The organism is Streptomyces buecherae (genome assembly GCF_014295035.1).
In the GTDB taxonomy this organism is placed as follows: Bacteria; Actinomycetota; Actinomycetes; order Streptomycetales; family Streptomycetaceae; genus Streptomyces; species Streptomyces youssoufiensis.
Genome location: NZ_CP060404.1, coordinates 830,274 through 887,944 on the forward strand (window position 1 = coordinate 830,274; position 57,671 = coordinate 887,944).

Annotated in this window: 46 protein-coding genes (1 of these 46 only partly in view); 31 read left to right on the forward strand and 15 right to left on the reverse strand. The window is 70.6% G+C overall.

Going from position 1 to position 57,671, the window contains the following annotated elements:
* Window positions 1–539 precede the first annotated feature (539 nt).
* Window positions 540–2,180, forward strand: coding sequence for a hypothetical protein (locus H7H31_RS02855; RefSeq protein WP_232109653.1), 1,641 nt, complete (start codon window positions 540–542; stop codon window positions 2,178–2,180).
* Between the two features lie 50 nt (window positions 2,181–2,230).
* On the opposite strand, the gene H7H31_RS02860 is transcribed toward H7H31_RS02855, so the two are convergent.
* From H7H31_RS02860 to H7H31_RS02870, 3 genes are all read right to left on the reverse strand, one after another.
* Window positions 2,231–3,319, reverse strand: a complete 1,089-nt coding sequence (locus tag H7H31_RS02860) for a tyrosine-type recombinase/integrase (protein WP_187064669.1) — start codon at window positions 3,317–3,319, stop codon at window positions 2,231–2,233.
* Between the two features lie 54 nt (window positions 3,320–3,373).
* On the reverse strand, window positions 3,374–3,580 hold the full coding sequence (locus tag H7H31_RS02865; RefSeq protein ID WP_187064670.1) for a helix-turn-helix domain-containing protein: 207 nt from the start codon (window positions 3,578–3,580) through the stop codon (window positions 3,374–3,376).
* A 232-nt stretch (window positions 3,581–3,812) separates the two neighbouring features.
* On the reverse strand, window positions 3,813–4,442 hold the full coding sequence (locus H7H31_RS02870; RefSeq protein WP_187064671.1) for a tyrosine-type recombinase/integrase: 630 nt from the start codon (window positions 4,440–4,442) through the stop codon (window positions 3,813–3,815).
* A 656-nt stretch (window positions 4,443–5,098) separates the two neighbouring features.
* Between H7H31_RS02870 and H7H31_RS02875 the strand changes: the two genes are divergently transcribed.
* The 3 genes from H7H31_RS02875 to H7H31_RS02885 are packed head-to-tail and all read left to right on the forward strand — an operon-like array spanning window position 5,099 to window position 8,671.
* Window positions 5,099–6,187, forward strand: a complete 1,089-nt coding sequence (locus H7H31_RS02875) for a dsDNA nuclease domain-containing protein (protein ID WP_187064672.1) — start codon at window positions 5,099–5,101, stop codon at window positions 6,185–6,187.
* On the forward strand, window positions 6,177–6,755 hold the full coding sequence (locus tag H7H31_RS02880; protein WP_187064673.1) for a hypothetical protein: 579 nt from the start codon (window positions 6,177–6,179) through the stop codon (window positions 6,753–6,755). The genes H7H31_RS02875 and H7H31_RS02880 overlap by 11 nt, the downstream gene beginning before the upstream one ends.
* Window positions 6,752–8,671, forward strand: coding sequence for a hypothetical protein (locus H7H31_RS02885; protein WP_187064674.1), 1,920 nt, complete (start codon window positions 6,752–6,754; stop codon window positions 8,669–8,671). Before H7H31_RS02880 ends, H7H31_RS02885 begins: the two co-directional genes overlap by 4 nt.
* Before the next feature lie 312 nt (window positions 8,672–8,983).
* Here H7H31_RS02885 and H7H31_RS02890 read toward each other — a convergent pair whose 3' ends face one another.
* On the reverse strand, window positions 8,984–12,085 hold the full coding sequence (locus H7H31_RS02890) for a Tn3 family transposase (protein WP_187064675.1): 3,102 nt from the start codon (window positions 12,083–12,085) through the stop codon (window positions 8,984–8,986).
* A gap of 197 nt (window positions 12,086–12,282) precedes the next feature.
* Here H7H31_RS02890 and H7H31_RS02895 point away from each other — a divergent pair, with 197 nt between their 5' ends.
* The 4 genes from H7H31_RS02895 (at window position 12,283) to H7H31_RS02910 (ending at window position 14,698) form a co-directional block, all read left to right on the forward strand.
* A complete protein-coding gene (locus tag H7H31_RS02895; protein ID WP_187064676.1) occupies window positions 12,283–13,188 on the forward strand; it encodes a hypothetical protein in 906 nt (301 codons plus the stop codon).
* 6 nt (window positions 13,189–13,194) lie between these two features.
* A complete protein-coding gene (locus tag H7H31_RS02900) occupies window positions 13,195–13,917 on the forward strand; it encodes a hypothetical protein (RefSeq protein ID WP_187064677.1) in 723 nt (240 codons plus the stop codon).
* A gap of 38 nt (window positions 13,918–13,955) precedes the next feature.
* Window positions 13,956–14,387 carry a hypothetical protein gene (locus H7H31_RS02905; protein ID WP_187064678.1) on the forward strand — a complete coding sequence of 144 codons (432 nt, stop codon included), beginning with the start codon at window positions 13,956–13,958 and terminating at the stop codon, window positions 14,385–14,387.
* Window positions 14,388–14,548: 161 nt separating this feature from the next.
* Entirely contained in the window at window positions 14,549–14,698 is a 150-nt protein-coding gene (locus H7H31_RS02910) for a hypothetical protein (protein WP_187064679.1), read from the forward strand.
* Window positions 14,699–15,421: 723 nt separating this feature from the next.
* Here H7H31_RS02910 and H7H31_RS02915 read toward each other — a convergent pair.
* Window positions 15,422–16,624, reverse strand: coding sequence for an IS110 family RNA-guided transposase (locus H7H31_RS02915; RefSeq protein WP_187064680.1), 1,203 nt, complete (start codon window positions 16,622–16,624; stop codon window positions 15,422–15,424).
* 604 nt (window positions 16,625–17,228) lie between these two features.
* The gene (locus H7H31_RS02920) at window positions 17,229–17,639 is read right to left on the reverse strand and encodes a helix-turn-helix domain-containing protein (RefSeq protein ID WP_187064681.1); all 411 of its coding nucleotides are present in this window, start codon (window positions 17,637–17,639) and stop codon (window positions 17,229–17,231) included.
* A gap of 363 nt (window positions 17,640–18,002) precedes the next feature.
* Here H7H31_RS02920 and H7H31_RS02925 point away from each other — a divergent pair, with 363 nt between their 5' ends.
* From H7H31_RS02925 to H7H31_RS02965, 9 genes are all read left to right on the forward strand, one after another.
* The gene (locus H7H31_RS02925; RefSeq protein WP_187064682.1) at window positions 18,003–18,743 is read left to right on the forward strand and encodes a hypothetical protein; all 741 of its coding nucleotides are present in this window, start codon (window positions 18,003–18,005) and stop codon (window positions 18,741–18,743) included.
* A gap of 53 nt (window positions 18,744–18,796) precedes the next feature.
* Window positions 18,797–22,006 (forward strand): amino acid adenylation domain-containing protein, encoded by a 3,210-nt coding sequence (locus tag H7H31_RS02930; protein WP_187064683.1) that lies wholly within the window; start codon window positions 18,797–18,799, stop codon window positions 22,004–22,006.
* A gap of 44 nt (window positions 22,007–22,050) precedes the next feature.
* Window positions 22,051–23,382 (forward strand): FAD-dependent oxidoreductase, encoded by a 1,332-nt coding sequence (locus H7H31_RS02935; protein ID WP_187064684.1) that lies wholly within the window; start codon window positions 22,051–22,053, stop codon window positions 23,380–23,382.
* Window positions 23,379–24,671 (forward strand): aminotransferase class I/II-fold pyridoxal phosphate-dependent enzyme, encoded by a 1,293-nt coding sequence (locus H7H31_RS02940; RefSeq protein WP_187064685.1) that lies wholly within the window; start codon window positions 23,379–23,381, stop codon window positions 24,669–24,671. The genes H7H31_RS02935 and H7H31_RS02940 overlap by 4 nt, the downstream gene beginning before the upstream one ends.
* 817 nt (window positions 24,672–25,488) lie before the next feature.
* A complete protein-coding gene (locus H7H31_RS02945) occupies window positions 25,489–26,349 on the forward strand; it encodes a phosphotransferase (RefSeq protein ID WP_187064698.1) in 861 nt (286 codons plus the stop codon).
* Window positions 26,350–26,597: 248 nt separating this feature from the next.
* On the forward strand, window positions 26,598–26,780 hold the full coding sequence (locus H7H31_RS33630) for a DUF2199 domain-containing protein (protein WP_232109654.1): 183 nt from the start codon (window positions 26,598–26,600) through the stop codon (window positions 26,778–26,780).
* A gap of 201 nt (window positions 26,781–26,981) precedes the next feature.
* A complete protein-coding gene (locus H7H31_RS02955; protein WP_187064686.1) occupies window positions 26,982–29,708 on the forward strand; it encodes an ATP-binding protein in 2,727 nt (908 codons plus the stop codon).
* 128 nt (window positions 29,709–29,836) lie between these two features.
* Window positions 29,837–30,205, forward strand: coding sequence for a YciI family protein (locus tag H7H31_RS02960; RefSeq protein ID WP_187064687.1), 369 nt, complete (start codon window positions 29,837–29,839; stop codon window positions 30,203–30,205).
* 361 nt (window positions 30,206–30,566) lie between these two features.
* Window positions 30,567–30,926, forward strand: a complete 360-nt coding sequence (locus H7H31_RS02965) for a hypothetical protein (protein WP_187064688.1) — start codon at window positions 30,567–30,569, stop codon at window positions 30,924–30,926.
* A gap of 108 nt (window positions 30,927–31,034) precedes the next feature.
* Here H7H31_RS02965 and H7H31_RS02970 read toward each other — a convergent pair whose 3' ends face one another.
* The 6 genes from H7H31_RS02970 to H7H31_RS02995 form a co-directional block, all read right to left on the reverse strand.
* Window positions 31,035–31,346 (reverse strand): SCO5918 family protein, encoded by a 312-nt coding sequence (locus H7H31_RS02970; RefSeq protein ID WP_187064689.1) that lies wholly within the window; start codon window positions 31,344–31,346, stop codon window positions 31,035–31,037.
* Window positions 31,347–31,395: 49 nt separating this feature from the next.
* Window positions 31,396–31,806 carry a CBS domain-containing protein gene (locus tag H7H31_RS02975; protein WP_187064690.1) on the reverse strand — a complete coding sequence of 137 codons (411 nt, stop codon included), beginning with the start codon at window positions 31,804–31,806 and terminating at the stop codon, window positions 31,396–31,398.
* A 46-nt stretch (window positions 31,807–31,852) separates the two neighbouring features.
* Window positions 31,853–33,367, reverse strand: coding sequence for a DEAD/DEAH box helicase (locus tag H7H31_RS02980; RefSeq protein ID WP_187064691.1), 1,515 nt, complete (start codon window positions 33,365–33,367; stop codon window positions 31,853–31,855).
* A gap of 333 nt (window positions 33,368–33,700) precedes the next feature.
* Window positions 33,701–33,904: a cold-shock protein gene (locus H7H31_RS02985; protein WP_187064692.1), complete on the reverse strand. Its 204-nt coding sequence runs from the start codon at window positions 33,902–33,904 to the stop codon at window positions 33,701–33,703.
* A 331-nt stretch (window positions 33,905–34,235) separates the two neighbouring features.
* Window positions 34,236–35,018, reverse strand: coding sequence for a PAQR family membrane homeostasis protein TrhA (gene trhA / locus H7H31_RS02990; protein WP_187064693.1), 783 nt, complete (start codon window positions 35,016–35,018; stop codon window positions 34,236–34,238).
* A 54-nt stretch (window positions 35,019–35,072) separates the two neighbouring features.
* Window positions 35,073–35,405: a helix-turn-helix domain-containing protein gene (locus H7H31_RS02995; protein ID WP_187064694.1), complete on the reverse strand. Its 333-nt coding sequence runs from the start codon at window positions 35,403–35,405 to the stop codon at window positions 35,073–35,075.
* Window positions 35,406–36,710: 1,305 nt separating this feature from the next.
* Here H7H31_RS02995 and H7H31_RS03000 point away from each other — a divergent pair.
* Window positions 36,711–37,430, forward strand: a complete 720-nt coding sequence (locus H7H31_RS03000; RefSeq protein ID WP_187064695.1) for a GAF and ANTAR domain-containing protein — start codon at window positions 36,711–36,713, stop codon at window positions 37,428–37,430.
* Window positions 37,431–37,836: 406 nt separating this feature from the next.
* On the opposite strand, the gene H7H31_RS03005 is transcribed toward H7H31_RS03000, so the two are convergent.
* Together H7H31_RS03005 and H7H31_RS03010 are read right to left on the reverse strand one after the other, a co-directional pair.
* Window positions 37,837–38,397, reverse strand: a complete 561-nt coding sequence (locus H7H31_RS03005; protein ID WP_187060435.1) for a hemerythrin domain-containing protein — start codon at window positions 38,395–38,397, stop codon at window positions 37,837–37,839.
* A 458-nt stretch (window positions 38,398–38,855) separates the two neighbouring features.
* Window positions 38,856–39,368: a hypothetical protein gene (locus H7H31_RS03010; RefSeq protein ID WP_187060436.1), complete on the reverse strand. Its 513-nt coding sequence runs from the start codon at window positions 39,366–39,368 to the stop codon at window positions 38,856–38,858.
* A gap of 341 nt (window positions 39,369–39,709) precedes the next feature.
* On the opposite strand from H7H31_RS03010, the gene H7H31_RS03015 reads away from it, so the two are divergent.
* Entirely contained in the window at window positions 39,710–40,699 is a 990-nt protein-coding gene (locus H7H31_RS03015) for a hypothetical protein (RefSeq protein ID WP_187060437.1), read from the forward strand.
* 385 nt (window positions 40,700–41,084) lie between these two features.
* On the opposite strand, the gene H7H31_RS03020 is transcribed toward H7H31_RS03015, so the two are convergent.
* On the reverse strand, window positions 41,085–42,413 hold the full coding sequence (locus H7H31_RS03020) for a COG1470 family protein (protein WP_187060438.1): 1,329 nt from the start codon (window positions 42,411–42,413) through the stop codon (window positions 41,085–41,087).
* 284 nt (window positions 42,414–42,697) lie between these two features.
* On the opposite strand from H7H31_RS03020, the gene H7H31_RS03025 reads away from it, so the two are divergent.
* The 12 genes from H7H31_RS03025 to H7H31_RS03080 all read left to right on the forward strand — a co-directional run.
* The gene (locus H7H31_RS03025) at window positions 42,698–43,432 is read left to right on the forward strand and encodes a helix-turn-helix transcriptional regulator (RefSeq protein WP_232109655.1); all 735 of its coding nucleotides are present in this window, start codon (window positions 42,698–42,700) and stop codon (window positions 43,430–43,432) included.
* A gap of 165 nt (window positions 43,433–43,597) precedes the next feature.
* Window positions 43,598–46,894 (forward strand): hypothetical protein, encoded by a 3,297-nt coding sequence (locus H7H31_RS03030; protein WP_332112617.1) that lies wholly within the window; start codon window positions 43,598–43,600, stop codon window positions 46,892–46,894.
* Window positions 46,891–47,598, forward strand: a complete 708-nt coding sequence (locus H7H31_RS03035) for a DUF4255 domain-containing protein (protein ID WP_187061122.1) — start codon at window positions 46,891–46,893, stop codon at window positions 47,596–47,598. Before H7H31_RS03030 ends, H7H31_RS03035 begins: the two co-directional genes overlap by 4 nt.
* Window positions 47,595–49,679, forward strand: coding sequence for an ATP-binding protein (locus H7H31_RS03040; RefSeq protein WP_232109656.1), 2,085 nt, complete (start codon window positions 47,595–47,597; stop codon window positions 49,677–49,679). The genes H7H31_RS03035 and H7H31_RS03040 overlap by 4 nt, the downstream gene beginning before the upstream one ends.
* 229 nt (window positions 49,680–49,908) lie before the next feature.
* Entirely contained in the window at window positions 49,909–51,462 is a 1,554-nt protein-coding gene (locus H7H31_RS03045; RefSeq protein ID WP_187061123.1) for a phage tail sheath family protein, read from the forward strand.
* 31 nt (window positions 51,463–51,493) lie between these two features.
* Entirely contained in the window at window positions 51,494–51,934 is a 441-nt protein-coding gene (locus tag H7H31_RS03050) for a phage tail protein (protein WP_176165175.1), read from the forward strand.
* Window positions 51,931–52,428, forward strand: a complete 498-nt coding sequence (locus H7H31_RS03055) for a zinc-ribbon domain-containing protein (RefSeq protein ID WP_187061124.1) — start codon at window positions 51,931–51,933, stop codon at window positions 52,426–52,428. Before H7H31_RS03050 ends, H7H31_RS03055 begins: the two co-directional genes overlap by 4 nt.
* The gene (locus H7H31_RS03060; RefSeq protein WP_176165173.1) at window positions 52,425–52,583 is read left to right on the forward strand and encodes a DUF6760 family protein; all 159 of its coding nucleotides are present in this window, start codon (window positions 52,425–52,427) and stop codon (window positions 52,581–52,583) included. Before H7H31_RS03055 ends, H7H31_RS03060 begins: the two co-directional genes overlap by 4 nt.
* Window positions 52,584–54,209: 1,626 nt before the next feature.
* A complete protein-coding gene (locus tag H7H31_RS03065; protein ID WP_187117726.1) occupies window positions 54,210–56,132 on the forward strand; it encodes a hypothetical protein in 1,923 nt (640 codons plus the stop codon).
* A gap of 88 nt (window positions 56,133–56,220) precedes the next feature.
* Window positions 56,221–56,646 (forward strand): phage tail protein, encoded by a 426-nt coding sequence (locus tag H7H31_RS03070; RefSeq protein ID WP_187060230.1) that lies wholly within the window; start codon window positions 56,221–56,223, stop codon window positions 56,644–56,646.
* A 96-nt stretch (window positions 56,647–56,742) separates the two neighbouring features.
* A complete protein-coding gene (locus tag H7H31_RS03075; protein WP_187060231.1) occupies window positions 56,743–57,465 on the forward strand; it encodes a CIS tube protein in 723 nt (240 codons plus the stop codon).
* Window positions 57,462–57,671 carry the 5' end (the start) of a VgrG-related protein gene (locus tag H7H31_RS03080; protein WP_187060232.1) on the forward strand. The gene runs 1,617 nt beyond the window's last position, so the window shows 210 of its 1,827 coding nt (coding positions 1–210); its start codon is at window positions 57,462–57,464; its stop codon lies off the right edge, out of view. Before H7H31_RS03075 ends, H7H31_RS03080 begins: the two co-directional genes overlap by 4 nt.

The window sequence follows — 57,671 nt, forward strand, 5'->3', positions numbered from 1 at the left end:
GGTGCTCCGCGGAGCTGGGGACACGTTGCCGCAGCGGTCGTCCGGCGTCCGTCGGCCAGGGCCCGCACCGCTGCCTCGGGGACGGGCCGCCGCGGGTCTCCCCGGGAGCGACGCCTCACCGTCGGGCGCGGCGACGCCCGGCGGTGAGGCGTCGCCGCGCCCGGGGGGCCGGTCGGCCGGTTCAAAGAAGGCGACGCACTCGACGCGGTGGGTCATCGGAAAGATGTCGGTCTGAATGGATCAGGCAAAAGCCCAGGTCAGAGTGAGGTTCTCAGCTTATCCACCTTCGCGCAGGCGCCCAGAGCGTCAAACGAGCGTCAAGGCCGAGAGTCCGCCCCACTCAGGACGCAGCAAACTGCGGCAACCAGCTCACCCTGCAGGCTCCGCCCCCGCTCACTCTGGACGCTGGGACACACATCGTGACCCGCGCCACGTCTCGGGCCTCCGGACTTCCCTAGCTCGCCTCCCACCGAGTCCGCAGCGCCGGCACGAGGTCACGATCAATGAGGGCGGTACTGGCCGCTGCCCCGCGTCGTAATGTGGAGAACACACCTGGCCTCGCCATGCAGATTACTGCCGCCGCCCCTGCAATCGCCTACACCTCTGGATGGCCTCATCGCGCCCAGGTTCGGTTGGGAGAACCCGAATGGGCGAGGGGAAGCGCTCCGACGCTGCTCATCGGCTCTACCTTGGTGGTCTGCCCGCAGCTCGTCGAGGTGGAGCCGAAGCTCGTGAAGTACACGCTGACCGAACAGCAGGCTGACATGCTCCGCCAGATTGCTGCAGCGTCCGGTGCCGTGCCCATCGCTCCCAAGAGTTCGAGCACGGCTTGGGCGCTTGAGCAGCGTGGGCTGATCAAGCGGAGCTGGCGCGGTAGCGGGCACGTCGCAGTGGTGACTTCGGACGGCCGCTACTTCCTCAAGCACGGCAAGCATCCCAAGGAGGTCCAAGCCGAGAAGGAGCGCCTGGCCGGTGATGCCGAACAGGCCGAGCACGCTCCTGCCGACGGATCCGAGCTGATCGCTCGCCTCCAATCCGCCACCACCGGGAAGCTCACCGTTCCTGATCCAGGACCGCGGACCCGAGGACGGTGGCGTGCGGCCTACTACGACGCGCTCCATCACGGTCACGTACCGGGAGAGCACAAGCTGCGCTGGACCGGACGGCAGCGTGGTGACTGCGTCTTCACGTTGGTCGACGAGGAAGCCGAGAAGGCTGCGCAACCGCCGCCAGTGCCCACCATCGACGTCCCCGACGTACTGCACCGTCCTCATCAGCTCGTCCGGGCCACACGCAAGGCCCTCGGGAGGTCCAAGACCGTAGTCGACACCCGCGGGACGCCCGAGGCTATCCCTCTGCATGTGTCACGGGAGCAGGCCGACCGTGCCCTGCGGATCATGCACGCCCTCCTGACCGAGGCGGAAAGCCGCGGCTACCAGGTGGAGACCCGGACCGAGCACCATCGCGGCCAAGCCGAACACCAGATGGTCATCGTCATCCGCGGACACGCGCTCCCGCTCGCGATCACAGAGCAGACGACCAAGGTGCCACACGAGCCGACCGCTCAGCAGATCCGCCAACAACAGCGCAATCCCTGGACTCGTATCCCCAAGTTCGACCACAAATTCAACGGACGCCTCGAACTCGGTGCGCCTGCCAAAAGCTGGTACCAGCATTCGTACACCCACAGGGACAGCGCACGGTGGACACTGGAATCCCGCCTGGGACACCTTCTGCACGATCTCGAACAGCGTGCCGCGGCGGCCGAACGCCAGCAGCGGGAAGAGGAACTCCGCAAGGCCGAGCAGCGACGCCGCTGGTACGCGGCTGTTGCGCACGCGCGGGAGCGGCAACTCGAGCGGCATCGAGCGGGTGTTCTGGTCGAGCAGGTGAGGGCACGGCTTCGGGCCGATGAGATCCGCGCCTTCTGCCGCGCCGCCCGCACGAGGGCCGACGGCGCGTCCGCTGCGGCGGAAGAACTGGAGTGGCTGCAGTGGGCTGAGGCATACGCAGACCGGATTGATCCACTGTGCGCGCCGCTGGTGGCTCCGCCCGATCCGCCGGCCAGCCGCGAGGCTCTGCGCGAACTCCTGCAGGGCGATCTCTACACCCATCCCTGGCCGTTCGACGGCAAAGGGCGCTGGATGCCGCCCGAAGAGGAGGTCACACAGTACCCCTGATCAGGCAAACGCCTCCGCCCTGTCCGTGAAGGGACAGGGCGGAGGGTCATTCATGCGGCGATGGTGAGCGGAGCGTCGAGGCGCTCCCAGGCACCGAGTACGGCCTTGTGCGCATCCGGTTGAAGGTGCGCGTAGCGCTGGGTCGTTTGGAAGCTCTCGTGCCCGAGGAGGTGCTGGACCTCGTAGAGCGAGACTCCCTTCTGGACCAGCCACGAGGCGCAGGTGTGGCGCATGGAGTGTGGCGGGAAGTGCGGGACGAGCTGCTGCTCGCCGTCGCTGTCGAAGTAGTAGGCGCCTTCGACGGTGGGCCACCAGGTCTGCCGGCGCCAGTTTCCGTCGTCGAGGCGTCGGCCGGACCGACCCTTGGTGATGGTGGTGAAGACGAGCGCGTCACGGTCGAGCCGGTGGATGTGGCGTTCGAGTGCCTCCAGGACGTGGGGCGGGAGCGGGACCTCTCTACGGCTCTTGGAGCTCTTGGGATACTCCTTGATGCCGCTCTTGGTGTTGACCTCCACCACGAACAGGCGCGAGCGGCGCTGGTCGATGCGGTGGCTGTGCAGGCCAGAGAGTTCTCCCCAGCGCAGTCCGGTGTAGAAGCCGAGCAGGCACATCGTCCGCCATGCGGCGGGGAGTTCGTCCAGGATGCTCTGCGCCTGGTCAAGCGTGAACCACTGCGGCGGCTTGACCGCGATCTGAGGCAGGTCGATGCTGCGGCATGGGGTTACCGCCAGGACGTCGTCGTCGACGGCCGCGCGCATGATGGAGGACGTCAGGTTGTAGGCCCGCTTGATCGCGGAGGCTCCCGTGCCCTTCTCGACCAGGGTCCGGATCCAGCTCTGGACGTCCATACGGGTGACGGCCCGCATCTCCCAGTCCGCCCAGTAGGGCATGACGTGATTCTTAATGCTGGAGGCGTCACCGCGCAGCGTGTGGGGCTCAACGATGCGTGCGTTCCACCACCGGTCGTGCCACTCGCGGAACGACATTTCACCGGCCCGCGGGTCGCGCATCCCCCCGCGGGCGAACTGGGTCTCCAGCTCGATGCCCCAGGCGCGGGCCTGCGCCTTGAGGGGAAACGACTCGCTGAACCGGTCTCCTGCCCGGTTGCGTACGGTCGCCTGCCACTTGCCGGACTTCAACTTGCGGAGGTACGAGGCTCTGCTCCTTGTTCAACGGGGCCGGGATGGCATGGGTCAGCGGCGGGCTGTCGGCGGTACGACGGCGCGGCGGCTGATGAACTCGTCGAGGCCGGCCACTGGTACCCGTACTCGGGACCGGCCTGATCCGGTACGGAGGTCGACGACAGGCAGGTCGCCGGCAGCGATGAAGCGGTAGACGGTGCGACGGTCGACGTCCAGGGCGGCGGCGACAGCAGGGATGGACAACAAGCGTGCAGGCATGGAGGTGACCTCGAGGTGAGAGTGGGCTGGGCGCCCGCGAAGTCGGCAGGGGCGTCGGGGCTCCAAAGCGGTCAACCAGCCCTGCCAGGGCAGTGGGATCGCGTCACGAAGGGCCTCCGACGAAAGGGAGGATGATCACGTGACGGCTTCGTGGGAGCGAGGACGACCGATGTAGGAGAGATGAGCTGGTGGCGCACGGGCTCGGGCTGTCAGCCAGAGCGCGGGGCGAGAATTACGACTTGAGCGCGTCCGAAAGAGCCATGGCTTCGGCCAAGTGACCCCAGTCGATTTCGACCTTCTCCGTGCGGAAGCAGTGGGGGTAACGCAGCGCCAGCCAACTCGGGGTCACGCCGGCCCACTCAGCAACCGTGACGGCAGAGGTGCCCATCCTCAGCCACTTCACCAGGCAGGAATCACGGAGGATGGAGATGGGCTCACCCAGGCGCCACGAGTACAGCGCGTCCCTTGGCAGGACGACCTCCTGGGCCTGTCGCCACATCTGCTGACATACGGAAGCCGAGACCGGCCCACCTCGCATACCGGGGAACAGCAGATCGGCGTCATGCAGGCCAGACTCACTGATCCACTCACGCAGGAACACGGAGACCTGCGGCTGGAGGGGAATCTCCCTCGCCATCCCGTTGTTACGGGCCGCCAACTTACCCAAGTCACGCTCCAGGAACATCACGTCACTCACTCGCAGGGCGCGAGCCTCGCTCGGACGCAGAGCCTGCTCGGCCACCATGCGCATGAAGGGGTACACCGAGCGATGAGCACCCGCCTGCCCACGCACCCAACCGAGCAGTGCTCGAACCTGCTCCTCAGAGAGCAACCATTCTTCGTCCATGACCTCGACAGACACGGCTCTGACTCCTCAGGGGAAATGACTGAATGCGTCACGCGTGGGATCAGCGCGACAGGTTCAATGGTCGGAGGAATCGCCGGTTTGGCTAACCGGCGATCGTCGGCTATGTTGCGCCCGATACGGCGCTCACTGCATCCAGGCGTATGCAGGAATGGCTGGTCGTAGCCGCGCTTCTCCAGACCGTTCTAGGTTTGCCTGCTTCGCCGCGTCATTCCAGTCCGTTGCGCCCTAAACGTGTCTGCCGTCGGCGAATCAGCACGCCCCAGCATCATTTGGACCGCCACCATCAACACGCTCGGCTGGCTGTCCACGGCGAGGAACAGAGCAGGCGCCTTCTAAGCGCCTGCTCTATCACCCTGAGCGGGACTACGCCTTCGCCCTGCCTCAACAGTCAAACGCCTCGCCGTCGAGGGAATCGGCATGCCAGGCTCATGGCCCACGATTGAGCCAGCCACCTTCACTTCTCCGGCCGAGCTGCGTCTGTAGCGGCACGGACGCGGAGCGAGGCTGATGTTCTGCACGACCGTTGCTGTTCTGGGTGACGCGGTGATCTACTGCATGCTCCGAAGTGGCTTTTGGGGGAACTGTGCGTGCAGGCCATTTTGCCGTGAATCGAAGGTCCAGTGCCGTGCGTCAGTGCACACGAGGCGGCCGTGACCCTCGCGCCTGCTGACGGCGGCCGCCGGAGCAGGCGGGGGTTCGCATATCAGGATGCCGTCACGTTGCTGGACTGCCTGGACATGCTTGAAGGGCAGTGGACGGCGGTCTCGTGGGAGGACCTAGAGGACATCCTGTGTCATCGAGACGGTGCACCTGTATACCGGCAGGTCAAGACGGTCGAGGAAGCCGGGACGCGCCACAGTATCGCCAACGTTTGCCGACCGGAGGAGAAGAAGGCCGCAGACAGCAGCTACCTGGGCAAGCTGTTTCTGGGCAAGCCGCTGCCGGACGGCACTCGGTTCACCTTTATCGTCAACGAGACGCCTCAACGGGACCTTTATGAGTTCGTCGCGGAACGTGATCGTCCTCGCGGCCCTGTGAGCGCGGACGCCCGCGCGGACATCGTCAGGAGACTCGGAGGCGTACAACTGCCGGACAGCAGGGACATCGGATGGTGTGTCGACCGTCTGGATGTTCTGGTAGAGGCGCGCACCATCGACCAGGTCGAGGCCGAGGCCATGACGAGACTGGCGCCACTGGTGGAAGCATGCCTGGGCGAGAAACCGCTGTACGAGGAAGTCGAGGAGGTCATGATCTGGCTGATCTCCCGGTACATAGCCCGCAGCGCACTTGAGCTGCGCCCGAGAACCTTCACTGCGGACGACTTCGGCCGCGCACTGGACGACAGCGTGCGCAGAGCAACTGGGCGACGGCGAGACGGTTCCACCGAACTGTTGATGAAACTCAAGTTCAAGTTGCGGGCTGCCGAAATACCGGAGCCCGAGGCGGAAGCCCAGCACGATGCCATGCTCGCCTACCGCCGGACCTACCGCGCCAGTGTCGGTACCCGGCGCCGCGCGTACGACGATTTAGCCGATCAGATCAACGCCATCTGCACGCTCACGATGGCGAAACGACGCGCCGGACGTCTCGACGCCGGCTCGGCGGCGTACTTTGAGACGCTTGTGGCGGTGAGCGAGCTGCCCGAGGTGACCAGCCGGCAGTTCACCCTCGCTGAGGCCCACGCGGTGCTTTCCGACATCACGGCACGCTGCCAGAGCAGGTACGCCGATGCCTCATAAGATCGGCAGCAGCGTGGTGCCCCCGCTGTATCGCGCCTGGGACCCGGACGACTCCCCTGACTTTCACGCAACACGGCTCCTGCTGCTCATCTACCTCTGTGGTGAGGAGCCCGGTCCCTACATCGAGGGACGGACGAAGTTCGCCAAGCTTGATTTCTTCGTGCGCTACCCAGGATTCCTGGAGCGGGCCCACACCGCGATGCCGGAAGCCGTCGATACCGAAACCGTGTTTCTCGCCCCCGACTCGTCCGAGGTCGAGGCACCGATGATCCGCTACCGCTACGGGCCCTGGGACCAGCGCTACCGGCAGTTCCTCGCCTTCCTCGTTGCCAGGGACCTCGTGACCATCACAAGCCACCGGGTTGAACGAGTGAAACTCAAAGCCGCCGGCAAGAGGACCGCACAACGCCTCACCGAGGCCGCCCAGTTCCAGCCGCTGGTGCGGCGCTGTCAGGCCATGCGAGGAAATCTGGCTGCGATGTCGGGTACTGACCTGAAAAACCTGATCTACGACCTGTTCCCAGACGAGGTCGGCAACGCGCCCTTCCGCCAGGAGATCCGGCCATGACAAAGCCCGTGACCGCCCACCCCGACCGCGGGATCAGGATCGGCTCCGTCAAGCTCGTCCACAACACCGCAGAGATCGACGAGTACGCCTTCGGAACCGGCGTGCTGAACATCCTCAGCGGGCCACGCAACAGCTCCAAGACCACCACGCTGAAGGTCATCGACTACTGCTTCGGCGACCGTGGCGGGATGATCGATGCTCTCGGTGCCGCCGTATCCGACGAGTACATCGAGGTCTCCACCGCGATACGGCTCAACGGCCACCCTCGCGTCCTGACTCGTCTCCTCCAGCACGGGCGCATGAACAAGGTGTACGTCGACGGAGACGAGCTGACCGACGCCGACTTCTCCGACTGGATCCTGCGCGACCTGGGCTGGCCCAACCTGCGCATACCCAAGGGCCTTCACCCGGCTACAGCCAGTGAACTGACGCCCCTATCCTTCCGGAATCTGCTGCGCCACTTCTACCGCAACGAGGAATCCTGGACGACCTTCGCCAACAAGGAACAGGAATTCATCCGGCGCGGCGCCGTCAGCATGCTCCTCGGCTTCGCCCGCTCCCGGTACGACACCAAGGACTTCGCCGTCGCCCAGGCCAAGCGGCGCCTTGCCGTAGCCCAGGCAGTGGAGCGCGACGTGCAGGACAGCACCTTGCAGGCCGTCACCGCCATCTCTGAACGGCTCGGCATCCCCGTCGCCCGCACCCTCGACCAAGTAGCGGCCGCCCGGGACGAGGTCACTTCCCAACTCGACGGGGTTCGCCAACGACGTCACGAACTAACGCAGGAGATCCACAGCCTCTTGCAGGGAACGTCTACTACCGAGACGGCAGCTGGATACGACTCGTCCCTGACGAGCTTGTATGAAGACATATCCAGGCGGCTGCAACTCGCGGTGGACGAAGTCGTCGCGCTCGAACAACTCGGCAGCGAACACGCCTACTCCGCCCAAACGGTCACCTCTGAGGTAGCCCGCATGGAACGCCTCATGGCCTCCATGGAGATCTTCGACGCCCTCCCCGTACGGCTCTGCCCGGCGTGCGAGCAACGGGTCGACCCACACCGAGAACACGACGAGAGCGCCTGCTACCTGTGCTTCCAACCGGTCAACGACGACCAGCGTCGCCGTCGGGCACAAGTGGAGATCCGGTCGCTCAAGTCGGAACTCGCCGACCTCGAAGACATCATCGCCCGCACCGCCGTCGATCTGCACACAGCCCGCACCCGCCGAGCGGAGCTTCAAGAGGAACAGATACGGCTCGCGCACCGCATCAATGAACAACGCGCCGCGCAGCTGGCTCCTTTCATGGCCACTCTCGAGAACCTGGCCGGCCAGATCGCCCAGCTCGAACAGAAGATGACAGCCTTTCCCGCTATCGAAGAAATCCTCCAACGCCGCTTGGTAGCCAGTCAGGCCGTCACCGCTGCACAACAAGCCGTCGACGCGCTCGACCAAGAGCCAGCCGCCGTTGCCACGGCTTCGCTCACCTCTGTCGAACGATGCGCCGTGTTCGCCGAGCGCATGAACGAATTTCTTCACCGCTACCGTGAACGTGGCTGGGTCAAGGGCGCCATCACCATCAATGACAGTGACCTCACCTTTTACGTCGGCACCCGCCCCTGGGATCAAGCCCTTGGGGCAGAGACAAAGGTGCTCTTCTTCTTGGCCTACAGCTACGCCACTCTCTTCCTGGCATCTGACCTCGACGAAGAAGCCGCCTTCCCCGGCCTGCTGCTCCTGGACAACCCATACCAGCAGGGCATCGGCAACACCGTGGTCGACGACGTCCTGCGAGATCTGGCAAACGCAGCTCAGGCCACGGGCACCCAGGTCATCAGCACCCAGGCCGTTCCGGTACCGCGGGACCCGGCGACCATTCAGGTAATCCGCATGCCCACGGAGTATGAGGCGCCGTAGGCAGACTTGCAGCAGTGTTGATGTCTTCGCGGTCGACCTGCCGGATACTCCCGGGTCCTGCGACGCCTCCGGCTGCGTTGACCGCGAGTTCCGGGCAGGATGCTCTGGCACAGCCCTGCGACGCCGAAGATTGCTGAACCGTGTGATAGCTCCCATCGGTGCAGATCAGAGGGGGTCCCTGGTTGCCGTGACCGAACGCGCAAAGAAGGAGATAGTGCGGAGCGGACGAAAGGTGACGCATTCGCCGCTCCTCCGCCGTGTCGTTCGTGGAGGTGACACCGTGTTGCGGGAGACATGCGGACCCGCCGCAGGTCAGTTGGCGACAAGGTTGTCGTCCGTCACGTCGTAAGGGCCTTCGTCCAAGTCTTCGACGGCCCGCATGGAAATGTCGGAGAGTTCGGGCATCTCGAAGGCGTATCGGCCCTTCATGTGGATGTGCCGATAGAGGAAGGGGGACAGGCTCCGGACGACTTCGTCGGGAACGGGCCGCAGGTGGCTGGCCTTCTTCTGGAGGAACAGGTCGATGTAGGCGGTATTGAACAGCACCACCATGTTGACGATCAGCCCGAGTGCACCAAGCTGTTCCTCCATCCCGGTCTGGTAGCGGTGGATGCGGTCTTCGGTGCCGTGATAGATCTTCGCGGCCAGTTCGTGGCGTTGGCCGTGGCGGCTGCTCTGTGTTTCGATCTGACGGCGGTAATCGGGATTGTCGATGAGATCCAGGATGTGTGCGGTCTTGAAGATCTTCCCGTAGTGGGCGAGTGCCTTGCCCAAGGGGGTGGGGCTGCCGTTTCGGATCACCATGCGGATCGCGTCTGCGGACCGCACGCGGCCGAGGTGAACCGCTCCGACGAGACGCAGCATGTCGTCCCAGTGTCGTTCGATGAGAGCGGAGTCGATCTTGTTGCGGGTGACGTGCTGCAGGGGGCCGTAGTCCTCGTCAGCCGCCGTGTCCATACGAGCGAGGCTCATGTCGGTGACGTCGGCGGCTGTAGGGGTGTAGGTGTAGCCGGAGAGTGCGAGCAGGCCGAAGATGATCTCTTGGTGTGGGCTGGCCTCTGCGACGATCTTCTGGTGCTCCTGCTGACGGTTCTGACTCCGAGTACTGGTGGCCTTGAGGGCGCTGGTACGGCGGTCGTTGAGGACGTCGAGTACGTGCAAGCAGGTGTGGACGGATCCGGCGACGACCTTGTTCGTGAGTCCCATGGCCTGATCCGACAGGAGGGTGAGGTGAGTGACGTGGGCGGTGCCGTGTGGCGACAAGCGGGCCTGGATGGCGCTCGGAGGTGCAACCATGCGCTGGCCGTCCACGGATGCCATGTGGCCGCCGTTCCACGATGCGGCGACCGCGAGCTGTGATTGCCGAGCCAGCAGGCGGTTGTTCAATGCTTCGAGATAATCCGGTCGCAGGAAGTTGTCGATGACGTAGGTGATGTGCCTTCTGTCGAGTGCGGGGAAGTTGCCGGCGACCGCCTCGACGCCAACGTTGCAGCCAAGAGCGACCAGTGCGGCGGACAGGGTGATATCGAAGTCGCATTGCCGTGGGGGCTCGCCGCTTGGTGTCGTGAAGACCTCGGTGCCCTTGGTCCAGGTGAGAACTTCCAGGATGAGTTGCGGAAGGTCCCCCTTGGGCAACCAGCCCGCGAGTTCCGCGGTCACCTTGCGCAGCCTAGGATCTTGGGGAAGAGGCGCCGTGGACAGGACAAGCCGGCCACCGTCACTAAGTTGGAACTGTCGGTCTTTCGGCAGGCGCTCCGCGATCGCGCGGGTCTTGGTGTGGAGCTCTTGGCCCAGTCGCTTCAGGTGGGCGACCGCGTCCAATGGAAGCCCCAGGCTCTTCGAAACAGAGGCCCGCAACGCCGCCCACTCCGTCGGCGACGGCAAGTCCGCTTCCGGGTTACCCCACTTCGATGCACCCTCGACGAAGATCTCGCGCCGCTGGAGGCGGGAGTAGAACCGCTCCACCACGCAGAAGGCGTAGGCGGCGGTGTCAACCATATCGGGCGATAGGTGCGGCGCACGGAGGGCCAACTCTTTCCACGACCCGGTCAACAGGCGCTCGTCGGCCTCGGCCCGGCTGATGGCGGGGCGGTCGATCAGGTCGGTCAGCGACCACAGAGCGTCCAGCACATGTCTGGCTTCCGGCGTGCCATGCCGATACGCCAGCCCTCCGACGATGTGCGGCAGGTACGTCTTCAGGAGATCGATCCGCTTGATCATTTTGGTGCGGCGAGCCTCCTCCGAATCCGATCCCATCGCAGGAGCCAGTTCGCCCGCCACAGTGACGGCTGCCTCGAACGCGGGCAGGTCCTCAAGTTGGTCGAGGAATTCGCGCACCGTCATGGTGTCTGCCACAGGAGGGATGATCTCTCCCGTCTCGGTGTCAACCTTTTCGTGTCTCGCGTCAAGCAGGTCTTTCCCTACCTCCCTCATGACGGCGGCAGAATGGGCCAGGTCAGGAAAGATCGCGGATCGCTCCTTCTCGGTCTTGCGTCGCGCTCTTCCGATCAGGTCATTGGCGATCAGGTGCACCAGCATGTCGACCGCGTCGTCCGCAGTGGTCTCGGTCAAGCGGGCAACTGTTGCCACCGTCGCGGCACGCCGCTTCGTCCTCTGCACCTCATGTTCTGTGGCAAACCGGGCGAGATACGACAGGCGTCGGGGAGAGAAGACGCGGGTGTCCGCGGGCGGCAGCCCCAGCGATTGGACCTCGTTGTTCCGGGCGAAGGCGCGCGCGAGGTTCGTCCAGGCGGGCTTGCCCGGCCCTCGCTGCAGTTCAGCCAGCGGCGACTTTCGCTCGTTGTCCGGGACTGCGGTCAGTCGATCGAGCTCGGACAGCCGGTCCACGTACGGGGCCAAGAGTGCCTGCCACATCTCTTGGTCGGTCGCCCCTCGTACTGATCGGACCAGATCGGTGAGGGTTCTCTCGCCGGGCAGTTCGATGCGCTGTTCCCGCAGCCAGGCGACCGCGCGCCGCAGGAGGGCCTTGACTCCTTCCTCCGTGTACGTGGCGCGCGACACCAGCATGCTTTTCAGCGCTGCCTCGCCCTTGCTGTATGGCTTCCAGCCGCAGGCCGACCGGATCTCCTTTGCATGGCGCCGCGTCAGCCCGTCGTGCGAACCGTACGTGCTCAGGACGGCCACGCCGTCGCTGATGTCGAGCTGGGCCGCCACGTGTTCCACGACCGGCCGTGGCAGGGAAGCGATCTCCTGCGGTTTGGGGAGTCGGCCCAGGGACCGCAGGCAGGTGAGCTGGATGGCGAAGCCCAAGCGGTTCTGCGGCCCGCGTTTGGTCAGGATCAGTTCGACCTCGGACTCGGTGAGGTCGAAGAAGGCCAGCAGGCCCGCTGGCAAGCCTCCTTCGGGGATCGACGGGTAATCCCGGCCCAGGGGATAGCTCGGGCTGGTGCTCATCTTGTACGCCTCGCTGCAAATCCGACTACGACGACGAGCAGATTCAAGGCATGCGGCGCGGTCAGTCAAACGGCTGCGCCACCGGTTCAGCGCCTAGCACACGGTTCTGCAATATTCGTCGTCGAAGAAATTTCGGCTGGTCCGATCCGGGGATACGTGGCGCCCACGGCAGCTGGGGCCGCTTACGGTCCTCGGCCATGGAGAACGTATGGATCCAGCCGGGCGGGACCACCGGTCCCGGCTACACCGAGGATCAGCTCAGACGCGCGAGAACCTTCGCCGAGACGGACATCCGGGCATCACGGGCACAGTTGGCGGCCCGCTTTGGCCTCGGTGACGTCTGTGCCGAGATCGCCGACGGGACAGCACCCGGCGCAAGCATCGCCTTGGAACAGCTGGCCCACCAGCTCGGGTACGCGACGGAGACACTGGAGAAATACCTTCGGGTTACGCGCCTCGCAGGAACCGCACTTCGCGAACGCCTGCTCGCCTCCGCCGTCCACGTCCCGTGGAGGTGCGTGACCACCGCCTGCGTCACCGATCCCCAAGAGCGGGCCCGACGCATCACGTTGCTGCTCGAACTACTCGACACTGCAGAGCGGGCGGGATGGCCCGTTTCACTGGATGCGGCACAGTACCGCCTGACATTGGGCCTGGCGAGCGGAGCCGAGCCTCCCGCAGAGATCGTTGCGCAGCTCGACCGAGAAGAAGTTCGCGAGGCCGTCCTGGCCGAGCTGACCAAGAGTCCGGCGGCAGTGCTGGCCGTGCTGCGGGAGCCCGCAGTGCGGGAAGTGCTGAAGGACCAGGACGTCGCGCGTTACGTCCGCGCACAGATGCGACCGGCTCCCAGCGCGGACGAAGCCCTACTCGATGAGCTCGTCGGCAGTGAGGAACGCGACCCGCACGCCGACTGGACCATCCGCTACTTCGGACTGGTCCACAAGGCCAGAGAAATCTTGCTGCTCGGTCCTGAGGACTTCGTGGACGTCAACGACCCCGAGGTCTGGGAGTCCGTCGAGTCCATCCGCGACTCGGTCGCTTCCTGGGCCGACCGGGTCTTGCAGCAGCGTCCCCGCACCATCCGACTCCTGGCAGGAAAGTAGAAACAGATGCCCAGCGCCGCAGGCCGCTACTCCAACAACGTACGTGACGTCCTCGACCGTGAAGCCCTCCGCTGCATTCTCGCCGGCGGGAGCGAGGGTGAGCAGTTCTCCCGGCTACAGGGGATCGTCCGATCGAAGATCAAAGTGCTGTCGGCCGAGTACCACGCGGTGTTCGACCGCGCGGTGAAGTCGATGTGCACCACCTCCTTCAACAAGGTCACCAAAGAGATCCGACTCGCTGCCCTGGCCGGACCGCCCGGCCCTTCGCGCACCGAACCCACCCTCCAGGGCCCCGGCTGCGGCACCACCCCCACCGCCCCGGACGACGCCAGCGTTCCCGGTCCACGCGCCGGCGCCACCGACGACCAGGTCGTCGCGAAAGTTGTACTCGGCGAGGGGGGCGAACTGACGGAGAAGACCGCTCGGCAACTCGTACTGCAAGACCTCGACCGCATCATCGACGTCTTGCCCTCTCTTGCCGAACGCGACTTCAGGGAGGCCGACCGACTCGACCAGCAGGCCAAAGAGTCCACCCAAGGTGCAAAAAGGCACCGGGCGCGTGGAAACCGCATCCTCGCCCTAGTCAAACGCTACGACCGTCTAGTCGCCGGCATCGACAGCCTTCCTGGCATCTTCACAGTCGCCGACTTGCTCACCGAAGTCGGGCCGCAGGCCCTCGGCCTGGACGAGGACGACGCCGAACTCCTCCTCTATGCAGGCGCCCTATGACCGAGTCTGCGTGGCACAAGGAGATCAAAGGATGGGGCGTGGCCACCGAGATCTCCCTCGGCAACCGCCGCGCCGACTGCCAACTGCACTGCGGGAAGCGGGCTGAGGTCCAGGCCCGCCCGCTTCCACCCGCCGAAGTCGCCGGCCGGGAAGCACACGCCGACTTGTGGATCCTGGACTGCCGTGACGCTCACCGCTCGCAACGCCTGATGGTCTGGAACGACTCGCGGTTCGGCACCCTGTTGCGCTGGGAACGTCCGTGGCAGGGCTTCGGCGTCGCCAAGCGTCCGGTTTTCCTCAACCTTGAGCTCGATCTCCGCACAGGCCACGGCACCTTCGTGCAGGTGAACCGCTGGGTCTTCGATAGCCGCCAGGCCACGGGTACTGGTCAGATCCACACCGCCTGCACCCTCAGGTTCTGGATGCGCTACGGCCTACCGCCGCAGGAACACGTGGCGGTGGCACTATGAGCCTGCTCCACTCCCACGGCCTGCGCCACCGCACGGTCACGATCGAACTGGATGGTGTCCTAGAACAGCTGCCAGTCGAGTACCACCCAACTGGTCCGCTCGTAGGGCGCATGGTGACCGCCCCCGCCTTCCACGCCCGGTCCCGGTTCGACGAATGCCCCGTGCCGGTCTCAATGCCGCTGCACCGCCCAACAGCCCTCACCGACCGGCGGCTGATCGTCGTAGACAACCTGTCCGAGCAGTGGGTCATGGGTTTCAGCGTCCACCATCACGGACAGCTCTACCGCATCACCGGCTTCTACCCCAAGTAGCGGCCCCATCAGCCTTTGCAGTCATCGGACGCAGGAACTGCACTCACCCTGAAGCACTCGCCGGGTGCCAGACGCGCCCCTAGGGTCGATTTACAGTCCAAATCAAGCGCCCCACAGCAAGGGCCGCCTCGTGCAGTGCTCCCGTCAGCGCCTGCCGACGGGAGCACGCCGACGACCAAGGGGCTTCGCCACCGCAATACTGAGTCATCTACACCGGCGCTCGGCACAGACCTTCTCGCTTTACGAGAGTCTCTCCGCAGCCCGGCAGGTGGTCTGAACAGCAGCGGAAGTCACCTGACATGCCATCAGAACGAGCGTCAAATGAGCGTCACGAGCGTCATTTCAGCGTCAAGATATCGCCCGTAACGCCCACACCGCACATAATGCGCACGCACAAAACCGCAGGTCAGGAGCCCTTCGAGGCCGGTTCGAGGATGGCCACACACTCCACATGCTGCGTCATCGAGAACAGGTCGACTGTCACGGTACCTTTCCTCGTCGAACAGGCACTGAGACCCAGCAGCTCTCCACGGGCGGCCGCGCTTCATCGCATTGCCTCCTCCAGCGGCGGAGCCCCTGGGGGACCGGCCGCACAAGACCGTGCGGCCGCGAAGAGCCGGGAAGACGCGTTAGCGCAGGGCAAGGCACTGTTCTGGTGGTAACCCCTGGTGAGCAGGTGCGGTAGGCGCTTCGCTTTCGGGGGGGGTGCCTCTATGTCTTTCGTCAAGCGGTGCGGGGGGTTTTGGGTTGGTAGAAGGTGCCGTCGCGGAGCATCGCGAACAGCACGTTGATCCGTTGGCGGGCTAGGCGGAGCAGTGCTTGTGTGTGGGTCTTGCCCCGTGCCCGGCATCGGTCGTAGTAGGTGCGGGATACGGGATCGTGCAGCGCAGCGAAAGCCGACAGGAACATTGCGCGTTTGAATTGACGGTTGCCGCCTTTGGGTGCGTGTTCGGCGTGGATCGAGGTCCCCGACGACTTGGTCGTCGGGGCAAGGCCGGCATAGGAGGCCAGGTGGGCAGCGGTGGGGAAGCTGGTGCCGTCGCCGACGGTGACGAGCAAGGTGGCGGCGGTCCTGACCGCGACTCCCGGAATCGAGGTCAGGACCGCGGAAAGAGGGTGGGCCTCCAGCAGTTGGCCGATTTGGGTTTCCAGGGCTCGTCGCTGTTCGTGGACGGCCGCGAGGGAACGGGCCAGGGACGGGATCACGAGGTCGAGGGTGCCGGTGCCCGGGACCACGACGGTCTGCTCGTCGAGCGCCTCGAACACCTCGTCGATCAGCCGTTGGGCCATGCGTGGAGCCTTGGGTCGGATCACCTCAACCAGCTTGCGGCGTCCGGCTTTGCGCAGGGCGAGGGGGGAGCCGTAGCGTTCCAGGAGCCAGGTCACCGCAGGGTGGTCCAGGCGCGGGCCCAGAACACGTTCCAGGCTGGGATGGAACTGGGTGAGCAGGCCGCGTATCCGGTTCGAGGTGCGGGTGGCCTCGGCTGCGAGATCTTGGTCGAAGCCCACCAGCACGGTCAGCTCGGCGGTGATCTCGTCGGTCAGTTCCAGCGAGCGCAGGGTGTGCGGCATGGTGCGGGCGGCGTCCGCGATCACCGCGGCGTCTTTGGCGTCGGTCTTCGCCTCGCCCGGGTAGAGGTCGGCGATCCGCCGCATGGATAGGCCGGGCAGGTAGGCGACCTTGCAGCCGGCGTCCCGGGCGACTGTGAGGGGGAGGGCTCCGATCGAGGCGGGCTGGTCCACGATCACCAGCACGGTGCCGAACTTGGCGGTCAGTTTGTCGAAGACGGCCCGCAGCTTGGGCTCGCTGTTGGGCAGTTGCCTGTCGAAGACCTTCTTCCCGGCCGGGGTCAGCCCGTGCCCGTGATGGGCGCTCTTGCCGACGTCTAGGCCGAGGAAGACGCCCGCATCGTCGGTGTAGTCCAACCCATCCTCCCGAAGGGGTTCATGCGGTGCTGGCCAGGGCGTTGGCGTCGTATGCGCGCATCCACGTTATGCAGACCTGCCGCCTGCAAGCAGCCTGGCATTGCGCCAGGCCAGGCGGTAGTCGGACCTCTCATCAGCGTCTCCAACGGCGCCTCCCAGACCCGGTGACACCACCCCCCAGGTCATCCGTTCGACAGGGGGGAACAGTCATGCCGGGCCCGGAGGCCAGCAGCCCTCTTGCAGGACCGCAGAAAACATAACGGGGGTGAGGGCACCGCATCGCAGGTCGCGAGGAGTGTTCCGTGTGCGGGACGCCGGCTCTCGCCGGTCAGCAAGAGGCGGAGTCGAGCCGCAGCCTGCGCTCGCACCTCGGCACCATGGCGGGTCGAGCGCGCAGAACCGCCCACCAAAACGGCCGCACCGACACCCCGTCGGTGTTACTGCCCGTCGTGGACGCCAACGCCCTCTTGAACACTCACACCGCACCTCACACGCATGGACAAAAGCGCCGGTCGAGATCTCTTTGTGGCCGGTTCAAGAATGGCGGCACACTCCGCGCGATGCGTCATCGACAATGTGTGCCGGCGTGTCCCCCTTTCCGTCGCTATCGGCGGTGTCGGGGAGCGGAGCCGTGGCTGTTGAGTACCCAGGCGATCGCCTCGGCGCGCCCGCTGACGCCGAGCTTTCGGTAGACCATGTACAGGTTGTTCTTGACGGTACGTTCAGCGATGCCCAAGCGGCGCGAGATCGCTCTGTTTGAGGCGCCGGTGATCAATATGTCCAGGACCTGGCGTTCCCGGCGGGTCAATTGCGGATTGTTTCTCCGGGGCCGCTGTCTCGCTGATGTTGTGTCGTCATACGGGTCCGCAGCAGAGCCCGATCCCTGGGGCGACGTGGGACGGCATGGGCCGTGCTCGGCGATGCCGCGAAGCAGGTCGGCTATCTCCTCGAGCGTGGTGATGATCTTTTCGTCGCGGGCATGCCGCGGCATGCCCGGTTCGGGGGGCGTGGCCATGGCGACGGATTCTCCTTCAAGGATGCCCTCTTGAGTGATTCGGAAGCGGTTGCACTCAGCGCCCCGGAGGGACGAGCCGAGCTGGGAGCGGTGCCGGTGGTATACCCCACCCTCGTGTACCAAACCGGTAGGCCATCGATCGGGAGATCACCTCTTCCATCGCGTCTCTCCGTTCAGAGATTCAGGTGCATTCCGGTACCGCCGTTTCGGGGGCAGCCAGCAGCGACGGAGGCCGTGCGTTGCGTCCCGAAGTCACCGGTACCAGCCCGAAGGGACTATGTTCTCGGCCGTTTCGCATGAGGTCGAGCCGTCAACTCGGGATGCGCACAGCGTTTTCCACAACGAGCGCGACGAAGAGGAATCATGGAATTACCGGCGCCACAGCAAGAAATCGGGAGCACAGCAGAAGAACTGATCCGGGAGCTCCGCAATCGGCACACGCGAAACACGCGTCAAACAGCCGAAGCACACCCCGGGCAGGACACCCAGGACTCGTCGTACGTCCGGGACAACGCCCTGCTGGACCTCGCCCGTCGCGGCGAGTTGACGAGGGAACACCTGCGCCGGCTGGTCACCGTGGATGCCCAGTGCCAGCGCACAGAACTCGCCGCGTACGCGCTGATGGCCACGCGTTTCCCACACCACCCGGCCTCCGATCTCTACGCCGGGTTGATCGGTCTGGTGGGCGCCGCCCAACCGTCCCTGGCCGACTGCGCGAGGTCCCTGGGCATGTCCGAGGACGACTTCCGGCGCGCCCCCAGGTCGTACCGCACCTACGCCTTCGACGCCATGCTGTCGTGGATCGCGCTCCAGGCCAGCCAGGCCGGCACCGGCCTCGCCCTGCACTCGGATCTCACCGTCTACCTGGGTGGTTGCGCGGAACTGGTACGGGCGGTCCGCATGTCGGGGATTCCCGCGCCGGACGAGTTCCTGGCGCGTTACGGAACCGCTTCCGCGCCCGACCTCCTCGCGCTGGCCACGGAAACCACGGACGACGGTCTGGGTCGCGGTGACGATCCCAGGACGGCCCTGCACACGGCATGGCTGTTGGAGAAGAGCATCGAGGACTTCTGGCGCGCCGCCGCCGAGCCCGCCACCGGCTGATCCGCCCATCGCCCTCGCACCGCCCGACAACCGTTCACGGATGAGAGGAACTCATGTCCAGCATCGGCCACGACCAGCCCTTCCCCCGCCTGCCCCACCACGTCCTCGCCTGCAACGACGTCGGCTGGGAATATCCCCAGGACGCCACGTTGAACGGGCGGTTCGCCGAACAGGCGGCCCGGACCCCGCAGGCGCCGGCCGTCGCGTGGGACGACGGCCAGTGGACGTACGAGGAGCTGTGGCAGCGCGTACGGCGGACCGCCGCGCTGCTGCGCGAGCGCGGCGTCGAGGACGGCGACCCCGTGGGCGTTCTGTTGCCGCGCTCGGCGGAATGGGTCGTCGCGGCCCTGGGCGTGCTGACCGCCGGAGCGGTCTACCTTCCCCTGGACCCCACGCACCCGGAGAGCCGGCTGCGCGGCATCCTCGACGCGGCCGACGTCCAGCATCTCGTGACGGGCCCTGACGGCCCGTCGCAGGCTACCGAGGGCCGGACCTGCCTCACCGTCGACGACCTCGCCGCTCCCGCTCCCACCGACCGCCCCGAAAAGGAACCGCACGCCCCGGACGAGGGTTCCGCCGAGGACCTCACCGCCTCCGTTGACAAGCCGCGACAGGGCGTCGACGACCCTGCCTACATCATCTTCACCTCCGGCTCCAGTGGCGCCCCCAAGGGTGTGGTGTGTGCTCACCGCGGTCCTCTGCGGCTCACGCTGGGCACCGGAGATCTGCGGCTGAAGCCAGATGACCGGCTGCTGGCCACCACCAACCCCACGTTCGACGTCTCCTGCTACGAGTTGTTCGCGCCGCTGCTGAACGGTGCCTGTCTGGTGCTGCCCGACCCGCGGACTCTGCTGAGCACCGACGCCCTGGCGGCGTTGCTACGCCGCGAGCGGATCACCGTGCTGTGGCTGAGCGCCGGGCTGTTCCACCAGCACGCCCAGGCCCAGCCGGACATGTTCGCCCGCCTGCGATGCCTGATCGCGGGCGGTGACGTCCTCAACCCGGCCGCCGTACAGGCCGTTCTGTCCCACGACGGGCCAGAGATCTTCCTCAACGGCTACGGCCCCACCGAGAACTCGGTACTCTCCACCGTCCACCGGGTCGAGAGCCTGCCGCCACAGGCCGACTCCGTGCCGATCGGCCGCCCGGTCACCGCCTCGACGGCGTACGTGGTACGCCCGGACCGCAGCCTCGCCGAGATCGGCGAGCAAGGCGAACTGTGGGTCGGCGGCGACGGCGTGGCGATAGGTTACTTGAACGACGAAGACAAGACCGCCGAGCAGTTCGTTTCCGACTCCTTCGGCACCGAACGCGAAGCCCGAGCCGGAGCCGGGCGGCTGTACCGCACCGGTGATCTCGCCAGTTGGCGCGAGGACGGGGTGCTGGAGTTCCACGGACGCCAGGACCGCCAGGTCAAGATCCGCGGCTACCGCGTCGAACTCGACGAGATCGAGTCGGCGATGAAGGCGCACCCGGATGTCACCGACGTCGCCGTGGACGTCGTGGGCGAGGGCGCCGGGCAGCGACTGGGCGCCGCGGTGATCATCAGTGCCGACGCCGAGCCGGACGGTCTCGTGCAGCGCCTGCGCGAGCACACCCGCGATCGGCTGCCCGCACACATGGTGCCCGCCCGGGTCGTCGTGGTGGACGAACTGCCGCTGACCGACAGCGGAAAGAGCGACCGGGCCCGGCTCATGGAACTGGTGGAACAACGCCGAACCGGGCCGGGTGATGAAACCCGGGCCCCGCGCGGCGAGGCGGAGAAGAAGGTCGAGGAGGTGTGGCGCGACACGCTCGACGTGGACCGGATCGACCGCGACGACGACTTCTTCACGATCGGCGGCACCTCGCTGCGCGCGACCCAGGTGGCCGGTGCCACGCGCCGCGAGCTGGACATCAGCCCCGCCCACGGCGCCGACCTGGTCGGCTCCCTCCTCTCCAACCCCACTCTGCGGGACTTCTCGCAACAGGTCGACCGGCTCAGCCGCACCTCAGAGCCGGAGAGCGAGGACGGCACCCCGCCCACCGACGGCGAGGGCCGCGCCCCCGTGGACTTCACGGCGGAGACGGCGTGGCCGGAGGACCTGCGCTTCGACGCGCCCGCGGCCGGCGACCCCCGCCGCCCGCGCACCATCCTGCTCACCGGTGCCACCGGATTCCTCGGGGTACACCTGATCGCCCAACTCCTCGACCACGGCGCGCAGAAGATCCTCTGCCTGGCCAGGAAGGCCCGTACGCCGGAGGAAGCACTGGACCGGATCACCGCGCGGATGCGGCGTTATGGACTGGACCCCGCGCACTACCAGGAGCGGCTGACCGCGCTGCCCGGTGATCTCGCCGCCCCTCACCTGGGGCTGGACGACGCCGACTGGCAGCGACTGGCCAGGGAGTGCGACACCATCGTGCACGCGGGCTCGCACGTCAACTTCGCCTATCCGTACGCCGCGCTCGCGCCCGAGAACGTGGGCGGCACCCGTACCGTCCTGCGACTGGCCGCCGCGGAGCGCACCAAGCCCGTGCACTACATCTCGTCGATCGCCGTCATCGCCGGCTTCGGTACGGCCGGGGTCCGGCACGTCCACGAGGACACACCGCTCGAGTACGCCGAGCGCATCTCCCTGGGCTACCCCGAGACCAAGTGGGTGGCCGAGCGTCTGATGCGCCAAGCCGCCGAACGCGGGCTGCCGGTGAGCATCCACCGCCCGTACGAGATCACCGGCACCACTGACCGCGGCGTCTGGAACACCGACACGATGATGTGCGCGCTGTTCCGCACCATCGCCGAGACGGGCACCGCGCCGAGGATGGCACTGCCGCTGGACTTCGTGCCGGTGGACCATACCGCGGCCGTCATCACTCGCGTCATCACCCACGAGGAGCCCGACGGGCGGGTCTACCACATCACCAACCCGCGGCCCGCCTTGCTGGACCTGGCGGTACAGCGGCTGCGCGCGATGGGGTACCCCGTGCGGGAGCTCCCGTACGACGAGTGGGTCGCCTCCATCGACCGGCTGGCGGCCGGCAACCCGGAACACCCGATGGCGCCCTACCTGCCGATGTTCATGGAGCCGGCCCAGGACTGGGGAGCGTCGGTCAAGCAGATGTACTGCGAGGACACGTTCCCCGCGTTCGACCGCGCCAACGTCGAGCGGGCGCTGGCGGGCAGCGGGCTGCGGTGCCCCCCAGTGGACGACGACCTGCTCGACCTCAACCTGCGCTATCTGCGAGAGAGCGGCTTCCTCCCCCAGACACCCACGGAGTGAACCCTCTTCCGCGTTCCGCTCCGCGAGCACAGAAAGGCCAACCCATGCGCATCGCCGTCATCGGCGCCGGAACCGCCGGACTGACCACGGCCTGGCTCCTCTCCCCTGATCACGACGTCACGGTCCACGAGGCCGAAGCCCAACCCGGGGGCGTCGTACGCACCCATGTGCTCGACACCGACAGGGGACCCGTACCGCTGGACCTCGGCGCCCAGCACCTGTCTCCCGCCGACTTCGTCGCTCACCGGGCACTGCGCCGTCTGGTGGGCATCGACGAGGACGAGGAGATGACCGTACCGCTCACCCTGACCGTCACCGCCGCCGACATGAAGCCGCTGCTGGTCACACCGGACGCCGCCCACGACGCGGAGCACGGGCGCACACCGGTCACCGGAACGGCCTGGGAGCAGATCGGGGCCTTCCTGACCGCCGCCGCGGGGCAGCGGCCCAGGAGTGACCCCGATGACGGCTCCGGCGAGTCTGTCGCCGCGCCTCTGCCCTCCGAAGCCACGGTCGCCCAGGCGGCGACCGCGGCCGGGGTCGACACGGAGGTCCGTGACCAGATCCTCCTGCCGTGGCTCGCCTCGTACACCGGCTGTCGGCTGGCGGACGCCGCGGTGATGCCGGCCCGGTACGCCGCCGCCTGGGCGCTGCGCACCCCGCCCGGCCGTCCCGAGGACGCGGCACTGTGGACCAACCTTTCCGGCAGCCTGTACACGCTGACCGCCCGGCTGGCGAAGGCCCTCGGCACTCGCCTGCGCCTGTCCGACCCGGTCTCCCGGATCAGCGCCAACGGCCCCGGCGGCTCGGCCCCGCTGACCGTGCACACCACCGGTGGAGACGCACCCCTCTACGACCGGGTGATCGTCGCAACCCCCGCCTGGGCAGCCGCTCGGATGCTGACACAGGACCCGGTGCTGGCCGAACGCGCCGTCCTGTTGAACCGCCTGCCGTACGAGCCGGTGACCGTCGCCCTACACCGCGACGCGCGGTACATGCCACCGGAGCGCCGGCACTGGTCGGCCGTCACGGTCCACGCGCACGACGGCCGGGGCGAGCCGACGTACTGGTTCCCAGCGGCCGGCGGACCCGACGTCTTCAAGAGCTGGATCACGCACCGCGAGGAGCCAGCCGATGTCCTGCGCATCGCGCACTTCCGGCTCCAGGTCCTCACCGTGGACGCCATGGCCGTCCGACGCAAACTGCACGACCTGCGGCTCAGCCCGCACCTGCAACTGGCCGGCAGCTACCTGTACGACATCGACAGCCAGGAATCGGCCGTCCGTTCGGCGCTGAGCGCCGCGGAGAGCATCGACGCGTCCGCCGACCGGCCCGCCCGGCTGCGCGCCGCCCTCAAGACGGAGGCCCTGTCGTGACCTCCGTCGTACGACCCGGGCGCGACGCCCGCCCGGCTCGGCGGGTGGCCGCCGCCGGCCGTCACGGGCTGCGCGGCACGCTGACCGACGAGGCCCGTGAACTGTCCGTCGACGGCCGCCCGATCATCGACCTCGGGCTGGGCGATCCGGCGGCGCACGGCATACCCGCTCCCCCGTCCGTGCTGGCCGCGTTGCACGAGCGGATCGACGACGCCCGCGGCTACAGCGACGCAGCCGGGCACCTGACGGCACGGACCGCCGTCGCCGAGCACTTCCGCACCCGGCTGGCCCTGCCGAGGGTCACCCCGTCGGACGTGCGGCTGGGCAACGGCGTCTCCGAACTGGCCCTGTTGGCCCTCCAGGCACTCCTGGGCCCCGGAGACGAAGTGCTCGTACCCGACCCCGGTTACCCCATGTGGGCGGCGTACACCAGCCTCTGCGCCGGCACCGTGGTCCCCTACCCATGCCCCGAGGCCAACGGCTGGCGTCCGGATCTCGACTCCCTGTCCCGGCTGGCCGGTCCGCGGACCCGTGCCCTGGTCGTCATCAACCCGGTCAACCCCACGGGCGCCGTCTGGCCGCCGGAGACCCTCGACGGCCTGGTGGCGGTGGCCCGCCGGCACGGCCTGGTGCTGTTCTCCGACGAGATCTACGACGGGATACGGTTCGTGCCCGACCCGCACGTACCGCTCGCCGCACTGGCGCCGGACCTGCTGTGCCTGACCTTCGGCGGACTGTCGAAGCTCTCCCGACTGCCGGGCCTGCGAGCCGGGTGGGTGGTCGCGTCCCACCCACCCGGAGTCGGCCGCGCCTACCTCGACGCGGTAGCCTCACTGGCCGCACTGCGGCTGGGTCCCAACTCGGTGGGCCAGTACGCGATTCCGGCCGCCCTGTCCGCGCCCGCTCTGCGAGACGCCGCCGCGCTGACCGAGCCGGGCGGCGCACTCCACCAGTCCCGGTCGGCGGCCCACACCGCCATCGATCGCCAACCAGGTCTGCGGTGCACCCCGCAGGACGGGACCTTTTACGCCTTCCCGCGATTGGACCTCCCGCCCGGCACCACCACCAACAAGTTCGCCCGGCGGCTGCTGCGGGAGAAGTCGGTACTGGCCATGCCAGGCCAGCAGTTCGGCAACCACAGTGACCTCAGCACGTACTTGCGGCTGACCACCCTCGCACCGCCCACGCAGACCACATCGGCCATCGAACGCATCGGCGACCTGCTCGCCGAATCGTGGACGGACCACACCGGGAGGAGCGAAGCGACGGCCCGGCCGAAGAGGTCGTGACCAGGTGCCGCGGGAGTATTCGCCGCAGGGGATGGCGTGTGGTCCTCATCAGCCCAGGAGGGTTCGCGACAGCCCGGCCGCACGGGTGTACGCCTGTCGGGCTTGTCATCGTCTACCGTCGCGGCTCGCATGCTCGCTAGTCGATCGCACGCCGCAATTCCCCTTCGCGCCCCAGGTGACCAGTCAGGTTGCCCCGCTGCGGGATCGGTTCTGCGGCTCGCCGCCCCGGGGTGGCTGGTTGGTGGCTGGCATCTGGTGGTGAGGGGGCGGGGCCGGGGCATTGCTGGTGAGCACGTGGTTGTCGAAGACCGCGAGAACCGGGCGAGGCCGCGCCCGTACCCCGTGTCTTCCGGGACGGGCAACTGCCCCTGCCTTACGTGCGCTTCGCCTCGCAGCACGCCGCTGAACCGCGGTGTTCTCCCGTTCGGACCGCCTGCTCCACGGAGCCCGCGATGCCGAGAGCGAGGCGGAGTTCTCGCGGCGCTTCGCCCGCCGCCTCAGCTACGCAGTCGACCGGACGACGGTGCGGCCGAGTTCAGGCCAGCCAGGGGGCAGCACGACGCTCCCGGGGAGGGGAGAGTGAGCGTGGGGGGGCGGTGGCGACCTCGTCCTCACGTGCCCTGCCCTGCCTCACGGCCGTTGTGAACGGGTGCCGGAGCGGGGTGCCGTGGGTCCGAGGCGGTAGTGGGTGTCCGCGTGTCACAGCGAACGCCACGCCGTGCACAGCGACCGGCGTCCGCGACAGCCGTACGGACCTATTCCGAGTGGGCCCGGAGAACGTGCCCTCGCTCGTCTGTGCCACGATGCGACGGTGGAGATGGCCGACGTCACGCGCGCGATCGCGGCTGCGATGTCGGTCGCCGCATCGCTCGACCTGCCAGCCGACGACGCCACCGTCCTCCACAACTCGAACAAGCTGACACTGCGGCTGACGCCATGCGATGTCCTTGCCCGGGTCGCCCCGATGGGGCAAGAGGTCGCACGGTTCGAAGTCGAGCTCGCCCAGCGGCTCGCCGGGGTCGGATGTCCGGTGCGTCCCTTGGAACCTCGGGCGGACCCGCGGGCGTACGCGCGCGACGGCTTCGCAGTGACGTTGTGGACCTACTACGAGCCCGTGGCATCCCCCACCTCTCCAGTCGACTACGCCAAGGCGCTGGAGCGGTTGCACGCCGGCATGCGCGAGGTCGACGTGCCGAGCCCGAGGTTCACGGACCGTATCGCGGAGGCGGCCGAAGTGATCGCCAACCCGGATCGCTCGCCGGAACTCAGCGACGCGGATCGCGTGTTTCTCAGTGGCAGGCTGGCGAGCCTGCGACGAGCGGTCGACGAGCGCGACGCCGTGGAGCAGCTCCTCCACGGCGAGCCGCATCCAGGCAATGTGCTCAGCACGAAGAACGGCCCGATGTTCATCGACCTGGAGACGTGCTGCCGAGGGCCTGTCGAGTTCGATCTCGCCCATGCCCCTGAGGCGGTCTGCGCGCATTACCCGGGCGTTGACCAAGAGCTGTTGGACGCGTGCCGGCAGCTCGTGATCGCGATGGTCGCCGCGTGGCGTTGGGAGCTTGGCGACCAGTTTCCGAACGGGAGGCGATTCGGAGAGGAGTGCCTGCGCTTGCTGCGCGCGGGGCCTCCGTGGCCGGCACTCGACACAGTGACCAGGCAACTGGATGGTTCGTAGAAAACGCCGCTATCGCCGTCGCACCCCATGGGCGCCCGCCCCGCTGCCGCGCCGCTCCATGGGACCGGTGCGTACATACGCAGCAACTCATCGCACACCCCGAGAGACCTGTCCAGGCGGCGCCGACCAGCACAGCCAGGCACCCGGGCGCCCCAAACCAGGTCACGCGGCCCGGCGAGTGCCACGACCACCGTGGCCCGGCACACCGACCGAGGTACCGCCGAGGTCCGTCGCTAGGGCCCGGCACCATGACCAGTGGTCTCGGGTTCGCCTGCGCGTGCTGCGGGGCCCACCACCCTGAGCCGCCGATGAACTACACGGCCGAGGCCCCCAGCGTGTGGGACCCGGCCTTCGCCGGCGCCGGCGACTGCTTGCTCTCCAACGATCCCGGAGACACCGTCCTCCACGCCGCTGACGGCGAGCGGCGGTAATGGCTGACCAGCCCGTATCACCCGTCCCGGTCGCGCCTGCCGGCCTGAGCCGCAGGGCCCAGCGGTCCATCGCGGCGGAGCCGCCACGGTGGCTGACCCCGCGGCCAACGGGCCTGAGCACCCACCGTGAAGCCCCAGCCCCAGTCCTGGCCCGAGGCGCCAGCCGCGACCGCGTTCACGACCGCGGACTAGGGTGCCCGCATGTTGCTGGTGGGAAGAGGAACCGAGCAGGCGCGGGTTCAGCGGCTGCTGGCGGGCGCGCGCGACGGGCGTAGCGGGGCGCTGGGGTTGCGGGGCGCGCCGGGGATCGGGAAATCGGTCCTGCTCGACCACGCTGTGTCGATCGCCGAAGCCGAGGGCATGCGGGTGGTCCGCGGGGCTGGGATCGAGTCCGACCACGAGCTGGCGTACGGCGGCCTGCACCACCTCTTGTTTCCCCACCTGGGCCGGTTGGACGCCCTGCCCGCTCCCCAGGCGACGGCGCTGCGTCGCGCTTTCGGCTTGGCCGAGGGGGACGACGCGAACCGGTTCCTGATCTCCGCCGGCACGCTGTCGTTGCTCGCCGATCTGGCCGAGGACTCCCCGCTGCTGTGCGTGGTCGACGACCTGCAATGGCTGGACCAGGGTTCCGTGGAGGCGTTGTTGTTCGCGGCCCGCCGCTTCGTGGCCGACCCGATCGCGATGCTGTTCGCGGTGCGCGACACGGCGGTGCCGGCCGTGATCGCGGGCGTCGAGGTCGTGGATCTGTCCGGCCTCGCCGCTTCCGAGGCCGCCCGGCTGCTCGACGGCCACGCACCGGAACTCGCCGAACGGGTGCGGAACAGGGTTCTCGCGGAGTCCGGCGGCAACCCCCTGGCGATCATCGAACTCGGGTCGTCGCGGCTCGCGGCCCGCGATGGCGACGAGTTGGACCCGGCCGAGCAGGTCGGCCCGCTGCCGGTGACCCGCCGCGTACAGGAGGCGTTCCGCCACCAGATCGTGGAGCTTCCCGACCCCACCCAACGCGCCCTCCTGGTGGCGGCGGCCGACACGGCGGCGCCCCTCGCGACGATCCTGCACGTGGTCGAGTCCCTCGGTGGCGCCGCCGGCGACCTGGCACCCGCCGAACGTGACCGGCTGGTACGGATCGACAGCCGGATAACGTTCCGCCACCCCCTGGTACGGGCAGCCGCCTACCAGGACGCGCCGCTGCACCGGCGGATGGAGGTCCATCGCGCGTACGCCGAGGCGCTGCGCGCGGACGCCGATGCCGACCGTCGGGCCTGGCACCTCGCCGCCGCCACCACCCAGCCCGACGAGGCGGTGGCCGCCGAACTCCAGGGCGTGGCGGAGCGGGCCTGGCACCGAGGCGGCGCGATGGCGGTGTCCGCCGCCTACGAACGCGCCGGTCGGCTCAGTACCGACCGGGAGCGCAAGGCCCGGCGTATCGCCCGGGCCAGCCAGGCCGCGTTCGACGCGGGCAAGGCCGACCGCGCCGCCCGGCTGGCGGCCGAAGCGCTCGCGCTCACCGCCGACACCGGCGTCCGGGCCGACGCCATCTACACCCGTGGCGCCGTGGAGTACGAACGCACCTCGCCACGGGCCGACGCGGAGCTGACGCTTGAGGCCGCCGCCCTGGTGCGCGACACCGATCCGGAGCGCGCCGCGCTTACGCTCTACGAGGCCGCGCACGCTGCCCGGCACGGGGCATCGCACGACCTCGTGCGGCACGCGGCGGACCTGATGCGCGGGTTCACCCCGCCGGAGCCCTGGGCACCGGTCGTCGGCGCCCTTCTCGGGTGGGCGGAGCTTTTCGCCGGGCGTCCGGAGCTGGCCGTTGGCCCGATGCGCGCTCTCCACACCGCCACACACGGTGACGCACACGACCTGATGCGTCGCATCACCGCCGGGTTCGGCGGTCTCATGATCGCCGACGACGACAGCGTCGTCGCCGAGACCGAGGACATGCTGGCCGTGGTGCGGGCCACCGGGGCGTTGGGGTGGGTCCCGTACACCCTGAACGTCCTGGCCGTGGCGCGGCTGTTGCGCGGCGAGTTCGCGGACGCGCGCGCCTGTGTGGCGGAGGGGGTGTCCGTGAGCGACGAACTCGGGAACACGACCGAGAGCCTGGCCCACCGGTCGGTGGAGGTGTGGTTGCGCGCCGTGTCGGGTGACGAGGCAGACTGCCTGGCTCTGGCCGATGAGGTGCTCCCGCGAGCCCGAGCCCGGCACCGGGTCAATGCGGAGATCGCGGCCTGGGGTGTTGGGATGCTCGACCTTTCCGCCCGGCGGTTCGGGGACGCGTTCGACAGGCTTGAGCAGGTGTGTCGGGGGCCTGCGAGCCGCGACGTCCTGGTGCGGGCGGTGCCGGATCTGGTGGAGGCGGCCGTGCGCGGCGGCCTGCCGGATCGCGCCCACGGGCCGCTGGCGGCCTTCCTGCACTGGGCCGAGCACGTCGACCGCCCGGTCGCCACCGGGCTCGTTCTGCGGTGCCGGGCCCTGCTGGCCGACGAGGGCGACGCCGACGCGCTGTACGCCGAGGCGCTGCGGCTCCACGAGCGGCACGGCGGCCCGTACGAGCGGGCCCGCACCCAACTCGTCTACGGCGAGTGGTTGCGGCGCCGTCGTCGCCGCGCCGAGGCCCGTGGCCATCTCGCGGCGGCGGTGTCCTCGTTCGAACGCCTGGGCGCGCGGCTCTGGGCCGAGCGTGCGCGCGGCGAACTGGCCGCCTTCGGCGAGCGGGGTGACGAGCCGCGGAGCAGCGGCCCGCTCACCCTGCTGACCCCGCAGGAGCTACAGGTCGTACGGCTGGCCGCCAGCGGTCACACCAACAAGGAGATCGCCGCCCAGCTCTTCCTCAGCCCACGGACCGTCGGCCACCACCTCTACAAGGCGTATCCGAAACTCGGCGTCACCGGGCGCGCCGAGCTGGCCCACCTCGTCCGGTAGCCGACGCCGGTCGTCGGTCTCCCGGACACCAGTCACGATGACTGATACGTCAGCGGTACGCCCCGCCTAGCGTTGCGGTCATCGAGGCAGCGGCCGTCGGCCGAGGGCCCTACGACGAGGAGACGACCATGACGAAGTACTTCCTGAGCCTCCCGCACGACTCCGCCGAGGAGCCGACGATGGAGAGCATGGACCCCGCGGAGCTGCAGGAGATCATGGCCGCGGTCGGTGCGTTCAACACCGCCGTGCAGGAAGCGGGCGCGTTCGTGACCGCCGGCGGCCTGCAGCCGCCGTCGAGCGCGACCACGGTGGACTACTCCGGAGACAGCCCTGTCCTCACACCGGGCCCGTTCGTCAAGGCCGATGAGTACCTCGGTGGCTTCTGGATCATCGAGGCCGAGAACGACGACGTCGCGATCGAATGGGCCAAGCAGGGCTCGCGGGCGCTGCGCAGCAAGGTCGAGGTGCGTGCCCTCCAGGAGGAACCCGGCGCCTGACGATCCACGCCGGGCACCATCCTCGCTTCTCCCGACGCCCGACGCCCGACGCCCGACGCGGCGACCGACGCCGGCGGTGACGTGCGGCCCGGCCCCACGCCCGGGGCCGCACGGCGTCCCAGCCGGCGCCGGAGACACGGGGCGTACGCGCCGAGCCGCGTTCCTCCGGGCGGGCGGCGGCGCCACGCGCCGCGCTGCCGGGGCCCTGGCCGAGCCGATACGGGCCAGGCCCCGGCGCCGCCGCGCCGGGGCATCGCACGCTTCGGGATTCGGGTCGCCCCCTCCCCCGCGTTTCGACCTGTGTGACGCAACCGCGCCACCGCTTAGGCGGACCGAGCGGCGTTGATTAGAATCGCTTCCCATGTCGAAGCCTGACGAACTGCTTGTCGATGTCGCGACCTTGGTGGAGTCCGAGCGCAGCAACCAGATGACTCTGACCGTGGTCACCGGTGGTGCTGTCATCACGGGTCGACTGGCTCCCGAAACTGTCTGGAGGCAGCGGGTGTCCGAGGTCCTGGCGGACTCGGCCCAGCTCAGTCAATTCTCCGCCGCCTTCACCGCCACGAAGGGTGAGGAGAAGGCGCCCACGCATCTGCATTTCCATGTGGCGCGCATTCTGCAGGGCACGGTGGGCATCCCGGAGACGGGCGGGATGTACCGCGTGGCGATCGAAGACGTCAGCGCTTGGACCGTGGGCGACTTCAGCTACTCCGACCAGTGAACACGACGCCGCGCTGACGAACCACGCGGCAACGGGACGAGGGTCCGACCGGCATCTGCCGGTCGGACCCTCACTGTCGTTCTGTGGCGGCTCTCGCCTGCCCGTCGATCAGACGGCGGCCGGGGTGCCGAGCAGCGCGGAAGCCTGCTGGAGCGGGCCGGGGACGCGCTGGGGCGCGGCGGTCTGGTGGGGGTCGGGGCAGGTGAAGCCGAGCTGGGTCATGGCCCGGACAACCTCACCGGCGGTGAAGTCGCGGCGGTCCTGGCGCGTGATGACCTGCCCGACCTGCTTGGCCGGGTAGGTGCGGCGGCCGATGATCACGGATTCGCCGATGACCGGTTCGGGCTTGACGCCCCTCATGGTCTCCAGGACGCCACCCTTGGTGAGGTGGAACGGAAAGCGGGCGATGACGCAGCGCATGGTGCCTCACAGGGAGAGGAAGGGGATGGTCCTACGGTGGTGAGGTGGTTCAGTGGGCGGCAAGGGCGAGGGTGCCCCGCGCGTTGTCCTGGTCTTCGACGACCGGCGGTGCCGCGAGCCGGCGGCCCGGCGCCGCGTGCCCGGCCTCGGCGGTCGTGGGCACGGCGGGGGAACTGGACGGCTCACCGCCGTCGAGGATGTCGCGCAGTTGGAGCCGGTCCGTGTACGCGGGACTGTCGCGGACCGCGGTGAGCTGGCCCAGGGTGACCTGTTGGGTGCGCGGGCCGTCGTCGTCGCAGACGACCAGGTGCCCGGTGCGGGCGCCGGCCATGACGGACAGCGCGACTTCGACGGTCATGTCGTCACAGACCCGCGGTACGCCGGTGTCCACGGCGTCTGCCACGGTCCCGTGCGCGGGGGCGACCTCTGTCGAGCGGGACCGCGAACGAACCAGCGTCAAAAGGTGCCTCCTGCAGTGGTAGGTCAGTTTCCTGATCACGGGGTCGTCAGGCCGCCGCGGCGTCGAAGGAGGTCTGCCGCGTGGTCCTGCGCAGGGCAGCCGAGGCGGGGCTGCGCCGCCCGCGTGAGGCCGCGCCGCGCTTGCGCCGCTCGGCCACCGGCGCGGTGATCGTGACGGGGATGCCGGAGGGCGCCTGGGCGCCGGTGATCTGGCTCAGGGCCTCTTCACCGAGGCGGACCTGGGTGGTCTGGGGCACGATCCCGGCGGAGGCCATGAGACGGCTCATGCCGCGGCGCTGATCGGGGGTGACCAGGGTGACGACCTTGCCCGACGCGCCGGCCCGCGCGGTACGGCCACCGCGGTGGAGGTAGTCCTTGTGGTCGGTCGGCGGGTCGATGTTGACGACCAGGTCGAGGTTGTCGACGTGGATGCCACGGGCGGCGACGTTCGTGGCGACGAGCACGGTGACGTGTCCGGTCTTGAACTGGGTCAGCGTCCGGGTGCGCTGCGACTGCGCCTTCCCGCCGTGCAGGGCGGCGGCGCGGACACCGCTGGCCAGCAGGTGGTCGGTGAGCTTGTCCACGGCGCGCTTGGTGTCCAGGAACATGATCACCCGGCCGTCGCGGGCCGCGATCTCGGTGGTCGTACGGTTCTTGTCCGCGCCGTGTACGTGCAGCACGTGGTGCTCCATCGTGGTGACCGCGCCGGCGGACGGGTCGACGGAGTGGACGACCGGGTCGGTGAGGTACCGGCGGACCAGCAGGTCGACGTTGCGGTCGAGGGTGGCGGAGAACAGCATCCGCTGGCCCTCGGGGCGCACCTGGTTCAGGAGCGCGGTGACCTGGGGCATGAAGCCCATGTCGGCCATCTGGTCGGCCTCGTCCAGGACGGTGATCGCGACCTGGTTCAGCCGGCAGTCACCACGGTCGATGAGGTCCTTGAGCCGACCCGGCGTGGCGACGACGACCTCGGCGCCGCCCCGCAGCGCGTTGGCCTGTCGGCCGATCGGCATGCCGCCGACGACGGTGGCCAGGCGCAGCTTCACGGCGCGGGCGTAGGGGGTGAGCGCGTCGGTCACCTGCTGGGCCAGCTCGCGCGTCGGGACGAGGACCAGGGCCAGCGGCTGGCGGGGCTCGGCGCGCTGGCCGGCGGTGCGGGCCAGCAGGGCCAGGCCGAAGGCGAGGGTCTTGCCGGATCCGGTGCGCCCGCGTCCCAGGGCGTCGCGGCCCGCGAGGGTGTTGGGCAGGGTCGCGCCCTGGATCGGGAACGGGACGCTCATGCCCTGCGCGGTCAGCGCGGCCAGCAGTGGGGCGGGCATGTCGAGGTCGGCGAAGGACTCGACCGCGGGAAGCGCGGGAGTGATCGTCTTCGGCAGGGCGAACTCGCCCGTGGGCGCGGCGGGCCGCCGACCGTGGCCGCCGGAGCGGCTCGGGCCCCCTGAACGGCTCGGGGCGGGTGAGCCGAAGCGACCGCCCCGGCTCGAACCGGCGCTGGAGCCGAAGGCGGGGCCGCCGGAGCGACGGGGACGGGAGGTGCGGCCGTTCGTGCGTGTGGGGTTCATGTGGGAACCTTCCTCGATACGGCTCGTATCAAGGCATTCCCGCAGCGGAAGAACAGCGCTGGGAATCACAAGAACGGGCCGAAATGGAATGCGAAAATGAAAGCGAAAGCGCAGCCGCCGTGCGATGAATCCGGGGCGCGGTGCGGGAGCTGCGGTGGGGACGTCGTACGGGCGTCAGAATCCCGGACGTCGACGGGCGCGGCCCGGAAAAGGCGGGCGTCACGGGAGAAGATCTGGGGCGCTTCTGTCCCACGGCTGGTGTGACCGAGGGAAATGCTCGTAGCTGGGGCCCGCACCCCGAGGGATGCGGGCCCCAGCTACTACGCGTCAGCGTTAGGCGGGAACGATGTTCTCGGCCGTCGGGCCCTTCTGGCCCGCAGCGACGTCGAAGGTGACCTTCTGTCCCTCGGCCAGCTCACGGAAGCCCTGGGCGGCGATGTTCGAGAAGTGGGCGAACACGTCGGGGCCGCCACCGTCCTGCTCGATGAAGCCGAAACCCTTGGCCGCGTTGAACCACTTCACGGTGCCAGACGCCATGTCATATCTCCTTGTGGGGCAGTACGCCGGTATCCGCGATTCACGGACACCGGGTCGCCGCGATGATGCCCCGCCCGGAGAAAACCGGAAATACAAGACGCTTGCCACGGCTAAATGCCGAGGTAAGCGTCGAAGTTTTGGGAACCACAACTGCAACTGAGAACGACAGTAGCACGCCAGAAACGCGTTCGTCCGATTGCTGAGCGCACTCTGCCAACGCCGAGAGAAACGCTCCGCACGCGGTACGCCAAAACCTCATTCGGCCGCGACAGATAGGCGAGTACCGCGGTGAACTTCTTTCACGGCGCGCGGCGGGCTTGGCCGTCGCTGGTCAGGTAGCTCCCAGGAAGATGGCCGTGTAGTGCGCGGAGAACGCGGCGATGGTGAGCGAGTGGAAGACCTCGTGAAAGCCGAACCAGTTGGGTGAGGGGTCAGGGCGCTTGAGGCCGTACACGGCCGCGCCCGCGGTGTAGAGGAGACCGCCGGCGATGATGAGCGCGACCACGGCGGCGCCGCCGGCGCGCGCGAAGTCGGGTAGGTAGAAGACGGCGGCCCAGCCCAGGGCGATGTAGCACAGGGTGTAGAGCCAGCGCGGGGCGTTGATCCAGAAGACGCGGAAGGTGATGCCGGCCGTGGCTCCGCCCCAGACCAGGGACAGCAGAACCCGCTGCTGCCCCTCGGGCAACAGCATGACCGCCAGGGGCGTGTACGTGCCGGCGATGATCAGAAAGATGTTCGCGTGGTCCAGCCGCCGCAGGACGGCCTCCCCGCGCGGACCCCATGTCCCGCGGTGGTAGAGCGCGCTGGTGCCGAACAACAGGCAGGCCGAGAGCGCGTACACCGAGCAGGCGGCGACCGCCGCCGCCGAGCGGGCCAGGGCGATCAGGACGATGCCGCCGGCCAGCGCGAGGGGGAACACCCCGGCGTGCAACCAGCCCCGCATCCTCGGTTTCAGCACAGCCGCCGCGCGCCGAAGGGCGTCATCCGGGGCGACGGCGCCTGCCCGCCGGTCGGGTGGGTCGGGCGGCGAGTCGACCTCGAGAAGGCGGTCGGCGCCGGAGCGGTGCTCGGGTTGGCGGCTGTGCGCCACCGGACGGGCGTCTTCAGCAGTCATGTACTCATCCAGAAATCGGGACGCGAAGGATGTCGAAAGGTTGCCGCGACCGGGTCAGTCGCCGGTCGCGGACTGGGAGGCGGTGCGGCGGTGCTCGGCGTTGATACGTCGGGCCTCTTCGAGCTGGTCTTCGAGGATGACGATGCGGCAAGCGGCCTCGATGGGCGTGCCCTGGTCGACGAGTTCCCGGGCCCGGGCGGCGATGCGCAGTTGGTAGCGGGAGTAGCGGCGGTGGCCGCCCTCGGAGCGGAGCGGGGTGATGAGGCGGGCCTCACCGACGGCGCGGAGGAAGCCCTGCGTGGTGCCGAGCAGTTCGGCGGCCCGGCCTATCGTGTAGGCGGGATAGTCGTCGTCATCGAGACGGTCGAACGAGTCATTTGCTGTCATGTACACCTCTTCGCGGAACGCGTGGAGGGGCCCGAGTGCCACACGGCACCCGGGCCCCGAAGGAACAACTACACCATCTGCCGGCCCTGGTACTACGCCGGCCTTCTGTTTCCGCTCACCCGAACTGAATTCTGTCGGGGTCGCGGGGATCGCGGTTGCTTGACCGGAGACCACCTCACTATCGATGTCCTGCGGTACCCGGGCTCAAGTCTCCGCCCGGGCGATCCTGATGGCGCCTCGTCCCTCCGTTCTTCCCTCTGGGATCGATCACTTGCCTACACCTGGTACTGCTGTCCTGCACACTGCTCAGTGGCCTGTGTCAGCACCACTCTCCGGCAGCCAGCCCCGTTGCCCGTCCTGCGTCTGCTCTGGCTTGGAACCCCACTGCCGAACCTCCCGGCGCGCGCGTCCGCAGCCGACGCCTTCACCGAGGTGCTGCTCACCTTCGCTGCTGGGTACTGCTCCCGCGTGAACCGCGGGTACTGCTCACGGCGGCCCCTGATCACCGCGGGCCACCCGGTCCGGCCGTCAGTCCCGTCGCCATCCTGCAACCACTCCGGCTTCGAAACTCCACCGCCGCACCGTCTTGCGAGCTGCAACTGCGGGCACTACCGCCCGGCAGTTCGTCTCTGCCGGGCCCTGCTGACTTCCTTGGCTACGAGAAAAACCATAGCCACGCCACCGCCCAATGTCTACTCCAGCCGGCATAGATTTTCGCGACCCGGAGGCACGGGTAGTCGGCATCGATCGCGGGGCGACTGCGCGGCGGTCTCGCTCCAGCCGGGACTCCCTACCGGATGCGCCCACCTGCCCTCCGGATGCACCGCCAGGGCCGGCGGCTGATGTGATCACGTCCATGCCCGCGCGGCAGCGGCTGCCGCGATGCCGGCGTCGGTGTCACCGTGGGCGAGGCAGCGGCCGGGGTCCACGTCCAGGAGGAGGGCGGCGTGGAGACAGCCGTCGGGGGCCGCCCCCGCGGGGAGCTTCTCCGCTCTCGCGTCACCGTTGGTCAGTGGCGCGAGAGCGGGTGCCGGGGCTTCACCACGCGAGGGGCGGTGCCGACGTTCGGTTCGGCCTCAGCGTGACGACCTGCGTCACCGGGGCCGGCGCGGCTGGAAGCGGGTGCGGTGTGGCGAACGTGCGTGCGATGCTGGAGGTGTGGCCGCCCCCGCCGGCTCCTTCGCGGGCCAGGGCGACCGCTGACGCCGGGAGATTCCCCTCCGGTCTGGGCCGTGGCCCCTGGCGCCGCACATTCTGACCGATGCCGACGGCAGGCCCGTAAGACCTGCGCGAGGGGCTTTTTCCATGGCACACGACGACGACCTGCATGTGACCGATTTCCTTCTGGAGACCGACTCCCTGGAAGGGTTTCTGGACACCCTGGCCGACCACGCGCTGGCCCGTACGCCCGCAGCGGACGGCTGTGGCATCACCCTGAGCCGCGAGGGCCGGTTCCTGACGGTGGCCAGCGCGGGACGCAGCGCTCGCGACCTGGACGAGAAGCAGTACGGCCTGGACGACGGCCCCTGTCTGCAAGCCCTGCGTAACGGTGAGGAGTTCATGGTCACCGACATGCTGGGTGAGCAGCGGTGGGACCCCTATCCCGCCCACGCCGTCGCGTGCGGGACCCGCTCCTCGCTCTCGCTGCCGATCGCCGCGCACACCCACACGGCCGGCGCGCTCAACCTCTACTCGCCCAAGCCGGACAGCTTCGCCGAAACGGACCTCACCGGGCTGCGGTTGATCGCCGCGCAGGCCACCGGTGCGATCGCGCTGGCGCAACGGATCGCCGACGCCCAGGAGTTCGCGAACGATCTGGAGACGGCGATGCGCTCGCGCAGCATCATCGACCAGGCCATCGGAATCATCATGGGTCAGCAGCGCTGCGACGCGGAAAAGGCGTTCGGCATCCTGCGCGGCGCTTCGCAGACCCGCAACATCAAGCTTCGCGACCTGTGCCGCGACCTGGTCACCAGCGTCGGCGGCCGACCACCTCAGGACGGCGGGCTGCGGCCCCGGCCCTGACCGGCCCACTGCCGCCAACCTCGCCGCAGCCGCCTGCCGCGACCACCGCCGCCAGAACGTCCCCCTGTCCCAGCGCCCACTACGGCTCCCTCGTTCCCCGGGGCCGCAGAGGCCCGTGAGGTGAGGGAAACCGAAGTCTCCTCACCGGGAACTCGCGGGTCGGTCCGACAAGCACGGCCGGCCCGCGCGTCGACGCCCAGGCCATGCGTCACCGCGGCGATACGGCCGAAGCCGCTCTCACCGCCGCGCTGGCCGAGTCGTCCGCGCGGGCCGCGTCGTGGGGAGCGCCTCTGCGCCGGCCGGGGGCGGGTGATCGTGGCAGGTGCGCGAGGCGGCCAGTCGGGCGGCCTCGTGTCAGCCGTGGGGCTGAGGGGGTGCGGCGGGCGCCCGGGGAGTGCGTGTGGTGTCAGTCCTTGCCACGGCCCGTCAGGGCGTCCCGGAGGCGGTCCACCATGCCCGCGCCGGGGGCCAGCAGTTTGTTGGCAGGCGGCGTGTCGGGGGCCGAGGGGTGAGGGCGGGTCGGCGCCGTCTTCTTGGCCTGGCGCACCTTGTCGCCCAGCTTGGCCAGTTCCTCCGCGGAAGCCGCCGTCCGCAGCCGGGGAAAGAGGTGGTCCTCCTCGTCCCGCACGTGTGCGCGAATCTCCGTCATGAGATCGTCCACGAGCCGGTCGAACCGGGAATCGTCGGCGTCGGCGCCTTCGAGTTCCTTCATGATTCGCTCGGCCTTGGCGTGGTCCTCGATCTCCTTGTCGGCGACCGCGTCCCCGTCCGGCAGGAATTCGCGCACGGCCGGGTACAGATACGCCTCCTCGGCCACCGAGTGGCGCACCAGCTCAATCACCGCCTTCTCCGCGTACTTCTTGCGCCGCTCGTCTCCCGACGGCAGGGCCTGGATCTTCCCGAAGAACTCCTCGACCTCCTGGTGGTCGGTGGTCAATTCCGCGATGACGTCTCCGCCGTGGCCCACGTGCATTCCTCTCTCGGGTGGTGACCGGGTTGCCTCGACCGTGTATCCACGCTTCCACGCGTACAAACGGGAAAGGAATCGCGGCAGGCAGTGGGTGGTCTTCTCCAGCCCCGTCCAGCGGCCATCGCCCAGCGCTCCCGTTGGCCCCGGTGGCACATTCCACGGCCGCCTGGCGCGCAGCCGGCCGTGTCCAGCGGATGGCGGAGCACCGGATACGGAGGGGGCAGTCCGCGTTCCCCGCCCACAGCCGTACGCCGGGCAGGGCCTGTTGGGCCGAGCGCGTTGGCTCGTCCAGCAGCCACGCCAGCCGCTGAGCCGCACAGCACGGCCCGGCCGGACAACCCCGTGTGGGAGAGTCCCCCCTCACGGCGCTGCCCGGCCTCTGGTGAGCACCGGCGGGCCGTCCCTCAGCCGCCGGCAGCCCGGTGTTGCCGCGGATGTCGGCGGGGAACGGGGCATCAGCCCAGCACGGTGTGTCCGATCAGGCCCTCGGAGATCTGCCCCTCGCAGTTGACGTCGTTGGTCTCGAAGTGCTGACGGTCGGAGCGCGTCAGACAGCGGTACAGCGGCAGCGTGGCCACGCCGGCCGGGGGCGTGCTGTAGGCCCAGCCGAGGCGGCCGACGAAGGTGTAGCCCGGGCCCTCGCAGTCGGCCCGGGTGCTCACGTAGTGGTCGCCTCGGTCCGCGCACGAGTAGAGCGCGTGGGTGCCCTGGACCGGCGCCGTGTACAGGCCGCCCAGGCTTCCTTCGAGGCGGTAGCCGGCGGGAGCGCCCCAGACCGTGCTGCGGTGGTCGGTTCTGGAGAGGTAGCGGTCGAGGCTGACCGTGGGGGTCGCCGACGCCGCGGTGTCGGCCGAGGTGGCGTTGGCCGTTCGTGTGGGCGTGGCGTCCGCCATGGCGGGGGGCGTGGAGACGAGCAGCACTGACGCCACGGCCAGGGTGGCGAGAGAAGCGGCCTTGATTCGGCGCATGTTGAGGAGATCCTTTGTGTCGAGTGGATATCGAGCGGATGCGTTCCGCCGCCCCCGCCCGGTCTGTTGTCTTCGGGGTGGCGGGCGCCCCGGGCCCGCGTCGTGCCGAGGCCCCGACGGCCCGCCGACCGGGCTGGAGGTCGGGCCGGTGGGCACTTTTCGCCGGGTGAGCGCGGTCCCTTGGCGAGGCACATCCCAGCAGGCTCATGAGCCGCCGCCAATCTTCTGAAATTCTCTTAACCCATTGATGGATCAACCACGTTGACTCGGCGCGGACGCATGACCGGAATCTCCCTCACCCGGCTCTCGCGCACATGGGATTCTGGGTGGATCATCCGCAGGTGGGGGGAACCGTGCTCCAGCCGTCGGCCGCCGTCGCGCTCGAACCACTCCACTCGCTTCGGGTGTCCGTGACCCATCACCCGGGAACCAGCCTGTTCTGCCTGTTGATCGACGCGCTGGGCATGCCGGGGCAAGGAGTTCCGCCCACGCTTCGTCAGGCCGTCCGATCAGCGATCCCGGCCGACGACATGAACCGGCTGACCCCCCTGTTGGAGCGCTACGGGTTCCCCGACTGCTTCGCCCCGCTCGCCGGACCCGATCTGCCCAGCGGCCTGGAGCGACTCCGTGAGCAGGACCTCTCGGAGGTGAGCGAGCAGGCACGCGGTTGGTACGAGTCGTCGCCCGCCCCGGCGGCCGAGTGGGCCCGCGTCATCGAGCGTCCCGCTCCCTACCTCGCGGCCTTCGCACGGGTCTTCTCCGCCATCTGGGAGGCTTACGCGGTCGTCTGGCAGCGGGCGCAGCCCCTGCTGTGGCGGGAGACCGAACGCGTCGGCACCGCGACGGTGACCGGTACGCTCGATGTCGTGCTCGCCGGACTGGCCAACCCGTGCTGGCGTGTGGAGCACGACACGCTGTACTGCCCGCCCCTGCACACCGCGCGGACGCCTTGCCGCGAGGCAGGCCAGGGCCTGGTGCTCGCTCCGCTCGTCTGTGGCAGCGCCACCTACTCGATCAGTTCGGACGGTTCCGCGGGAACGCGTCTGTCCTACCCCGCGCCCGGGCTCGCGCTGATCCCGGGCGGCCAGCCTGTCCAGCCCGCCGCCGACTCCCTGTCCATCCTGCTCGGGCCCGCGCGGGCGGCCATCCTGCGCCTGGCCGCGCACACCCCGACCGTGGGTGAGATCGCCACGGCCCTCTCCTCCGGTTCCGCGACCTACCACTGCCGCTTCCTGGAGTCCGCGGGCCTCCTCACCCGCCGGCGCCGGGGCCGCGAGGTCCGGCTGCACCACACGCCGCGCGGCCGGGCCCTCCTCGACCTGATGTCCTGAAGAAGACGGACGGCGCCACGCGATCCCGCGGTGGGGCAGCCAGAACGGCAGCCGTCTCGCCAACCGAACAGGGTGCGCTCCGCGAAGGTCGCGGCAGAACGGCAAGGCGGTATGTCGCGGCTTTCCTGGCAAGTACCTGCCGCACACATCGACCCGGCGCCCGCCCCGCCTTCGCGGGTGGTACCAATGTCAGACCAAATCTTCTCGGTTACCGAATGCCACCACTCGCTATCGAGCCGGGGCATTCTGAGCAGCTATCCCGGAATATTCGCTACTGGAGAGAACTATTCGGGCGAATGGCGTGAGAATCCAGTTCCGTACGCGGTAGGGCGGCCCCACGTGTGCAAGCCGACCGTGCGCCCCGGCCATGGTCGGGGCGCCCAGTTCACCTGTAGTCACTGAGCAGACCGCTGACGTTGACGACCTCGTGGCACCCCTGCGCCCGTTGTCCCGTCGCCGGCGTGCCCGGCTTCGCGCAGGTTATCTGGGCCCGCACGGTGGCGTTCTCGGTGATCCGGATGGGAGTGACCCAGTGGTAGTCCAGGTTGCGGAAGGTCTCCAGTGCGATCGTCGTGATCTTGCGGTTACCGAAGTGGATGGTCAACACCCCCTCGTCGCCCTGGTAGTTGGAGACGACGATGTCGGTGACCTCGAACATCTTGCCCTTCTCCACCTTGTACGGGGTGGCACCCACCGCGCCCGCGGGCGCCTCCACGTCGAGCGTGGCCGAATGCTGTTCCTTGCCGCCGGTCGTGTCACCGCCCCTGGCCTTGCCGTCGCCACCGTTCTCGCCGCCGGCCCCGGGACCCTTCTCGCCACCGGGCTGGGTGTCCGTGCCCCCGCCGGGCTGGGCGTCCGTACCGCCCCCGGGCCGCTGGTCCGCGCCGCCGCCGGCCCCCTGTTCGTCCTGGCCGGGCACGCTCGGTCCGGGCGTCGGCCGAGGGCGCACGACGTCGTTGGCCGCGTCCTTGGCCGCACTGCGCACGGTGGGGCGCACGAGCAGGAGCCAGGCCAGGATCAGGGCGAGGAGGGCCGCCAACACGGCGAGCAGCCACTTCGGGAAGATCGGGATCTGGACGAACTCCACGTCCAGCGACGGTTGGACGGCCGCCGGGCCCAGCTCGTCCTGTCGGTCCTGCCCGTCGCCGGTCGTCGCGGACTCGGCGACGACCACCGTGAAGGGCCAGACCACGGGTTCACCGAACCACACCGGCTTGCCCGTACGGACCCGCAGGCCCACGTGCGCGGCCTCGCCCGGGGCCAGCTCCCGCGTCGTCGGCCGGAAGTCGAAGGCGAGTTCCTCGCCCGGTTGGTCGGGCGTGAAGCCCACCCGTACCGGGGTGTTGCCCTCGTTGCGCACGGCCAGTTGGTACCGGCCGCGCAACCAGCCACGGCGGCGGCGCGGGGCCACCTCGGCGCGCAGGTGCCGGAACTCCTCGACGCGGACGGTGGTCTCGGGGACCCGTACCGCCTCGGGGTGTTCGGTGGGCAACACCCGTACCGCCAGCGGGTAGGCGCCCGCGCGCACCTCGGAGGAGCGCGGTGGTGCCAGGTGGATCGTCACCGTCTCGGAGGTGCCCGGGTAGAGCGAGACGCGCGCCGGCTCCGCGGTGGACCAGGCGGCGCAGTCACCCACGATCTCCAAGGTGTACGCCTCGACGATGTCGCTGTCGTTGCGAACGGTCAGTGTGGTGGACGCGGTGCCACCGGGCATCACCGACACTTCGGGGATGTCGAGACCGGCTGCACCTGGACTGGGGGAGGCTGTTGGAGACGTCACACCTCGACGCTAAGACGCCCCGCCGACCGCCACGAGGGGCCCGAGGGCAAGGCCGCGGACAGTAGCGGTGCCTTCGGAAGCTCCCTCCGGCTCCCTTTCCCGACCGCCGCCGACCGATCGCCGCCGCGATCGCGCCCCGGCCGGCGGCCGTGTCGCTCCGTCGCACCACCCGCAACTCCTGCCCGTGCCCGCATGTCTCATGGAACAGGTGCCTGCCCATGCCATCGACCCAGATGATCAGCCCCGCCGCCGCGTTCACCACGGTGCGCCAGGAACCCGACCGGGCGGCTGGCCAGCCCGCGCGCTGGCCCGCCCACACGGTCAGCTCCGAGCGCGTCAGCGTCGCCGTCTACGCCCCGGACCCCATCCTCTACGTGGGGACGGTCCAGCAGTTACGACACCGCCCCGAGATCGAACTCGTCACCGACGCCCACCTCGACACCGCGCGCGTGTCCCTGGTGGTCGTGGACGTGGTGGACGACGAGACGTCCACCCTCCTCAAGAGACTGCGGCACAACTCCGCCACCCGCACCGGGGTCGTGGTCGGCACCTTCGAGTCGGGGGACGCCCTGCAACGCACGCTCAACCTCGGGGTCGCGGCGGTGCTGCGGCGCGCCGAGGCCGACCAGGACAAGTTGATACGCCTGGTGTCGGCGATAGCCAACGGCGAGGGCGTGCTCCCCGGTGACCTGCTGGCCAAGCTGCTCACCCACGTGGGTGGCCTGCAGAGTTCGTCGCTCGACCCGCAGGCCGTGTCCCTGTCGACCCTGACGGCCCGCGAGGCGGAGATGCTGCGCCTGGTGTCGGAGGGGCTCGACACCCGGGAGATCGCCCGCAAGACGGCCTACTCGGAGCGGACCGTGAAGAACGTGCTGCACGAGGTCATCACGCGTCTCCAGGTGCGCAACCGCGCCCACGCCGTCGGCTACGCGCTGCGCAAGGGCCTGATCTGACCCACCCGCCCGTGCCCCGACCGGCCGCCGCCGTGCGCGCGCTGCCCTCGAACACACCGGTCTCTTCCCCCGGCTTCGGCCCCGCGGCCCTGCCCCGCCTCCCGGGGCGGGCCGCAGGCTGGTGGCCGTATGCGCAGAGCCGGCGTGGGGACAGTGAGGTGGGCCGTGAGGGGCACGGGTAGCACGGGCGGTTGGCGGCATCGCTGGAGGAGCATCGGCCTGGCGTTGTTGCTGATGGCTCCCCTGCTGGGAGTAACGGCGGCCAACCGGCCGGTCGCGGACGAGGTCACGGTGCGGCCGGCCGACGCGCCCGACACGCGCGTCGCGTACGCCGGGACCCGGCACCGGAGCCTGGGCAAGGAGGATGACAACAAGAAGAGCAGTCCGCTGTTCGATGTGGGGATCGCCCACTACGACGTCCAACCCAACGCCCTGGGCGACCAGTTGGTCTTTGTGAGTCGTCGGGACGAGCGGCGGCCCCAGGTCTACCTGCGGGCGGCCGACGGGTCGGTGCGCCGGCTCACCAGCGGCCACGACGCCGCGCATCCACGGCTGACACCGGACGGGCAGGCGGTCGTCTTCGACTCGGCGGAGTCCGCTGGGCCCGGCGACCGCAGGCAGCGTGACCTGTGGCTGGTGCGCGCCGACGGGAGCGGCCTGACCCGGCTGACCGACACCCCGGCGAACGAGGAGTGGCCGACCGTCTCACCGGACGGGCAGCGGCTGGCGTACACCAGTGACGCGGACCCGCTCGTGGGCCGGCAAGCCTACGTACGTCCGCTGGCGGGCGGCGCCGCCCAGCGCGTCACTGACCCGGCGAACGGGACGGCCAGCGAACTCGCCTGGAACCCGGTGGTCAACGGCGCGCACCGGAGCAAAATCGCCTATACCGCCACCGGCTCGGAGGGCCCTCGACTGCGCTGGACCACCGAGAGCGGGGGCGGTGGCGATCTGCTGCTGTTCGACGACGAGGACGGTTGGCAGGCCCGCGGGGCAGCGTGGTTGCCCGACGGGGAGGGGTTTCTCTTCATCAGCCCTGAGAAGTCGTGCGTCTGCAAGACCGAGTGGGAACACGTCTACAAGATTCCCGATATCGACCATCAGCCCGCCGAACCGGAGCTGGTCCTGGACGAGGACCGCGAGGTCGGGACGGCCACCTGGCTGGAACCGCTCGCCGGCCGGAAGGTCGTGGTCGACCGCACCACCGCGGTCACCAAGCACACGGCCGGGCTCCAGGACATCCGCATGGACGGCTCCGACCCGCGCGACCTGGGCCAGGACGTCCTCACGGAGGACCCACGGGCGGACGGTCCCTACGGGTCGGGTGAGGACCCACTCTTCCAGCCCAGACCCCAGTACCACCCGTGGTTCGAACGGCAGAACTACACGCCCGACGGCCGGCAGATCGCGTTCACCCAGTTCAAGGGCGAGAAGAACGAGCGAGCCGAGCGGATACTGATCGCCGGTGCCGACGGTTCCCACGCCCGGCCCCTTGAGCTCGCGGGCCGGGGTGACTACGGCTGGGACACCGATCCCACGTTCTCCCCCGACGGCACGTCCCTCGCCTTCTCCCGCACGTCCCCGGACGGCACCGGCGGCAGGACCGCGAGTCGCGTCCTGATCGCGGACGCGGCGACCGGCGCGATCCGCCACACGATCACCCCGCCCGACGCATCACAACAGGACGCCCAACCCACCTGGTCACCCGACGGCGCCACGCTGGCCTTCACCCGTACGCACGCCACCGACAGCGACAAGGGCAGCAAGCACATCTGGACGGTGCCGGTGAACGCCCTGGACCAGCAGCGTGACCTGAGCGCCACCGTGTGCCCCGACCCCTGCGCGGTCATCGACGACAGCCCGGCGTTCTCGCCGGACGGCACGACCATCGTCTTCAACCGCAAGGACGTCAGCGGTAGCGACAACGAACACGACGGCCTCCTGCTCACCTCCGTGACGGGCGACGACTGCCGGGTGCTGTTGCCCGCCAGCGTGCGTGACCAGCCGGGCGCCTGCGAGCGACCGCTGCCCGACACGAGCGTCACCGGCCCCTTCCAGCCCCGGGACGCCGCGTGGACGGCCGACGGCGAGAACCTGGTCTTCAGCTCGCGCGCCGACTCGCCCGCCTACAGTCCGGAGAAGCTGCGGCTACTCGACATCGAGTCGGGCGAGGTGACCTCGCTCACCGACGGGCTGCCCGGTCGTCAGAAGGAGCCGACCGTGCAGCGGTCGGTGGACCTCGCGGTGCGGGCGCCCGACGCCACCCCCGAGGTCACCGTCGGCCGCACCCGTACGTTCCAGGTCGACGTCGTCAACCACGGCCCCGCCGCGTCCCCCGGCACCCGGCTGACCGTCGCGCCGGCCGGCGGGGTGCGCCTGACCGGCCTCAGCGCGCCCGGCCGCTCCTGCGACGCCGCGACCCTCACCTGCGACCTGGGCGTGGTGAGGCCCGGCGACGCCGTGCCGGTGACCGTGTCCCTGGCCGGGGTCGCGCCCGGGCATCAGCCGGTCGACTGGTCGGTGACCGGCGCCGTCCTCGACGCGAACCCGAGCGACAACGCCGACCGGACCCTGATCCCGGTACGCGAGGCCCCCGTGCCGCCCGAACCCACCCCCACGCCCACCCCGACACCCACACCCACCCCCACCCCGCCGACCCCCACCCCGACCACGGCGCCGCCCAGCACGCCGCCGCCGTCCACACCGGCGCCGCCTCCGCCGCCACCGCCGCCACCGCCCACGCAGCAGCCTCCGCCCCCGCCGTCGCCGCCGCCGCCCCCTCCTCCGCCGCCGCCGGTGGAGCCGCCCGCGCCCAGGGCCGGGCCGGCCGTCAGCGTCAGGGCGCAGCCCAACCCGGGTTACGTCGGTGGTCGGGTCGTGGTCACGTACACCGTGCGCAACGGCCGCCAGGCACTGGCCACCGGGTTGCGCCTGCGCATCGGCCTGCCCGCGGGCGTGCCGAACAACGGACCGCCCCCCGGCTGCGACGCCGACTGGCGGTGCGCGCTGCCCGACCTGACGCCCGGCGCGCGCACCGTGCTCCAGATCGTCCTGAGTCCCAGGAAGGCGCTCACCACCCAGGTCACCGGGGAGCTGACGACGACCGGCACGGACGCCGACCTCGGTGACAACAGTGACCGCGAGCGGCTGCGCATCCTGCGACCGCGCATCATCGCGGTGCCCGCCGTCGGCAAGCCCGGCTTCGTGACCTCGGTGCGCGGCAGGGACTTCCCGCCCGGCGTGCCGGTGCGCTTCCGGTGGAAGCCGGGCATCACCGCGGCGGCGGCCCCGACGATCCCCAAGGCCAACGGCACCTTCATCGGCCAACTCCTCATCCTGGCCAAGGACCAGACGGGCCCGCGGACCATCACCGCGAGCGGTCCCGGCTTCTCGCCGGCGCGGACGGACTTCCTCGTGATCTACGGCAGCATCCAGCCGCCCGACGAGGTGATCCGCCGATGATCCACGAAGTCGACGAGGCGCTGAACCGCCTGCTCGACGAGTCCGGGTTCGCGGCGTCGGGCGTGGAGGTCGTCTTCGACGCGCCCACCCGCGACTGGGCGGCGCGGCGCAGCGCCCCGACCGTCTGCGTGTTCCTGCACGACATCCGCGAGGACGGCTCGCGGCGCGGCACCGGCGGCGGCGAGGTGTACGACGCGGACGGGCTGGTCGTCGCGCGCCGCGCGCCCGCGCGCTGGTTCGACCTGACGTACCTGGTCACCGCCTGGGCCAGCCGCTCGCAGGACGAACACCGGTTGCTAGCTCAGGTGTTGACCACGGTCACGGCGGCGGACACGCTTCCGGCGCGGCTGCTGACCGGCACGCTCGCCGAGCTGGGCCTCGCGGTCGGTCTCGACCTGGTGGGCGGCGACCCCGACGCGCCGGCCGCCTCCGACGTGTGGTCGGCGCTCGGCGGGGAGCTGCGACCGTCGTTGGAGGTGCGGGTGCGGGCACCGCTGCGGGGCCCACACCTGGCCGCCGCGCCGCCCGTCACCGAAGGGCTGGTCGTGCGGGCCGCGCCGGAGGCCGACCCGCGAGACCCGGAGCCCGCGCGCCGGCTACGTTACGAGGGGGTCGGCGACGCGGGCGCGGAGGGTTTCGGCGCGCCACGGGAGCGGCCGGCGACGCCCGCGCGCCGACGGCGACGAGGGGGCCGCCAGCCGTGACGTACACCGTGGAGCCGGCGTCCCCGCCCGGGGAGGACAGCGCGCCGTTCCTGTGGCGACGGCTGCGGCTGGTCGAGGAGCGGGTGCGCACGGCGGTGGCGGCCAGGTACGCCAGCGACCCCGATCCGCAGGACCCCTACCGGGGCCAGTACCTCTCTCCCGAGGCGGTCGCCCGCGTGCTCGACGCGCCCGCTGACCGCTTCGGGCTGCCCGCGCTGCCGGCCTCGGCCCCGCCGCCCGGCTCGGTGCTCGACCTCCTCGCGCGGGACTTCGGCCTCTCCCCGCTGGACGTGGACCTGCTGCTGGTCGCCGTGGCGCCGGACCTGGACGCCCGGTTCGAACAGCTCTACGGCTACCTCAACGACGACCTGACGCGCCGTCGGCCCACCGTGGGCCTCGCGCTGGAACTGTGCGGGCACAGCGGGATGTCCCCGGGCCGGTTCCGGCTGGCCGCGGGCGCTCCCCTGCGCGCCGGTGGGCTGTTGGACGTCGTGGAGCCGGAGCGCCCGCCGCTGTCGCGCGTGGTGACCGTGCCCGACCGGATCACCGCCCACCTGCTCGGCGACGGCACGCCGGACGCGAGCCTGCTTCCCGTACTGGGCGAGGGCGGCGCCGACCCGGCGGCCGACCCCGCCCTGGTCCGGGCGGCCATCGCCGCCGCGGGCACCGGGACCGGGCACGTGCACCTGTGGGCCCAGGGCGGTGCCCCCGAGGGCCTGGCGGGTGCGGCCCTGCGCGAGGCCGGGCGCCGCTCGCTGGTGCTGGACGCGGCGGCGCTGGCCCAGCGGCCGGGCGAGCTGGCCGGCACCGCGGCGGTCGCGGCCCGCGAGGCGCGGCTGACCGGCGCCGGGATCGTCCTGGGGCCGCTGGAGGCGCTGCCGGACCAGCCGTCCGAGCGGGCCCGCGCGTTGCGCGCGCTGTGCGCGGCGGCTGCCGGCGTCCCGTTGTTCACGTACGGGTCGAACGCCTGGGACCCGGTGTGGGCGACCGCCACGCCGGTCACCCTGGCCGTCCCGGCCGCCTCGCCCGAGCAGCAGGTGGCGCGGTGGCGGCACGCGCTGGGGCGGGCCGGTGGCGCGGCGGTGCCGGAAGCCGACGCGCTGGCCCGGGCGGTGGCCGCGCACCGCCTGGACTCCGGCCAGTTGCGGCGGGCCGCCGGCGCGGCCGTGCGGACGGCCGCGCTCGCCGGGCGGCCCGTGGGCCCCGGCGACCTGCGGGACGCCGTGCGGGCGCAGAACGGCGCGGGGCTCGCCCGCCTCGCCCGCCGCGTGGCGCCCGCCGTGGGCTGGGACGACCTGGTGTTGCCCGCGCGCACCCGGCACGAGCTGCGCGAGCTGGCCGTACGGGCCCGCCACCGCGACCAGGTCCTCGGGCAGTGGGGGATGCGGCCCGGCGGCGGTCGCGGGCACGGCGTGATCGCGCTGTTCGCGGGCCCTTCGGGTACCGGCAAGACCATGTCCGCCGAGGTCGTGGCCGCCGATCTGGGCATGGACCTGTACGTGGTGGACCTGTCCACGGTGGTCGACAAGTACGTCGGGGAGACCGAGAAGAACCTGGAGCGGATCTTCACCGAGGCGTCGGCGGTCAACGCGGTGCTGTTGTTCGACGAGGCCGACGCGATCTTCGGCAAGCGTTCGGAGGTCAAGGACGCCCACGACCGGCACGCGAACATCGAGTCGGCGTACCTGCTCCAGCGCATGGAGTCGTTCGACGGCATCGCCATCCTGACGACCAACCTGCGGGCCAACGTGGACGAGGCGTTCACCCGGCGCCTGGACATCGTGGCGGAGTTCCCGGTGCCGGACCGGGCCCAGCGGCTGGCCCTGTGGGAGCGGTGCCTGAACGGCCGGGTGCCGCGCGACGGCGATCTGGACCTCGGCTTCTGCGCGGACCGCTTCGAACTGTCCGGGGGCTCGATCCGGGCCTGCGCGGTGACGGCCGCGTACCTGTCCGCCGCGTCGGGCACCCGACTGACCATGGGCCAGGTGGTGACGGCGGTCGCCCGCGAGTACCGCAAGCTCGGCCGGCTGGTGCTGGAGAGCGAGTTCGGGCCCTACCTGGCCGAGGCGAACGGGCGCTGAGCCGGCCCGCTCACGCCGGTTCCGTACGGTCCGTTCGCCGCCCTCGCGCGCCCCGTGCGCCACGGTGGCTGCACGCGCCGCGCGGCGGCGGCGGCCGCGCGGGCAGGGCCTCTGCCCCCGGGCAGGGCCCGCGGTCCGCTGGCACCGGTGGTGGCGGGCGGAAAGCTGTGCCTGCGACCGCCCGGGCCCCGAGTCCGTGGCCCCCGTCCCCCAGCGTGAAGGAGCGAGCATGCCGACGTACCTCACCCCAGGCGTGTACGTGGAGGAGGTGCAATCCGGCGCTCGCCCGATCGAGGGGGTCGGCACCGCCGTCGCCGCGTTCGTCGGCTTCGCCGAGAACGGGCCCTTCCACACCCCGACCCTCGTCACCAACTGGGAGCAGTACAGCCAGCAGTTCGGCGGCTTCACCCGGGGCGCCTACCTGCCGCACGCGGTGCACGGCTTCTTCTCCAACGGCGGCGGCGCCGCGTACATCGTGCGCATCGGCGGCTCCGCCACCGACACGTCGGCGCCGGCCGGGGAGCAGAGCGCGCCGCAGCCGGCCCAGGGGGCGACGGTGGAGTTCGGTGGCTTCCTGGTCGCGGCCCGGCCCGGGGTGAGCGGCGTGTCCGTGGAGGTCGCCGACCCCGACGGGGAGAACCCGCCCGACGACCGGTTCAAGGTGCTGGTCCGGCAGGGCGGCCAGGTGGTCGAGACGTACGAGGCGTCCACCCGCAAGAACGTGAAGGGCTACCTCCTCAACCAGACCCGGGCCTCGAAGCTGATCGAGGTCACCGAGCAGCGCGGGGCGACGCAGAGCCGGCCCGTGGCGCAGACGGTGGCGGTGCCCGACGCCCCGGCGGCCCCGCCCACCGCGCCGGGCGGGGTCGCGCGGTTGGACGCGGCCGAGTACCTGGGGGATTCCGAGGCCCGCACCGGTTTCGCCGGTCTGGAGTCCATCGACGAGATCACCATGGTCGCCGTGCCGGACCTGATGAGCGCCTACCAACGCGGCGACATCGACGCCGAGGGCCTGCGCACGGTCCAGCTCGCCGTCATCTCGCACTGCGAGCAGATGGGCGACCGGGTGGCCCTCCTCGACTCGCCGCCCGGCCTGACCGCCCAGCAGATGCGCGCCTGGCGCAAGGACGAGGCCGGCTACGACTCCCGCTTCGCGACGCTCTACTACCCGTGGGTGCGGGTCTTCGACCCGGCCGCCGGTCGCAACGCCACGGTGCCGCCCAGCGGCCACATCGCCGGCCTGTGGGCCCGTAGCGACGCCGAGCGCGGCGTGCACAAGGCCCCGGCCAACGAGGTCATCCGTGGCGCGACCGACCTGGAGCTGCGGCTCAGCAAGGGCGAACAGGACCTGCTGAACCCGATCGGCGTGAACTGCGTGCGTGCCTTCCCCGGCCGTGGCATCCGCGTGTGGGGCGCGCGCACCCTCTCCTCCGACCCGGCCTGGCGCTACCTGAACGTGCGCCGCCTGTTCAACTACCTGGAGGAGTCCATCCTGCTGGGCACCCAGTGGGTGGTCTTCGAGCCCAACGACGACCGGCTGTGGTCGAGCATCCGCCGCAACATCAGCGCGTTCCTCTCCGAGGAGTGGCGTCGGGGCGCGCTGTTCGGACGCACGGCCGCGGAGGCCTTCTACGTCAAGTGCGACCGCGACAACAACCCGCAGGAGTCCATCGACCAGGGGCGCGTGGTCTGCGAGATCGGCGTGGCCCCCGTCAAGCCGGCCGAGTTCGTGGTCTTCCGGCTGGCCCAGTTCTCCGACAGCACGAGCCTGATCGACGAGTGATCAGGACACAGGAAAGAGGGGACACACAGTCATGGCAGAGGGCGATGCTCTTTCCACCCATATCTTCGGCGTGCAGCTCGGCGGCTACCTGGTCGAATCGATCCAGGAGATCAGCGGGCTGAACGTCGAGGAGGAGGTCGTCGAGGTCCGGCAGGTCAGCGCGGAGGGCAAGCAGATCATCCGCAAGCAGCCCGGCGCCCGCCAGGCCGGCGAGATCACCATCACCCGGGGGCTCGACAAGAGCAGCGAGTTCACCACCTGGATCAAGGAGACGCTCAACAACGGCGCCGTCGACACCGCGCGGCAGAACCTCACCATCGAGATCAAGGACTCCACCGGCGAGACCGTCCGGCGCATCCAGCTCATGCAGGGCTGGGCGTCCAAATGGGAGGGCCCCTCGCTGAAGGCGGGCGAGTCGTCGGCCGCCACCGAGACCGTGACCATCGTGTTCGAGGAGATCGTCGTCGAATGAGGCGCCGTACGGTCACAGCGGGCAACCTGGAGGAGATCCTCCAGGCCACGGCGCCCGTGGCGAAGGCGGACGAGCAGGCGCCCGGGCCGCCGGCCGCCGTGCCCGGAGCCGTCCAGGAGCAGGCGTGGCGCACGGAGTTCGAGTTCGAGCTGCCGCGCGGGTACCTGGACGAGGCGGGGACGGTGCACCGGCACGGCGCGATGCGGCTGGCCACGGCCCGCGACGAGCTACGCCCCCAGATCGACCTGCGGGTCAAGGAGAACCCGGCGTACCTGAGCGTGGTGCTGCTCAGCCAGGTGATCACCCGGATCGGCGCGATCACCGACGTGCACGCCGGCATCGTGGAACGGATGTACGCGACCGACATCGCGTTCCTCCAGGACTTCTACCGGCGCGTCAACAGCGAGGGACACACGCGCGCGGCGGTGACCTGCCCGCACTGCGAGGGCGGCTTCGAGGTCGACCTCTCGGGTGGGCGCCTGGGGGAATCGTGACGTACGCCCTCCCCCGGCTACGGGAGGAGATCGCGTACATCGCCTACCACTTCCACTGGCCGCGCGAGGAGATCCTCGACCTGCCCCACGGCGAACGTCAGCAGTGGGTGGCCGAGATCGCGCAGATCAACACCCGGGTGAACGAAGGCGGTTGAGGCATGGCATGGCGGGACAGGTGGCGCAGGCGCCCGGCCGGGGGAGGCGGCGCACCGGACACGCGGCTGCCCGAGACGGTCGCCCCGGCGCAGGGCGTCGCTGGGCAGGGCGTCGCTGGGCAGGACGCCGGCGCTGTGCGGACGCCCGCCGTGCCGGCCGGCTGGGACGGCGGCTGGCGGCACACCGAGGCCGCGCGACTCACCATCTCCCGCTCGCCGTTGGCCGTCGGTGACGGCCTGGTCTTCCGGTCGACACTGGCGGCCTGGCGCAACCCCCTGTTCGACACCGGCCTCTCGCACGCCATCGACTCCGCCGCCCCGTCCGGCCTCGTGCGCGGGGTCATCGGCGCGCCAGCGGCGCCCGCCTCCCACAGCGGCGGCGGCCCGCTCCTGCTGCGCTCCGCGCTCCCGCCCGCCGACGCCACCGAGGACGGACCGGCCGAGACCGCGGGCGGCCGGCCGCCGCGCGCGTCGGGCGCGAACCGACAGCGGGGCGACGGGGCCCGGCGACAGGCCACAGCGCGGGGCTCGCGCGACGCCGCCGGCAGTGGCCACCGTGCCGGCCCCGGCGCACTCTCGACCGGGGGCGCCGTCCAACGCCGTGCCGCCTCCGGTCGCGCGACGGGCCCGGCCACCCCACGTTCAGGCCCGACCACCCCAGGCTCCGGCTCGGCGACGCCCGGCCCGGAGCCGACCGGCCCCGGAGTTGGCCTGACCGGCTCGGGCTCGGCCGCGCTCGGCGCGGGCCCAGTGGTGGGTGCGTCGGGTGGCGGTTCGTCGGCCGGCGCGGGCGAACGGGGCGCGGGCGGCCAGGGCGGGGTGGGCCCCGTCGTCGCGCGATCGACGGCGGGTGGCGGCTCGCGCGCCGGCCGGGCCGGCCGGGGCCATGGCCCGGCGGGCCCGAGCGGCGCGCCGCCGGCCGGCCCGGCCGCCGACTCGGCGGGAGAAGGTGCCGCGTCGGCGCGCTCCGGCGCGGGCGGCGGTGTACCCGCACGTGGTGTCCCGGTTGCTGGCGCTGTCGGGGGTGCCGGGACCCCGGGCGGTGACGCGTCCCCGCCGACTCCCGCGTCCACCGAACCGGTCGGTGGCGGAGGTCCCCGGGGCGGGCCGGCCCCGGCGTCTCCGTTGCCTCCGGCGCGCGGCCTCGTGTCCGAACGGCCGATACCGGCGCGCGGCACCACCGCGCCGGGCACCCCCCAACGGGCCGTGGCGCCGGGCGGGGACGGCGCGGTGCCCGCGTCGGCCGAACCGGCCCCCCGGCCCGCGCTCCCGCACTTTCCCCTCGTACGTCGCGTCGCCGTGGTGGCCGACGCGTCGCCCCGTCCCGCCCCCGGGCCCGACCGCGCCCGGACGGCAGCGGCACCGGTCACCGGGCGCGCTGGCACCGGGCCCGCCGAGCGCGGCGGACGCGCCGATAGCGCCGGACAGGCGCGAACCGCAGCCGCCGGACCGGCAGTTGCCGACTCCCCCGGCCCGGCGGCAGGTGTCGGGGGGCCGGGCCACAGCGTGACGAGCGGCGCACCGCGCGCCGACGGGGCGCACCGGGCGGCGACCCCGACGGTCCGCGCCCGCCCCGTGGGGCGTCCGCTGATCGTCGCCCGAGCGCCGGTGCGTACGCCACGGCGCGTGCTTCCCGTACGCACCAGCGCCCCGTCCGGCCGGCACGGCGAGTCCGCCACCGCGCCGCCCGCCACCACCGCGCGGCCCGTCAGCACCGCGCGGCCCGCCGTCGAGGCCGGTGGCGCGGACCGGAACGCCGGGGTGTCGGGCCGGGACGCCGGGGCGTCGGCCACCCGTCCGCCGCTCGGCGCGCCGATGGCCAGCCTGCCGGCCACCGCCGTGCCGTTGCCGCCGAGCGCCCCGACGGCCCGTGAACCGGTGGCTGGCGCGCTGCCGGTGGTGCAGCCTCGTGCGGCAGGCCCCGTCGAGCGCCCGGCGGGTTCTCCGGGCCGCGCCGCCGGCCCGGCCCCGGGGGCCGCTTCGTCCGCGCCGACCACGCCGGCCACGCCGCAGGCCCGTGGTCGGGCTCCCGGCGCCCCCTCCGTTCCGGACGGGGCGGCGCACCCCCACACCAACAGCCCCACGGCTCCCACCCCACGACGCCCCAGCCCCCGCACCGGGCTCGGCGCCCCGCTGTCCTCGCTGCCGCCCAGCGCCGACCTGTCGGCGCCGGTGCAGCGCACCGCCACGCCGGGCTCCCGTACGGAGAGCCAGCGTGCTCCGGAGCGGTCGCCGAACACCGCGTCCCCGACCGGCGCTCCGGCCACCGCCTCGCCGGCGCCCACCGCACCGCCGGCCCGCTCGCCGCGAACGGGTGCCGAGGCCACGACATCGGGCCACGCGCCGTTGCTGGGAGCCGTGAGTCCGCGCCAGGGCGGCGAGGCCCGTCGCGAGGGACCGCGGACCTACGGCGTGACCGTGTCCCCCGCGCTCGTCCAGCGCGTCGTGGCGCCCGCGCCCACGGCGCCCGCGAGCCGCCTCGCGCGGCCCGCGGCCAGCCCGACCGTGGCGCCCGATGCCCCGCACGGACCAGGAGGCCGGGCGGCCGGTGTGGAAGGCGCGGGCCCGGACGCGGCGCGACCGGCGGTGCGTGGCGCCGCCCCGTCCGCCGCGCCCCGCGCGGGCGGGCGGGTCCCGTTGGTCATGGCCCGGCCCGTGCCCCGCGCGGGAGGCGCGAGCGGCGGCGTGGGCGATCCCGTGCCACGGGCGCTGCCCACCACTCATCTGCCCACCGCCCGTCTGCTCGCCTCGCGTCCGCTGGTGCCCGGCATCCGCGCCACCGCCGAGGCGGCGCCACCGCGCGCCACCCGCCCCGTGGTGGCGCCCCGTTGGCCCCGTGCCACGCCATCGCTCACCGACCAGTCGCCAGGCCCGCCCCCGCGACCCGCGCCGCACGCCCCGCCGGTCGCCGGGGCGCCCGCCCCCGTCCAGCGGGCGCCGGCCACGCCCACCGGGTCGGGGCACGGCACCGCCGGCACGGCCACGTTCGCCGACGCGCCCGGCGCCCCGTCTCCATCCGGCGCTCCCCCGCTCGTACGGCCGAGCGCCCCGGTGGTCAGGCCGGGGACGACGGCGGCCGGCGGCGGGCTCGCGCCGGTCGGACCGCTGCCCGTGACAGCGCCGCGCGCCGAACCGGGCGCGGCGCGGCCTCCGGTGGGGAGCGCCCCCGTCGTACCGGTACGGGCCGCGCCCCGCGCGGCGGCCGGGTCGCCCGTGCTGGCCCGCCGCCCGGCCGTGCCCCCGGCGCCGACGGCGACGGCGAGGCCGCCCGGCGCGCCGGTGATCCAGCGGGCCCCGGGTGGTTCGACCGAGGGCGGCGGCGGGCCGGACGGTCACCCGCCCGGGGTGGCGGCGCCCCACCCGGCGCGGCCCACGGAGCGGGGCGAAGGCGCCGCGCAGCAGGCCGCCGCGCACCAGAAGGCGGCGCCGCCGGGGCCCGACATGGACGAGCTGGCCCGGCGCCTGCTCGATCCGGTGGCCCGATTGCTGCGCACCGAGTTACGGCGCGGTCGCGAGCGGGCGGGCAGGCCCTTCGACGGGCGCCGGTGAGGACGGGCCAGGGAGGCCCCGCCCCCGAGGACGGGACCGCGGGGAGACGCGCGACGGACGAGGAACGAACGACGGGACCGGTGGACGCATGACGGACAAAATCTTCGCGACGAGCGTGTTCTTTCGCCTGGCCATCGGCGGCAACGACCTGGGCGCCTTCCACACCTGCTCGGGCATGGGCGCCGAGGTCGAGATGGAGAGCTACGCGGAGGGCGGCAACAACGGCTTCACCTGGCAACTGCCCGGCCGGGTGTCCTGGTCCAACATCACCCTCACCCGGCCCGTCACCGCCGACACGGCGAAGATCGGCCGCTGGCTGGACGAGACCCTGCGCCGGGTCGAGGCCAAGGACGGCGAGATCGTGGCGCTGCGGCCGGACCTGAGCCAGATCATCAGTTGGCAGGTGTTCGGCATCGTTCCCGTGCGCTGGCAGGGCCCGTCCTTCGACCCGAGCAGTTCGCAACCGGCCGTCGAGACCCTGGAGATCGCCCACCAGGGCCTGTCACCGAGCTGACGGCGCCGGCACCGAGACGACGGCACCGCGCCGCCCCAACGGGCCGGCGAGCCGGCCCACCCGTCCGACGCACCGCCCGAAACAGGAAGGCACAGCATGTCCCCAGCGGTCCGTGCCAGCCGGGCCAGGGCCCAGCTCACGCTCAAGGAGCCGCCGACCGCCGTCGGGGCCAAGCCCGGTGGCGTGATCGCGCGGCTCAACCTGCAGTTCAACCCGTCCACGCTGCAACTGGGCAAGACCACCGAGTGGCGGCGTACGCCCTCGCGGATGGCGGGCGAGTCCGCCCTGCCCGAGTTCGTCGGCAGTGGTCCGCGCACGCTGAGCCTGGACGTGTTCCTGGACGCCACCGCCCGGCACGACGACTCGGTGGAGCGGGCCGTCGAGACGCTCATGAAGGCGTGTGTGCCGACCCCGACCAGCCTGGGCCGCAAGAAGCCGGCGAGCCCGTGGGTGCGGTTCGAGTGGGGCACCGCGCGCTCCACCTCCTTCGACGGGGTGCTGTCGAACCTGTCGGTGTCGTACACGCTCTTCGACGTGGACGGAACGCCCCTGCGGGCCACGTGTTCGCTGTCCATCGAGGAGGCGAGCGTCGGGCCCGCGGGCCAGAACCCCACCTCGGGCGCGCGCACCGCGCGCCGCACGCACACCGTGGTGGCCGGCGACAGCCTGGCGATGCTGGCCTGGCGCGAGTACGGCGACGCGACCGTCTGGCGCGTCATCGCGGAGGCCAACGACATCGACGACCCGATCGCCCTCGTCCCCGGCAGCGAGGTCGTGGTGCCGGCCGTACGGGGCGGCTACGAGGAGGAGGCGTCGTGAGCCCGTCCAAGGCGAGCGGCGGCCGGTCGTTCGCCGCCGACCCCATCGTCGAGGCGCCCGCCGAGCTGCCGCAGGCGTGGGCCGCGCAGTTGGTGAGCTGCGTCGTCGACGAGAACGTCGGCCTGCCCGACACGGCGGTCCTCACCTACCGCGACGACCGGCACGAGTTCCTGTCGGCCAACGGCATCACCATCGGCACGCCCCTT

What these genes read in the sequence shown, in the direction of transcription:
- H7H31_RS03075 (WP_187060231.1), top strand. Translation starts at nt 56,743, where the DNA reads ATGTCCCCAGCGGTCCGTGCCAGCCGGGCCAGGGCCCAGCTCACGCTC.
- H7H31_RS02920 (WP_187064681.1), bottom strand. Translation starts at nt 17,639, where the DNA reads ATGGCCACGCCCCCCGAACCGGGCATGCCGCGGCATGCCCGCGACGAA.
- H7H31_RS02895 (WP_187064676.1), top strand. Translation starts at nt 12,283, where the DNA reads ATGGAGAACGTATGGATCCAGCCGGGCGGGACCACCGGTCCCGGCTAC.
- H7H31_RS02995 (WP_187064694.1), bottom strand. Translation starts at nt 35,405, where the DNA reads ATGACAGCAAATGACTCGTTCGACCGTCTCGATGACGACGACTATCCC.
- H7H31_RS02890 (WP_187064675.1), bottom strand. Translation starts at nt 12,085, where the DNA reads ATGAGCACCAGCCCGAGCTATCCCCTGGGCCGGGATTACCCGTCGATC.
- H7H31_RS03025 (WP_232109655.1), top strand. Translation starts at nt 42,698, where the DNA reads ATGCCATCGACCCAGATGATCAGCCCCGCCGCCGCGTTCACCACGGTG.
- H7H31_RS02980 (WP_187064691.1), bottom strand. Translation starts at nt 33,367, where the DNA reads ATGAACCCCACACGCACGAACGGCCGCACCTCCCGTCCCCGTCGCTCC.
- trhA (WP_187064693.1), bottom strand. Translation starts at nt 35,018, where the DNA reads ATGACTGCTGAAGACGCCCGTCCGGTGGCGCACAGCCGCCAACCCGAG.
- H7H31_RS02925 (WP_187064682.1), top strand. Translation starts at nt 18,003, where the DNA reads ATGGAATTACCGGCGCCACAGCAAGAAATCGGGAGCACAGCAGAAGAA.
- H7H31_RS33630 (WP_232109654.1), top strand. Translation starts at nt 26,598, where the DNA reads ATGACCAGTGGTCTCGGGTTCGCCTGCGCGTGCTGCGGGGCCCACCAC.
- H7H31_RS02985 (WP_187064692.1), bottom strand. Translation starts at nt 33,904, where the DNA reads ATGGCGTCTGGCACCGTGAAGTGGTTCAACGCGGCCAAGGGTTTCGGC.
- H7H31_RS02970 (WP_187064689.1), bottom strand. Translation starts at nt 31,346, where the DNA reads ATGCGCTGCGTCATCGCCCGCTTTCCGTTCCACCTCACCAAGGGTGGC.
- H7H31_RS02880 (WP_187064673.1), top strand. Translation starts at nt 6,177, where the DNA reads ATGCCTCATAAGATCGGCAGCAGCGTGGTGCCCCCGCTGTATCGCGCC.
- H7H31_RS03010 (WP_187060436.1), bottom strand. Translation starts at nt 39,368, where the DNA reads ATGCGCCGAATCAAGGCCGCTTCTCTCGCCACCCTGGCCGTGGCGTCA.
- H7H31_RS02865 (WP_187064670.1), bottom strand. Translation starts at nt 3,580, where the DNA reads ATGCCTGCACGCTTGTTGTCCATCCCTGCTGTCGCCGCCGCCCTGGAC.
- H7H31_RS03050 (WP_176165175.1), top strand. Translation starts at nt 51,494, where the DNA reads ATGGCAGAGGGCGATGCTCTTTCCACCCATATCTTCGGCGTGCAGCTC.
- H7H31_RS02965 (WP_187064688.1), top strand. Translation starts at nt 30,567, where the DNA reads ATGTCGAAGCCTGACGAACTGCTTGTCGATGTCGCGACCTTGGTGGAG.
- H7H31_RS02900 (WP_187064677.1), top strand. Translation starts at nt 13,195, where the DNA reads ATGCCCAGCGCCGCAGGCCGCTACTCCAACAACGTACGTGACGTCCTC.
- H7H31_RS03035 (WP_187061122.1), top strand. Translation starts at nt 46,891, where the DNA reads ATGATCCACGAAGTCGACGAGGCGCTGAACCGCCTGCTCGACGAGTCC.
- H7H31_RS02945 (WP_187064698.1), top strand. Translation starts at nt 25,489, where the DNA reads ATGGCCGACGTCACGCGCGCGATCGCGGCTGCGATGTCGGTCGCCGCA.
- H7H31_RS03070 (WP_187060230.1), top strand. Translation starts at nt 56,221, where the DNA reads ATGACGGACAAAATCTTCGCGACGAGCGTGTTCTTTCGCCTGGCCATC.
- H7H31_RS02960 (WP_187064687.1), top strand. Translation starts at nt 29,837, where the DNA reads ATGACGAAGTACTTCCTGAGCCTCCCGCACGACTCCGCCGAGGAGCCG.
- H7H31_RS02885 (WP_187064674.1), top strand. Translation starts at nt 6,752, where the DNA reads ATGACAAAGCCCGTGACCGCCCACCCCGACCGCGGGATCAGGATCGGC.
- H7H31_RS02935 (WP_187064684.1), top strand. Translation starts at nt 22,051, where the DNA reads ATGCGCATCGCCGTCATCGGCGCCGGAACCGCCGGACTGACCACGGCC.
- H7H31_RS03055 (WP_187061124.1), top strand. Translation starts at nt 51,931, where the DNA reads ATGAGGCGCCGTACGGTCACAGCGGGCAACCTGGAGGAGATCCTCCAG.
- H7H31_RS03045 (WP_187061123.1), top strand. Translation starts at nt 49,909, where the DNA reads ATGCCGACGTACCTCACCCCAGGCGTGTACGTGGAGGAGGTGCAATCC.
- H7H31_RS03000 (WP_187064695.1), top strand. Translation starts at nt 36,711, where the DNA reads ATGGCACACGACGACGACCTGCATGTGACCGATTTCCTTCTGGAGACC.
- H7H31_RS03020 (WP_187060438.1), bottom strand. Translation starts at nt 42,413, where the DNA reads ATGCCCGGTGGCACCGCGTCCACCACACTGACCGTTCGCAACGACAGC.
- H7H31_RS02955 (WP_187064686.1), top strand. Translation starts at nt 26,982, where the DNA reads ATGTTGCTGGTGGGAAGAGGAACCGAGCAGGCGCGGGTTCAGCGGCTG.
- H7H31_RS02930 (WP_187064683.1), top strand. Translation starts at nt 18,797, where the DNA reads ATGTCCAGCATCGGCCACGACCAGCCCTTCCCCCGCCTGCCCCACCAC.